Origin of the sequence: Photorhabdus viridis, from assembly GCF_040256935.1 — a bacterium.
Lineage (GTDB): Bacteria > Pseudomonadota > Gammaproteobacteria > Enterobacterales > Enterobacteriaceae > Photorhabdus > Photorhabdus viridis.
On record NZ_JBEJZY010000007.1, the window covers coordinates 1 to 57,671 of the forward strand.

Genomic DNA, 57,671 nt, shown 5'->3' on the forward strand with positions numbered 1-57,671 from the left:
AGAGCCTACGTTCAGAGTCAGTCAACGCCAGATTGATCTTTAAAGCCCTGCGGGCTTTTCGCCTTATATCCCCGCCCGCACTGGGCGAGGGTTTACGGCGTTTTTCGCTAAAATTTTTAGCTCCTCATAATATTATTAATGGTATTAACTCGGCGTGAATTTGGAACTAAGAGCATGATTGATGACGTATATTATTGTATTGTCGCAGAGTTAATATAAATAGGAAGAAAACCATTACCGTCATGGAAATGGTTTTCTTCACACTGTAATATTAAATACAAATTTGATCTTGCTCAATTCAACAGATACAGTATCTAACTGTAACTATACAAGATCTCTCGCCTGCAAGGATCAACCATTAAGTGGCGGACAAAAACTCCTGTAGCCTGAAAGGGAGTGCATGTAATGCGGTACATCTGCGCACTTTTGGAAGCAGATATTGTTAAGACACCTAAACCCTCGTCTAGCAATGAAAGTCTCCCGGTTTCATCGCGATATCGGCTTATCTTCCAATACAGACAGCACATCAGCCGTCTCATACTGAACAATACCATTTTAACCGGTACAACATTCACCTACATTTTTAATTCGTCACGAGAATTATGCGGCGTCACTTGTGTTGACGCGAAGCGATTACCAAGTGACGCCGGAGAGCGGCCAACGTCCAGAGCACGTCCGGTCTGCCTTGACGACCGATTTGAACCCTGAATTACTCAAAGTCACCCCTTTTCACGGGCATTTTTCTGCCTGAATCGACTTATTTCGTTTTTTTCAACCCGATGCCTATCGATAGGCTGATGCAGTAAAAAAGGAGAAATCACACCACGTCACGATAATGAGGCGTTCATCCTGACTAAAGTCAGGCACTGAACGGGGAGTACTCCACCGCCGTGCTGAGCACGTAGCGAACTCCTGTAAAAACTTAACCTAACCCTCGCTCTGCTACACATTGTTTGACGCGCCACGGAACGGTGAACCTGAACCGATATGCAGGGATTTGTTTCAAAAAGAATGAAAAACAGGCAAGTGAACAGGAGAGGCGGGAATGGCGCAGAAATCAGCACGTTCGAAGATAGAACGGTTCAGAAAAGAGTTTATTACCCATGCCCGACAAGCGGGCGGAAGTTTTGCTACCGTTGCAGATCGTGAACGCATTGCCCGGCAGTTTCTTCATTTTCTGAAAGAGAATGGCATTAGGCTCCGGCAGATGGACAGTCTGAAAACCCGGCATATTGAGCGTTATATTGCTGAACGTAAAGACTGCCATATCAGTCACCGAACCCTGTAAAATGAGATGTCGGCACTGCGCATGATTCTGGCGCGAGCCGGAAAACACAAGCTGGCCGCCACCGACAATACACGTTTAAATAACCGGGCACTGGGGATCGCAAATACCCGCCGTAAAGGAACCAAAACAGCGCTAACTCCAACAAAATTCAGAGAATTTTTTCAGCAGGTAGAACAAAAAGACCGGAGTGTGGCGGCGGTGATGCAACTGGCTTATGTACTGGGGCTTCGCACCAAAGAAGCGGTTGAAGCCTGTAAGTCGCTGGGCACCTGGAAGAAAGCGCTGGAGAACGGGCAAACCTCCGTGCGGGTAGTATTCGGCACCAAAGGCGGGCATCCGAGGCCAACAATTATACTGGATCGGACAGCACTACAACACGCGATTGCCTACGCCGAGCGCGAAATGAATCCACACAACGGCAAACTGATTGATAAACCGACGATCACTCAGGCCATCGAACGTTATCGGTACGTTGTCCGAAGTGCGGGTTTGAACGGTAAGAAATCGCCGCACAGTATGCGTTACTATTTTGCCCAGCAATCCGGTGAATATTACAAAGCACAGGGTTTCAATGAGCGGGAAGCACTGGCACTAATCGCAATGGATTTAGGGCACGGTGACGGGCGTGGACGTTATATCAAACAGATCTACTACCAAAACGGAGATGAGGAATAGTCCGGTTTGCGCGAAGAACGGACATTCCATCAAACTTTGAACTGTTTTCTCCGTAACTTGCAAGAGCCTAAATAACTGATCCTAATAGTGCTACATCTTTGCCATTCCATGCCCACTTCCGGGATAGGGTGATACCGTGCCCATAAAATGCTTAACCTGACTGAGAAGTTGCCACATATATCTGCACTTGTGGTTGCGTGTTATCGTTTCATGTAAGGCGTGCCAAAGTTTCTCAATCACATTGACCCAAGGCGAGTAAACAGGCTGGAATAACAGGTTGAATTTAGGGTTGTTCTTTAACCACAGTTGTGTCCGGCGGCTTTTGTGAATAATGTAGTTGTCCAGAATGATTGTAATGGTTTTCGCTCTCCGGTAATGGCGTTTTAGTTTTTCCAGCATAGCGATGAACAAATTGGAATTTTTCTGAGAACCCGAGACATAAAGCACGTTACCTGTCTTTGCGTGGAGTGCGCCTGCCAGATAATGTTTACAGTTGTTTCCCGGTGTCACCACTTTTTTCTGTTGCCCTTTCAGGGTCCAATCTGCCCCGATTTTCGGGTTGAGATCAATATCCACCTCATCTTCATAGAAAACGGGGTTATCGCGGCTGCATATGGCTAAGGCTTCATTAATTTTTGCCATTTTTTCCTCACGATGAGGATCTCGAATATTGAGTGTAGGACCCGCTCTACGCCAGACAATGCCGATTTTAGGTAACCAGCGCCTGACTGTGGAAGCCGCCACTGTGCTTTGGAATAGCGTATTCAACTGTTCAGCCAGAAGTTCTGTACTCCACCGGCTTCTCTGATAGTCAAAATCCTGAGGAGAAAACTGAATCAGAAGGAGCAACATCGCCTGCATTTCCCGGACAGGAAGCCTTTTGGGTCTGCCTGCGGGGAGGTTGGTTAACGCTTCCATTCCGCCTTCGGTGAACCAATTCAGCCACCGCCCAATAGAAGAGCGGGCAGCCCCGGTAATCTCGCTGGTCTCGACAATCGTTTTTCCCGAGTGCAGCAATAACAACGTCATCAGCTGGCGGGCATACCCTTTATCTGATGTCCGTTGAATTTCTTTTTGCATTCTGCGTCGTTCGGGACGGAGTATTGGTGCTATGATAGACATGGCTCAGTCCTGTTAGTCATTTGTGATAGTTAGCAATTGATCAGATCGCTAAATTTGGACTGAGTTCCTTTCTTTTTTATTTTTTCAGTGATCTACTATTAGGAACAGCTATTTAGTGTTTAACGTCATACGGTACTGGAACACCTATAAAATCAGCAATATTGTGGATGAGTTGAGAAAATAGGGGAGAGCGTGACCGACGATACCTTGGTGCATATCTCTGCTGCCTTACAAACACGTACTGCTAAATGATTGTGCCGCCAGCTTTCCACAGTACGATCCCACGCTATCAGTGCCTATAACCTATCACTTCGCTTTCGTTCGCGTACTCACTAGTGCGTACTTTAGACTTGACCACGTCCGCCATGTTGTTGGGGAGGGTAATACTCATTTGCTGAGTAGTTCTCACGATTGGCTCCTCTTATACCAATAGGATTCAATCCTACCCCCCTAATTTTTAATTAGCCGCATTGATTGTGTTACATTTGTAAGTGATGTTTTAATGTCCTTCACTATCTTTTCGATATAAATTAGGAGAATATGTATGAGTAAGCTGATTCTTCCCTCTAATATGTTGTTAAAAGAGGGACAAACTGTTTCGTTGACCCAAGTAGACCTTACTAAAGAAGATTCATCTCTGTTGGAGTTACTACAACAGCAAATTGAAGCCGAGGACAGTCTCGCACAATTAGCCGGATCAAGTTGGTATCGCGCAGGTTTAGGTCCTAAACCAACTCAAGGCGGAGTGTATATTTCTGGTACAACCTTGGTTCCCTTGAATGGACATACGCCTTCAGGAGGAATTGTGAGCACCATTCTGTGTAACTATGACCGACTCAATTGGGCTGGCTGGCAAAATCAAATCACGTTGCGCCTTTTCATCACCACCCCGGATAATTCTGCTGCATGGGAAGCATTTCTGGATGTAGCCAGCGGCTCGGCCACTGTCAATGCGGCTGGATCGAATGTTCCAGCAGATTGTAGGATTACCCTGCAAATGAAAGTCGGAAATATCACGGGCGGGTTGTATCAGCCGCCGTACATTTCGTCTTATGACTGCCGGGTAAACTACAACTAATACGAACTGTTAAGGACACGCCTTTGGTTATGTGCCAAAGGCGCGTTTCTAAAAATCAGGTCGCTTCAGAGAACGGAATTTAAAGCACTATAAAGGTTTCCCATAGTCAACACTGGTTTGTTTTTTCATCATTGAAGTCAAGGGGTTATTTGGCTTCTTCCTCCCTATTGCTGGTCCCACAGACAGATAGCCGTAAACTGGATATCAGCCCTTCTGTTGTATCAAGATGGAGATGTGAACGGGTGGAACGCGGTTTATTACCTGAAAACGAAAATGAGTGTTTGTGTATATAAAAGATCTGCGGCACGATGACAAAGCTCTGTAAATATGGCTATTTCACCTTGGGATATATTAGAATGAAAGTATAGAAAAATAGGAGGTTATTATGGAATATTTGTTCATTATCGCCGCGATTGTTTATGTATGGAAGTTCCGTCGTCCTGCTTCTAAACGTAAAGCTGAAGAAAAAGGTGTCCGTCAGAAAGTTTGCGTAAAGACACGACGAATGGCATCGTTTCCCAGCCTCTGGCGAGCCTGTATAACAGCACTGGGTATATAACAAAGGGACGGTTGCCGGGCAACATGATATTCAGACGGTTGACGATTTGATGAAGAGGCTCTTTGCGCTCCAGCGCCATGCCGATGATACACCAGACCATCATTTCCAGCGGCAGGCGACGCTTGCGTAATGTCAACGAGCTGGATTCAGAGAGGCTGCGGGCAATAAGTTCCGGATCAAGAAAATTTCCGAGAGAAGTCATGGTGTTACGGGTAGCATCGTGACAAGAAATAAAGTCAAGGGTCTGAGCAATGCACATAAAAAAATCCGGAAACGGGGAGCATGTCCGGATTTTTACACTGTCACCGGATCAGTCAACTGATCAGCATGAGAACCGAAATGGCCCTTTTCTTTTATCCCAAATTTTACATCACCATTTGCCAACCAGTGTTTTTTCCGCGAATCCTTTATTCCCCGTTTCACCTGAGAACAAATAGTAATCTTTCCCATTAATAGATACGCTCGGCATGCGAGGAGAGGTTTTCGGATTGTCAGGACGTAAAATGAAGCCATTAAATCCTTTAGAACTTTCATCCATCGTTGTTGGGATCAGTGTATAACGGATGAGGGAATAATTACCTCTAGGCAAATTGAGCTGAGACAGCTCCTGTCCAGTAGCCGGACGAATCGCCTGGTAATCAAATATTTGGTCACCAAAAGCGGTATCTTTTGATGGTGTTGTTGCTAATACACAACTGTCGAATTTCGCCATTACGGAAGTATTGATCTGGCATTCATCAATCGCTTTCAGTTGTTTATCCAGCACAAAGCTTCGCTTAGCGCCACTACCTTTTACGAAGGTGAAGGCATATCGGGCCCCATCTTTAACCAGTTTTGGGTCATCAAATGGGAGATTCGTTGGGTTAGAAACAAAGACAACCAAGTGTTCCATTACCATGCGCTCGGCATCTTCTTTTGAGTAAAGGGAAGCAAGAGTCATAATGCTTAGTCCCTTAATGCCATCTGCCATGTAGCCCATCGTGCCATTTATCAGGTACTTTGAAATACCTGCTTCATCCGAGCTACCTGGCTTAATTTCTGTTTCCGAAAAATTCACATCAACACCCGCAAGTGAATATGCGTTTTTGGCAACTGAGTAAGCGGGATTTTTATGCCAGTAAATACCATGGGCTTTACTGTACTGAGCTGTTTCAGGCGTTTTTCCTACATTTGTAGTGCAGCCGGTCAGCAAAAGCGCAGTAGTTATGGATGCGAACAGAGATGAGGTATTGAAAAAGGTCATATAAATTCCTTTTATTTGGTTAGTAACTGCATTATTTCATAATCGTAAAGATGGGTAAGAAAACTTGAAGCAGTTTATCACTATACAAAACCAGTAACAGCTGATTCTGCGGTGTGGCGTTATTTCAGTAAGCGCGGCTTTAAACGCGTTTTGAATAAGTTGCCTAAAGATATCGGCTATAATCCCAAGTTATATTACTGGGACAAGGCGAGTGAAAAAGGGATTCAAATGCCTGCAATGGTTTCGATTTATCGGGACAATAAAGGCAAGAATCTGACTATTCCCCAAAGAACAAATTACTTTAGCTGTGACTGCTCCCCGCCGTTTTTTACGAAGGAAGATAATTGTCAAAGTTTCATAAAGACGCAGTGCCTGAGCGATCATCACTGAACTCCAGCCCTCAGGGGCCAGCAGGACCGCTTTTATGCGGTCACACTCCCTCTTATCACAGCAGGTGTGATAGAGGAGTTCAAGTTCGGCTTTTTGTTCATCGGTAATGAATATTTTCATGATTGATACCATGAGCCTCATTTTGGGGAAAATTAAGCATTTTCAATGATCACGGATATAAATTATTAATAAAGTTATATTTCATATATAAAACAATAGGCCGTAAATAAATATTGTGATAATATTTTTTAAATTAGTATAATAAGTAAATTTTTGAAAGATAGTTGAATGAAAAGGAATTAGAGTAACCAGTATTGTTCTAATATAGGTGAACATCAGCATGCTAAACAGGCGATATCTTGCGAAAAAAATTCTAGAAAGTGACACCGGAAATAAATAGAAATGATAAAACGTTTAATTTGAAAGTGTGTGGGATATAGCGAGCTTAAAATTCAGAGCGAGAAAATAGATACTTATTAAGTATTCAGTTCTGGATGCACTATTTTTTGAAAAAATTAGTTTAATAATAGCTAGAAATGTGAGATTAATTACGGTTAATTTTTTCATTATGATTTATATATGCATACAACATTTAATTAACATATGTCGCGTTATGTAGGTATATAAAATGAAGCAAAACAGTACATCAGAAAGGCATCATCAATTGCGAATAGCAATCTTTGGTATGCTAGTTTTAGCGTTAGGTATGGGAATAGGGCGTTTTCTATTTACACCGATGTTACCTGTCATGCTAAATGAAGATAAATTCACTTTTGTACAATTATCATGGATTGCCAGTTCAAACTATGCCGGTTATTTGATAGGTAGTTTATTATTCTCATTTGGTTTTTTTCACAGCGCAAGCCGTACACGTTTGATGTTATTAATATCAGCAGTTGCCACTGGAGGGCTTATTTTAGCAATGGCTCTCTTTATGCAACCTATTATAGTCATCTTTATACGATTTTTGGCTGGAGTCGCCAGCGCAGGTACGATGATTTTTGGTTCAATGATTGTTTTGCAGAATACCCGTAGCCCTGTGGTAATAGCTTCGTTATTTGCAGGTGTTGGTACTGGAATATTTATCGGTAATGAATATGTTATTGTTGGCCTTCTCTATATGTATGATGCTAATACTCTCTGGCTTGGCGCTGCTGCTATATCTGGTTTAATTCTAATAATGTTAGTTGTGTTATTACCTTCTGGTTCTTCTTTACTTTCTCCCACAAAAAATCAAATAGGAGAAAGCCAGATCATGCATTGGTGGCAACTAGCCATACTCTATGGTCTAGCCGGATTTGGTTACATTATCGTAGCTACCTATCTCCCTCTGATGGCGAAAGATGCTGGGATACCGCTCTTAACCGAACATTTATGGTCGTTTGTGGGATTATCCATAATTCCCGGATGTTATGGTTGGCTTTGGGCCGCCCGACGTTGGGGAATATTGAAATGTCTGACAGCAAATTTATTAATTCAGGGTATATGCGTTTTGTTGACATTATTCAGCAATATTCCGTTTTTGCTCACCCTGAGTTGTATCGGATTTGGCGCAACCTTTATGGGTACTACATCTTTGGCTATGTCACTGGCAAAACAACTCTATGTCCCTAAAAATATTAATCTTCTGGGTGTTGTGACATTGACCTATGGGATAGGTCAGATAATAGGGCCGTTATTAACAAGCGTTTTAAGTGTAGGCTCCGATGCTGTGATGAGAGCGACAGCATGTGGTGCCGTTGCGCTATTTATTGCAGCTGGGATTAGCCAGTATCAATTTTACAAAAGTACGCGTTTATATTGATTTTTATAAGAGAGAGTTAAAATGCGACGAACGACAATTGCTATTTTGGGAATGGGGCCGAGAGGGTTAAGTATTCTCGAACGTATCTGTGTACTTAATGGATTACAATCTTTCCAAAATAATATTGAAATTATTTTAATTGATAGTAATGATATGGGAACTGGGGCGCACAGCCCAACTCAACCTGACCACCTTTTAGTAAATACAGTTGCCTGCCAGATTACTTTATTTGGAGATACAACTGTTAAAGGAGCAGGGCCTTTACGAACGGGTCCATGTTTTCATCAGTGGGCGAATGAACAAGGTTATCGAAATATTGATGGTCATTATGTTCGTTCATCAACGGGTAACCTTATTGGCCCTAATGAATATCTACCACGTAAATTACTTGGAGAATATCTGCATTGGGCATATCAAGAATTTACACGAGATTTGCCATCTAACATTCATATTAGGCAGATTAATCATAAAGCAATTAACATACTTTCTGAATGTGAAGACCGATCTATTGTCGTGCTGGATAATGATCAGCAGATTCTAGTTGATTTTATCTATATTACTACTGGTCATGGTGAGAATATGCCATCAATAGATGACTATTGTTTACAACATTTTGTGTCCTCAAATACTCAAAAAAATTCACTGCTTAATTATTACTCAGATCCTTATCCTATTGAAAAACTCAATGAGATAAAGCCAAACTGTCGTGTATTTATTCAAGGTATTGGCTTAACTGCTTATGATGTAATATCTCAGTTTACAGTGGGGCGGGGAGGTAAATTTACTTATCAGGATGGTAAGCTAACCTATTTACCAAGTGGAAAGGAACCTAATCTTGCACTATATTCACGGCAAGCATTGCCATTTAGTAGTCGAGGCGTAAATCAGAAAGGATCAAGTGGCCAATATAGCCCAGTATTTATTACTTCTGCTGCAATCGAAGATTTGCGTAGAAAAAATATGAAGGATAATGGAAATTCACAACTTGATTTCTCTGCTCAAATATTCCCTTTATTGTTCAAAGAAATGTGCTACGTGTACCGTTGCACTTTAGATGGTATTTGGGCTGATGCAAATAATTGGCAGCCGGGAAAGGAAGAGGAAAGCGCGATATTACGTATCCTGTATCCTCATGAAGGCAAAATGCATTCTAATCTGCACGATTATACTCTCTGGTTTAAAACCTTCTTACAGGATGATCTAAAATCAGCCGAAGAGGGTAACGTGAAAGGTCCGGTGAAAGCCGCCACCGATGTGATACGGGATGTCAGAGATATTTTACGTGGCGCAATTGATTTTTCAGGACTTACACCGGAATCACACCAATATTTTCTAGAACATTATAATCCAATATTCAATCGTATTGCTGTTGGTCCGCCAAAACAACGTAACGCACAGTTGTTAGCCCTCATGGAGGCGGGAATTATCACACTTGCTGGAGGGAAAAATGCTACGCTGACTCTTAATTCCAGCACGGGTCATTTTGAAATTCACTCCCGATTTGTGAACGAAACGAATGTAACTACAGGTGATATTATAATTAAAGCAAAAATAGCTAACTTTTCACCTATAGATGATAATTCAGAACTGATGCGTAACTTAATATCCAGCGGCACCATTCGCCCGTTCCTCAACCGACGTTATCATCCAGGAGGTATAGATATTGACGTTCAGCAACATCCTATTACCAGCAAAAGCCAAGTATTAAAAAATATTTGGGCATTAGGTAATTTGGCTGAAGGTGCAAATTTCTATACTTATGTACTCCCTCGTCCTCAGGTCAATTCTCGATTTCTGGTTGATGCGGGGCGTTGTGTAAAAGAAATGTATCAGCAACTCGCAGAATACCAGACCCGAGTTTGGGACAATGAGAATGTTGCCTAAGCAGATAAAACTTATATCATGTAATGTGACGCCTATAATGACAGCGTCACTTTTCATTTTCCTTATCATCAATAGTATCCACAAAAACAATATAGAAATGGAGTTAATTGCTGGATCTTGTTGTATTATTTATTTGATTTCATCTATATCTTTTTGGTGGAAAAAAACTTCTGCTCGAAGTGGAATTCTGATCTTTGCTGTTTGTTTTATCGTTTTAATTTCAGGAAATAGACTATCTTCAATTTCAATTTCAGACTTAATGCATCGGTACTTAGACGTATTCTGGTTGCTACTAGGGGTGGGTTTACTTCGTCAGGTAATGTTATCTTTACCTCTTGACCATTTTCTCCGTAGTTTATTGGTAAAAAATAAGCCTCGTTATCATTCGCTTCTTATTGCTGGAGTGACGATTTTTATGACACTACCAATGAGTCTTGGTGCTATCCCTCTTATTATTGATAGTTTGAAAAGATTAGTTGAACCACGATTACAGTTGGCCATGATTGTTTCTCGAATGGTCTCTATTACTATGGTATTAATACCCATAACTATTGGAGCTGCTACGGTTTATTCTGCAATGCCGAAAATTTCGTTATCAGAGACAGCATTGCTTGGTATTCCACTATTAATTTTTAGTCTGATATTAAATGAAAGAACACCTGTAAATATTGTAAATGATAAAGATGAAGCTAATGCTAATGCAGAGTTACCAGAATTGAGTCGGATTATAATATTCACTGTGCTGTTTTGGTCAGGGATTTTAATATCATTATTAATTTTAAAATTTAATTCATTACAGAGTCTGGCAATAACATCAGGTATTATTTTTGTTATCGATAGACTAAGTGGTAAACATTCATTGATGAATTCAGGAATATCAACGGCTACTCAGTCAATATCTTCTGAAATTTTACTACTTTTATCCTGTAGCTTGCTGGTATCGACAGTTTCTCTTTATTTAAATTCTATTCCAAGTGAATTAAGTCAATGGGTGAGCGATTTATACGATTGGCAAAAATATGCTGTTATATTATTCATTTTACCTATTTTTAGCATAGTTGGTTTGCATCCATTAATTCTTTTTAGTCTGGCTTGGTCTCTCTTTTCACCATATATATCTGGGAGTGCGGCAGATTATCAGGTATGGATATGTTTGTTTATTTCAACTCAATTATTATCTCCTGTATCAATTAATGCTGTTTTTGTTGCTAATAGTTTATCTGTGTCGACAATCGATACGAGTTATAGAATGCACGCACGATATGTTTTTCTTTTTAATTTTTTCGCGCTCATTTATCTGAGCATCATTTCCATACTGTTATAATGTTAAGGAGTATATATGCCATACGTAAATATTAAAATTACCCGTGAAGGTGTTACTGCCGAGCAAAAGCGCCAATTGATGGAAGGAGCAACCCAGCTTTTAGTTGATGTATTGAATAAAAATCCCAAAACTACCATAGTCGTTATTGATGAAGTGGAAACTGATAATTGGGGAATCGCTGGTGTGCCAGTAACAGAATTGCGAAAATCCAACCAATAAAAACTTTTTATTTTTTCCATGAGAGCGCTGGCTTACTCGATGCAGCGTTTATGTTAGCACTTAGGTTTAATCAGTTGTAAACTACAGTTTACAACTGAATATTCATCAATTCGTGGTTCTATCACATTAAACTATGGACCATGTCACTTTCAGAAGGTGGTTACATCAATGGAAGAGGTAGCAGGAATGATAAATGTTCAAAACGACTGGCATTCCGCCGATATTATCGCTTTAAGGAGACTATTGAAGTGTTAAAAAAGCTTGAAGGAAAAATTGCCTCATTCAGAGCAGTGTCGAAACGGAAAGTACAGCTTGAGTTACAAGGGATCGAGAAATTCATCGAACTGACAGTATCTGATCCGTGGGTGATTAATCGCGGAGATAGCGTAGTCGTGGCTGGTGAGGAAGATGTCAAAACGGGAAAGTTTATTGGTTATGCTTACCGAAATAAAACAAAAGGGATTTCTGGAAAGTACGACGCAGGAGTTATTACTGGATACATCTTTGTGATAGCTGGATTGTTCTTTTTTTGGACAATATTTCCATTGTTTCTACACGTTCCGATAGGATTGCGTGCCATTGCTCTACATAATAGAGTCAATCAAGCGGCTTCAATGCTTTAAGAGTCTATCTGAGCAGTAAGCATTAAAATCTGCTTTTCGCTCTTAACAACGGTCAGATTTAATCGTGCTCTACCACAGAACACCGTCTGATCAGGTCTCAGCTAATACAAATGAATAACAGGGGGCTTTGCACTTCAATCTCTTTTTTCATTTTTCGGAAAATTAATTAATGGCTGATTTCTGCAACGCATTTCTTCGGGTTATTCCGGTGCTTGATAAAACGGGAAATGTGCTATGTGGAAGTCGGCTTTATTGCTTTAGGTGGGATTGCTGGCCTCATTATCGGCCAATGCGAAAATGGTTATCTATACTGACAGCCAGCACCTTTCCGTCAATTTTTCCCCGGATCCCCTATCGTCTGACTGGATGCGGTTGAGCAACAGCAACTGATTCAGTCTTATCGTGTTGTTGTTCAGGCATGGCAATTAGGTGTGCGCAAGTACCCTGCCGTAGTGCTGCCACCCCGTTGGCGCCTTATTTTCTCAGCACATTAGATACCGTTGCGTGGCGTACCGGTTTGCTAGAATCGTTTTATCCGGAAGCGCTTATCCCCGGTCAGTGGGAGCTGGGTAGCCAAATGTCCGCCAATATGTGGGGTAATATTTACCCGCGTTTAGGATATCGGATAGAACAACACCCTAAACATTCGTGCATTAGTTTGATATTCAGGGGGTTGTTCTGGCATAGCTATTTAATGGGGTAAATTAGAAACGATAGCCAACGCCAACTACAAATGTTCCTACTTTAGCTTTATCACCTAAATCAGAATATTCGTAGGCAACATCAACAGCGACATTTGGTATTGGATTAAGTTGTAATCCTGCACCGTAGGCAACAGAGGTTTTTTCGTGAGACTTAGCCTCAAAAACTGAAACATTTGTTCTTCCAATAGGGACAGAGCCAGAAGCAGTCTGATAGTCATCAATATTAGCAGCACCTTCACATCACTTTGGGCATAGCCTACTGAAATGGTGTGTTTGTCACTTGCATTTGCTGTGAATGAAGCAATAGATAATCCAGTAATAATCGTTGAGGTCAATAGTACTTTTTTCATTATAATTATCTCTTTGTTGTATAAATCTCGCGGTAATATATATAAATTCCGCAAAAACACAACGGAAAAAATAACATAACTAAATTAGTTAATTTGAATTAATTGTGATTGGTTATGTTTGATTATGGTTTTTTATTTCTTGTGACTATTATCTGAATCACCGTGTACGATAGTATGGATAAGCGGAAGGCTGTAAGACTCTCTATCAAAATAACTAACATATTGATATAATTGCTAAAAATAAGCCTTGCTGGCCGCCAGTTTGTTACCGGAAAGAGCCATCATTCTGTGCCGGAAACCCAATCGGCTGCTTCCACAAATGAAATGAGAAATCCCTCTCCATCGACTGCGGACGATACCCAGACGTTATTGTCATTATTTCAATCAAATGATGAATTTTCATTGTCTGTTAATGCAAATGAGAACGATAACGATTTAAAAATAGGCAAACGTACAGGCAGGCCGTCAAAAAACGTTGCTCCCTCCGGGGAGGAGTCGTCATGATATAATAAGGAGTATCACCGGCGTAGGTCACTCACCGGGGAGCTTGTTGCAGATTTACAGGTTAAGCATCTTTAGCTTCAGAATATCGCCGATGCAGAACGAATTCTTAGTCAGATAAGTTATCACCACTTCAAAATTTACCTACATCTGTTCCTCAATCCGGCCAGTAGCACGCTGCAAAAATTAGCGGCTGAATTTGGTGCGCGAAAATTTCCAATTTTGTCTCTGGGGAGGCCAGTTCTTCACAAAAAACGACGGTTGATCTAAACAGTGATTTATACGAAGACATCCGTAAGACAGTCGAGAATATGTTGACGCCAGAACGGGGTGGTGCTGAGTGTCAGCACCACCCGTAAAGAGCAAATGGGGTTGGACTGGGGATTAGTTTATAACTCATTGCATAATTTGGGGGCTACGCTGTCTGGCAGTTTTAGCGGTATGGGCAGTGGGGCAACGTCTGCGGGTGTCAGTATTTTGGAAAGTGCCACAGGGAGGGCGGCAAAACTCTCCGGTTCCAGCCTGCTGATAAAGGCGTTGAGCGAGCAAGGGAATGTCAGTGTGGTGACGTCTCAAGGAAGTGCGACCACTAATTTGACCCCCATTCCGATACAGATGGCTGATCAGACGGTGTATGTGGCCCAAAGCAGTACAACGACGGCTACGGATGTGGGAGCCACCACAGCTCTGACGCCCGGGATGATCACTACCGGGTTTAATATGACTTTGTTGCCGTTGATACAGCGCAATGGGGATGTTCAGTTACAAGTGGCTTTTAACCTGTCTGATCCGCCGACTATCCGTTCATTCACATCTAAAGAAGGCAATTCTTATATCGAGATGCCGTATACCCGGTTACGTTCACTGAGTCAGAAAGTGAATTTACGTGCCGGGCAGGCTCTGGTACTCGCCGGATTTGAACAGGCTGATACTCGGGTGACTAAGGCGGGAACCTTTACACCGGGTAATTTCCTGCTTGGGGGAATACGGTCTGTTGATGTGTTCAGTGCATCCGGCACCACGAATAGCTATCTGTTTGTACGTGGTGTCGGGCACATTGATGTTGTTATCACCAGCGCCGCTGATGGAGCGGATAGCCGCACTGTTGCTGCTGAGTTTTTTGCTGCAATTATCGGTTATGGATGTTTTGAGTGGCTGGCTTCCTCGTCAGTTTACATTGGCTTGTCTGGTGTCCGGTGTATTGATCAATATTTCGTTGCCGTCAGTATCAATAACTCTTTTGGCTACGGTGCTTATGCTTGCTGGGATGGGAGTGTTACGCGAGCTGATGAACCGGCACTCTCAATGTGAAGTGCTGGGGATGGGGGATGTCTGGCTGATGGGAGCACTGTGTGTCTGGCTGACAGGGTTACCGGCACTGATAGGTTGCTTGATTGGTCTGTCCGGTTTCGTGTTGTGGCATTTGGCACAATTACCTCATCGAAGCTCGAAAGGTGGGCCGCTGGGGCCTTGGCTTAGTTTGGGGAGTGTGGTCATGTTGTTGGAGCGATTATATCAGCCAATATGGGTAATCTAATAGTGACAGAAAAAGAGGGTTGTGGCGGGGGCAGAGGACCGGATAGGGGATATATGATGCTGGGCACTGCTGCCGGACTCATGATATTGCTGGTACTGTCGGCGTTGGGAACCCGCATTTACAACGATTATCTGACAGAGAAGTCCTGGCAGGTCATGGCGGCGCCAAGCAGTCGTTTCAGTGCAGCGTCGAAAGCTTATATTGGCCGTTATTATGATAGGTTGCGGAATTCAGCAACGATAACCCAACCGGTGATGATCACCCCGGATATGTTGAGAAAAACCGGGCTGTTGCCATCCGGATTCAAAGACACCAACAGTTCAGGACAGCGCTATCAGACCGCTGTAGTGCGCAATACCCAGGATCCGGCACTATTGCAGGCAATGGTGGTGACACAAGAAGGGAGCCAATTACCTTATAAAGCCCTGCGCCTGATATCGATGGATATCTCTAGCGGATTGGGGGATATATTCGGGATGGAAAGACGGCTACCGGCGCAATGAGTACATGGACCGTGCCTTTAAAGGATTTTGGGATAAACAGTGGTGAAGGTCACCTGGCCGTGTTATTGAGCGTAGATGAGTTATCTACTGCTCGTGAGGAGAGTGACCGATTGTACCGTTTTGCTGTCCCCGGTCGTCCGGAGCTGAACAAAATGCATACTGACATTAACATGGGAGGCAACAACCTGAACAATACGGCTACCGTGAATGCACAGGCTGGATATTTCAGTGGCGATATCCGGGCGAATGCCGGCCAGTTTCAGGGGGATATTCGTAGCCACGATGGCTGGATTGTGACGACAAAGAATAAAGGCTGGTTAAATGAAACTTATGGTGGTGGTTGGATGATGTCGGACAGCAACTGGCTTCGCAGTGTCAATAATAAAAGCGTTTATACTGAGGGACAAATCAAAAGCGGTACCCTCCGGGCTGATGGGCGTTTGTCGACAGGGGAGTTTTTACAACTTGATAAAGTAGCTGTGGCGGGTACGGCCTGTTTACCCAACGGATTGATTAGCCGCGACAGCAAAGGCGCCATACTGTCCTGCCAGTCTGGTCTGTGGACAAAAGCAGAGGCTACTTTGCAGCAGAATCAATGTCATTAGGATGGAAACTGGGGGGACGTGATTTCGCTGAACACCGATGTAAGCCTGGATATTATGCGGCGGGACTGAAATTTGTGGGTCACCAAAGGAGCGAATCAGCTTATGTCATTACCTGCTGTAAATAAAAACGTAACATGTGCGTATATCTGATTTTTATTTTGGTGGTGTTGTGTTGTCCTTGCTTTGCACTGGTGAGCAGATTAACGTCCTGGCGGGGATTTATCTGTTCGGGTTTCCGACACAGGAAAAAACGGTATTACATCATTCATCTGTCCCCGACTGACAGGATAGGGTGTCTGACACGGAGCCGAACCCGGTGTTTTCATGCGGCATTTGTTCGCGAACTTGTGGGGGCATTTTTGCGGGCAGACAGGGATTACATTACAAAACTTACTGTATGAGTGGCGTTATACTCCGACGGCTGCCCGTGGTGTTATGGTGGTGGTGAAGCAGGAAAAATAACATCTTATATTAGAGAGCATGAAATTGTGTGGGGCACTACATTGGTGTTTATGCTGCTATAGCTAATGTAGAACCATCAACTGTACTCCGGCCATCTTGTATCTTTAATCTGGTTTATGCTGGTTAAGTGAGATTGGCAACAATCATGTAGTCAGACAACCATCAAGGGATTAAGCCCGTTAATGAGCTTTCGACGCATGATTGTTACTTTTCTTCGAGAAACCCGAACAGTTGCTTGAAACTAAATTCGCATTTGCAAGAATGGGAGCCGAAGAACCATGACTGAAACGATTTGTGTCGGTATTGATGTTGCCAAAGCTTCACTCGAAATTGCGCTTAGTGCACAGGGAATTGTCATGACATTCCCAAATACCCCTGAAGGCCATGATCAACTAGCATCTACTTTGGCTAACTATGCCCAAGGGAATTGCTGTGATAAAACAGCTCTCCACTGTGCTGGCTGAACATGAATTTCCCCCGTATCTGATACAGGTATTGCAGCGGTTACAGGCGCATTATCACTATCTGGTTGAACAAACCACCGAGATTGAAACCGTCCTGTCACAGGAGATTGCCCAAGATGATACCGGACAACGGCTGATGACGATCCCCTGGTATTGGCTCCATCACGGCGAGTGTGCTTTCCTCACAGCTGGGTGATGGGAAACAATACGCACACAGCCGGGATTTTGTAGCCTCGACGGGATTGGTTCCCCGCCAGTACAGTACTGGGGGCAAGACGACCTTAATGGGTATCAGTAAACGGGGTAACAAGACACTCCGGCAACTGTTGGTGCTGTGTGCCCGAACGTTCATACTGCATATCGAGCATAGAAAGGGCAAACTGGCTGACTGGGTTAAGCAGCAACTTGAACGAAAGCATTCTAATATTGTAGCCTGTGCGTTGGCGAATAAACTCGCCCGAATAGCCTGGGCCATTACGACGCGACACACGGTATTTGTTGCCTGAAACTGACGTCATTGTGAATCTATTTAACGATTACTCCACTGGTTTTGCGAAGACTGATAAGTGATGACATGAACGGCCTACCGGCCTGATGAGAAACCTAACATAAAAATTGGCTCCTTGAAGTCGGCACAGTTTTAAGGTTCATCAGGCGCGGAACTCATCGAGGCGTAAGCTCCTTGCCTATAGTGACGCCGGATAGATTTAAGCAAGCCCAAAATTCATCAAAATGAGTGTTGCAAAAACGAGGGCGACCATAGATTTTATGGTCTCGCTATTTAACGTGCTTTCTTAGTTCACTAAATGCACTACAACGCCTTAAATTGGTTGAGATTGTCTAAAATATATGCTTGTTGGTTGATATTAATCCATTCATCCGATTGCCCTGGATCACAACTGTCATTCCGTCCAGTTCTGCGCATCCTTCCCACACTTGCTATTGCACAACAATCATGTACAATTTAGTTGAACGAAAAAGGAGTGAATCATGTTTACTTGTAACTATAGCCATGCCCGCGACAACCTTGCATCTTTGCTGGAGCGGGCAGTTGATGAAAATCAGCCTGTTGAGATTCAGCGCCGCAAAGGAGGCGCTGCCGTCTTGGTAAATAAAGATGCTTTTGAGCGTTACCGCAAAGCGGCTCTTGATGCTGAATTTGCGGAGATCATGCAGACTCATGGTACAGCGTACACGGAGCTTTCAAAACGATGAAACTTGTCAGCTCACAGGAAGTGATTGAGTTTCATGATCGCTTAATTTCGCGTGATGGTGGCATTGCTGGTATGTCCGAACCCGGTCGCGCTGATGCCATTATTCACCGTGTGTTAAATATGCATCATTACGAGGGGGTAACGGATATTTATGATTTGGCTGCTGTGTATCTTGTAGCCATCGCTCGAGGTCATATATTCAACGATGCGAACAAGCGAACAGCGTTATTTGTCGCGCAAATCTTTTTAAAACGTAATGGTGTAAAAATCATTAGCTCGCGTATTTCCTTTGATGAAATGCAAATTATCGCTGTAAATGCTGCAACTGGTGAATATACGTGGAAGATGGTTTCAGACCATTTAAAGGCGATAATCCTTTAGCTCCACAGCTAACTATCGGAGTAATATCATGACAGGTGAAGGAATTAACACAGTAAAAATAAATGGTGAAATAAAACATATTACAGATTTAGATCCTGTAACGCTTTTTCAGCCAGCACAGTGACGAGCTGTTTTATCACGGCAATCCCCTTCGGCATACTGATGCCAAACTCAAGCAGGAAAGCCTGCATCTGGTTGGTGGCTTTCACTTTATCCCGCACCAGCGATTCCCGGACACGGTGCAGCGCTCGCATGGCTTGTTGAGTTTCCGTTCTGGGCTGAACAAACCGCATTGAAGGCCGTGAGGCCGCTTCACAGATGGCTTCCGCGTCAATAAAATCAGGCTTGTTGCTTTTGACGAAGGGACGGACAAACTGCGGTGAAATCAGCCTGGCCTCATGCCCCAAATCAGTGATCCTCCTTGCCATGAAATGGGCGCCAGCACAAGCTTCCATCACCACCGTTGCCGGAGAGCAGGCAGCTAAGAATTCCATCAACTTAGTTCGGGTGAATTTTTTACGTAGCAGGGCTTTCCCCGATTGATCCTGACAATGGACATGAAAGGAATGTTTGCCGAGAGCGATGCCAATCAGTGCGATCGTGTTCATGATGGTAGCCTCTTAAAAAATAAATCACACGCTGTCAATATATCGCTAACAGGGTGAGGGCGGCCATCTCATTACTGTGGGGCAATCATTTAAATGCTCCCTTCGAACGGCAGTTCTGAATGGCGAGCTAAAAGGCACAATTTGAACGTTGGTATCCCAGCATCAAAATTAATGAGCTAGTCGGAATATGGTTGATGGTTTTACATTAGCTATAGTGGCATAAACGCCAATGTAGTACCCCATAGATTTCATGCTCTCTATATTGGAGTGTAATTTTCATTTTTTCATATTGAGTTTTTTATCGTCATCCTCTCTGGTTTTGCCCAGTATGCTTCCCGGTATCAGGGTAATCATATGATTAGACTCTAATCACTACTGAATAAATCGCATTTCTGTGTTGGTTGTTTTGTCAAGCAACCCGATAATACTAAAAGTACGCCAGACACAGTGCCAAATAAAATAAACAAGGATGCTGTGGTATGACAACTGAAATACCTCCTCTGCTGCCGACGTCTGAAGCTGAAATTGACAGCTTGCGGCAGGCGGTTTCTCAAAAGACCCAATCCAGGTTGTTGCTAAAAAAATGTCTGAGATATCTGTCAATATTGCTTGTTATTGTCAGCATCGTATTTCTGGCATTTGTGGTACGGCAGCAACATCATCAGTTAGTGGAATTTCAGTCATTGATGCGAAGTGGATCATTCCAGCATTTGCCTGATGAGGTGCAAAATCTGCACGAACGGCTTGATAAAGCGGATACCGGCTTTGTCTCCCGTCAGGACTGGCAAATGCAAAATGACCGGTTTCATCAGGCATTGATAGCGCAACAGGGATCTGTCAACGACCAACAGAAACCGCTGGTACAGTCAGTGACTGATTTAAGCCGTGCGCATCAGGATCTTACCGAAGCAGTGAGTGTATTGAAAAATACTGTGAAACAGCAGGCAATGCGCGTTGACGCATTAATCACGTGGAAATCTCAGCAGGAAAAGCATGCGGGTAAAAAATCGGGCACACCTGACCGGGAGGTTCTTCGAGCGAAGAAACGGATAGTTACCCCTTTCATACTTTCTGGTATTGAACGTCGGGGAGAACAAGTTTATGCCGTTATTATTCCACGAGACACAGATCCTCATTCCCAAATATCTCAAATGCGTTTACTGACTCCGGGTGAAAGCGCATTTGAGTGGACGTTGGTCAGTATCTCCGATCATCAGGCTTTGTTCCAGGTACAAGGGCATCGTCAAATCCTGTCAGTCAATGGAGGGTAATGATGAGAAAAGATTTTTTCAGCCAGAGGAAAGGGTTGGTGCTGATTGGCGTTGTTATGTCTCTGTCAGCTTCGGCGGCACAGGTTGCTATCTCTGAACAGACAGAGACGGGAATGAAAGCGACTCAGCAACAGGTCACGCAGACTGAAAACCACCGTATTCAGGCGCAAATGTGGGGACTGACGGAAGCAGAGTTTCAGCGTTATCAGCAATTGATGCAGGGACAACGGGGGATTCAGTCTCCTGGACTCGATCCGTTGAGTGCATTGGGTATTGAGGCCGAAACAGTACAAGCGCGTCAACGTTATGCAGAATTGTGGGTTAAACAGGAATATGTCCGTACTGAAAAAGAGTTGGTGTTCCAGCGGGCGGTGGATGCGGCCTGGAAGCGTCTGGTGCCGAATATTTTGCCGGTTAATTTAGGGAAGGGGGACGGAATCGCACAGGGTAATCAAGGGCGGCTGGCGTTATTTGTAAGTGCTTTATGCGTTGGCACTGGCTGATCAGCAAAACGTTTGCCACAGGAGAAACATGAACGCCCCTGGCCGTGGACGCTCAATGTGGCTGGAAAAGGTTATCGTTATGCAACCCGACAAGCGGTCTGGCAGGCGTTGCAGGGATTTATGCGTAGCGTACCCCTCAAACGTATTGATGTGGGGATTACTCAAGTGAATTTAGGCTGGAACGGCCATTATTTTCGTTCTTATTGGGATGCCTTGGACCCCTATACTAATCTTCATGTGGCAGCCCGTATTCTAAAAACCTGTTATCAATCCAATCCGGGTAGTTGGTTGAATGCGGCAGGCTGTTATCACCATCCCGCTGGCGGTCAGCCTGCGAGCAAATATCGGAAAATCGTCGCACGTAAACTGAGTACGCTAGAAACCCGATATCCTGTTTTGTCTACCAATATTGCTGTAGCTAATACGACACAGACCCGGATTGAACCGAAGGAAAAATAAAGAAGATGTTAATCCATAACTTAATCCGTCATCGCTGCCGTTTATTTTTAATGATAATGATATTGACGCCCTGTTCTCAGGCTGCACTGACTATTGTGGCTGATTTAGGTGGACAATCTACGGCAGCATATTTTGATGCCATTAATGCTCAGGATGATGAACTGACCGCCACTTCAAATGAGGAGGTGGCCCCGCCGGATTTAAGCGAAGGCGGAATGTTACCGGTGGAAACGCCGGAATTGTCTCCCGGACCTGTTGACGCTCGTCCGTTGCAATTGCCGGGAGTGGGGGCGTTGTTCATGATTGGGGATGATGCCCTGTCAAAACAGTGGTTGAAGAAAAATTTGGTTGGCCTTCGGAAAAAGCAGGCGGTGGGGTTGCTGGTTAGTGTGCGGGATAAAGCACAACTGGATGAACTGCGTCAGCTTGCAGAGGGATTGGTATTAGCCCCCGCTTCCGGCAGTGATTTGGCTCGTCGTTTGCGCTTACAGCATTATCCAGTGTTGATTACCGATACTGGCTTAACCCAGCAGGTGCGTTGATGTGGCCCCGTCATCCTATATTATCCGAACTGATGTTGCCACACAGTTTCCCGGTGCTTTTGTTGGGATTGTTGCTGGCAATTGTGGTGTTATGGCGGGCTAGATGAGCGATCGCTATGTGATTGAAGCGCGGTTACGTCCGGCTGTTGAGCTGAATACCGCTGTTGTTTCGGCGGTTGCTGCTGGTGTCTGTATCGCAGCGCCGTGGGCTGTGGCATTGTCACCATCGGTCAGTTATGTCATGGCGGCAGGTTTTGGCGTGTTATCAGGTCTCCGATTCGGACAGGGGTTACGTATACTGAACTACCGGCGCAATATCCGACGATTGCCCCGTTATGTGATGGCCAGCCACCAGGTGCCCGTCAGTCATCAGAGATTGTTTCTGGGGAAAGGGTTTCTTTGGCAACAAAAACATACACAACGATTTCTGGATACCCTGCGCCCGGAAGTCGAACGTTATGTTCAACCTTCCCGGTATTATCAATTAGCGAGGGCATTTGAACGGCGGTTTGAGTACCCATTGCCTTCCTTATGTCGTCTGACGCAACGTGATTCCCCGTGGAACCCGGTGAGGCCATTGCCGCCGGTGGGGGGCAATCCAGCATTGCATTGAACCGGATGAAGTCAATGTATCAATGGATTTGCGTGAGCGGGTCGGGCACATGTTGGTCCTCGGTACAACCCGTGTTGGTAAGACCCGGCTGGCAGAGTTACTCATCACGCAGGATATCCGGCGGGGTAATATCACGATTGTGTTTGATCCGAAAGGGGATGCAGATCTGCTCAAACGCATGTGGGCGGAAGCGCATCGTGTCGGGCGGGAAGATGAGTTCCAGGTGTTTCATCTGGGCTGGCCGGATATTAGTGCTCGCTACAATGCTGTTGGGCGTTTTGTCAATATCGTTACTCGTGCTTTGGTGGCTCTGGGGCAGCGACCAGATTACACCCTGATATTACGTTATGTCACCAATATTGGTGAACTGTATGAAACTTATGCTGAAAAAATTATCAGGCAATGCCTGCCTGTATTGTGGGAGCAGGTGGAGAAAAGTCTGGGTCTGCTGACGGAAGACGATTTGCCACGCAATATACAGGGGCAGACGAATGCAGTGAAAATCTGGGCGATTGAAATGGCACTAAGCTCGGACGCGGGGAAAAAACTCTACGATCCGATACTGGACGGGTTGCGCAGTGCGGTTCGCTATGATCGCACCTATTTTGACAAAATTGTGGCATCCCTGTTGCCATTATTAGAAAAGCTGACCACGGGGAAAACAGCTGCACTGCTGGCACCGGATTACACGGATATGAACGATCAGCGTCCCATCTTTGACTGGCAACAGGTCATACGTAAGAAAGGTATCGTCTATGTGGGGCTGGATGCTTTATCGGATGCCGAAGTGGCTTCGGCAGTAGGCAATTCCATGTTCGCAGACTTGGTTTCCGTTGCGGGTCACATCTACAAATTTGGTCTGGATGATGGCTTGCCAGAAGGTAAAACGAGAAAACTCCCCATTAGCTTACATTGTGATGAATTCAATGAGCTAATGGGCGATGAATTTATTCCGCTGATTAACAAAGGGGGTGGTTCCGGGATAGAGGTAACCGCTTACACCCAGACCTTGTCTGATATTGAAGCACGCATTGGCAGTAGTGCTAAAGCGGCACAGGTAACAGGAAATTTTAATACCCTGGTTATGCTGCGGGTCAGGGAAAATAATACCGCCGAGCTGCTAACCCGCCAGTTGCCAGAGGTGGAAGTGTACACTAAAACTTTGGTCTCCGGGATTACCAATATTTCCAGTCCAGAGCAAGGCGGTCATTTTACCTCTAATACCCAGGATCGGGTTAGCACGATCAGAACACCGTTAATTACGCCTGCCGAAGTGATTAACTTGCCGAAAGGTCAGGCATTTGCTCTGCTTGAAGGGGGACGGTTATGGAAGATCCGTATGCCGCTGCCAGCAGCCGATGATGATAACCTGATGCCGGCAAGTCTGCAAAAAATCGCTGATGATATGCGTAAACATTACCGTACCAGTGAATCCTGGTGGTCAGCGGGCTCAATGCCAGGTGGCAGTCAGGCTGACCTGGATGTGATATTAAATCCAGCAGTGCTGACGCCTGATGAGGAAGCTGACGATGACGCAACAGAAAGCTAGATCGCCGCAGATGCCACCGAAAAAATCAGGTCCGTTAAAAACGGTTCTGTGGGATATGCCATGGATGCTCATTGGCTTTTTGCTGGTATCGTTGTTTTTTAGTTTGGTTGTTGAATACCTTGGGATAGCCTTTTTCTGGCCGGAACAGGGCGAAAGGCACAGCCAACAAGTGATGCCCACGGAAAGCGGTTGGTTGTCTAAAGAATTTACCCGCAGCTTACTGTTATCAGAGCCCGCGACTACGCTCAGTATCGGGTTAAAATGGAGTTATCAGTGGGTGTTTGTAGACAGTGGTGCACTGGACTGGATTAACCAACAACATACAGTACAAGCTCGGAGCCACTATGAGATAGCGCAAGAGTTGAACGACGGAAGTGTATGGTTGGCGCAAAATCTGCGGAAATACCTGCTGGCAACGGTGTATGTGACGATAACCTTTATTATCCGGTTGACTATTTTGGTGTTGTCTTTGCCATTGTTTGTAATGGTTATAGGCATTGCTGTCGTTGAAGGACTAGGCCGACGTGACTTGCGACGTTATGGTGCCGCTTATGAGTCGAGTTTTGTTTATCATCATGCCAAACGGTTTGTGAAACCGGAGTTTTGTGTACCCTGTTTGTTGTATCTCTCCTAGCCATCGGCTGTGTATCCTAATTTACTCTTGTTGCCTGTAGCTCTTCTATTAGGGGTTGCTATTACCGTGATGATAAGTACTTTTAAGAAATATCTTTGAGATAAAAGCAGTATGATGTGGATTGGTTGGTAAAACGTTTCAAGTACCTCTTTAATAATAGTAAGAATGATTTTATGCTTTTATGTCGCTGAGAGAGATGGCCTCCAATATGAGGCCAACGGTTATAACATTTTCTTAGCAGTATATTGGTTACTCTTCATAATGACACGGAAGATGGATACAGTAACCAAATTGAGGGGAAAACCCTTTCATTTGCTAGGGGTGTTTTCATCATTATGACTGAGTTCTGCTTCCAATTCCTCAATGCTTGGCAAGCTGGATTTTAAGTCCTCTGGCAATGTACGGGTTAACTCATAATCCGAAACGCCAATTGGTTTTTGAATACCGCGCAAGGCATATTCGGCCAGTATCCGGTCTTTGGTCTGGCACAAAATCAAACCTATGGTGGGCTGATCAGTGGAATGTCGTAGCTTTTCATCGACCACCGAACAATAGAAATTCATCTTACCGGCATGTTCAGGCTTGAATTCTCCTCGTTTCAGCTCGATCACAACGAAAGCCCTCAAAGTCAGATGATAAAAAAGTAGGTCAATGTGATAATCTTGTTCGCTTACGGTAATACGATATTGCCGCCCCACAAAAGCAAATCCCTCGCCGAGTTCAAGTAGGAATTTTTCAAGGTGTTTGAGCAGCTCCGTTTCCAGCTCACGTTCTTTGAAGGGTTCCGATAGGGTGAGGAAATCGAAAACATAGGGATCCTTCAGGGTCTGCTGTACCAGCTCCGATTGAGATACGGGTAACCGGTTCTTGAAGTTGCTGACAACCGAGCCCTGCCGGGCATAGGCATTGCTTTTGATCATATGAAGCAGGGAGTCTCGGCTCCATCCTTGTATCTGAGTCTGTTCTGCATACCAGAATCGCTCGGTTTGATCCTTTATCCTCTCAATCAGCAGAATGTTATGACCCCACGGCAATTGTGCCACAGGTTGTGGCACAATTGTCGATACGGGCTTTCCGGAACCTTGTTGCTCCATGTGTGGCAAGGCGTACTCCCGGTAGAAACGTAGCATGCGCTTCAGGTTCCTTTCTGAGAAGCCTTTGACCTCTGGCAATTCATTAACAATATCCCGTGACAGCTTCGGGATGATCCCCGCTCCCCACCCCTGTTGCTCCTGACGTTCATGGAGCATGTGACCGATGTCCCAGTACATCTGGATTAGTTCAGCATTGACGGACTGAGCGGCTCTGAACTGACCCCCACGGATCCGTTACTTTACATCGGTGAGTAACGAAGTGTAAATCTGTAGTTCTGATGTCATGATTATCTTGTTTCTTTCAGTATTTTGTAGACGGTGAAGCGGTTAATATCCAGTTGCCTGGCAATCTCAGAAGCCCCAAATCCCTCATCTTTCATTACCAAAACCTGTTGTCGGTTTATAGACGGAACCTGACGCCCTTGGCTTCGATTCGCCCTTCGTTGGTTTGTTCCAGTCTCCGTTGCCGTTCGGTCTGAGCCACTGTTGACCGGATAGTGCTCCTGTCGTCCAAGAACCAGACGGTTACATCCATCTCAAGCAGGTAATAGTTGTGTTCAGTGGTGATATTAGAAAATATCAATTATCAACCCGCTTATTTTAAGTGAGCCAGGATGTTTATAGCTCTGTTTTAACCTTAAATTCAAGTACCAAAAATTTCTAAAATCAGATAAACAATTATTCACTGTAATCGTTACTCTTTTTCGTCACTCTGTTGATGTATATATCTACGCAGATTTAGGGTAATGCTATGGTTTATCTCCGTTTAAATACATTGCGCCGTCAGAAAGTGGAATATGACGGTATGACTAAAAATCAGCGAGCCATTACCGAGGGTGATACAAACGAGGCTATCCGGCCCGTTTATACCCTGCCCGAAAATACGACGCTGGTCGGCAGCCAGGCGATGACCGCATTATTAGGCCGGGTGCCGGTGAATGACAAAGTCACTGACCCGTATCCTTTTAAGGTACTGATAGGTAAAGATAACCTGACTGCCAACGGCATTGAACTGCCGGACGTGGAAGGGGCGATTATTTCGGGTACAGCAGCCGGTGATGTGCTGTCACAGAGCCAGCTTACCACCCAGACTAACGGTTATGGCGGCGCGACGTCATCACTGACCGGGGATGCCGGTAAAGCGGTTTTGGGGCAAGCTGCTGCCGGAGGATTTAAAGCCGTGTCGGAATGGGTCAAAGCCCGTTACGGCCAAACCTTTGATGCCGTCTACGTGCCGCCGGGAGCCAGCGTGGCGGTACATATTACCCAACAAATCCCCATTGATTACGACACACAGGGGCGCAAGGTGAAATACCCCTTTAGCCTGGAACAGGAGAACAGCGATGGGCTGGACTGAGAAAGTGAATATCTGTGGAGCCGGTATGTGCAGCGTCAGATTGAAATCAGGTTGTTGGGTTTGCCTGCTCGTAGTGACGACGCTCCTGACCGGTTGCAGCACGTCCAAAGAGGACATGTTGCCATCGGGAGATCAGACTATGCTGGCATTGTGGCAGGGAAAGGCCGCGTCGTCACAGATCACGCTGGAAGCCCGTCAGGTGCTGCGCCGGGGGCTCAATGAACAGGAGCAGCAAATTTCGACTGACTATGCTGAAAGTTATAGTCGTACACAGGAAAATGAAATCAGTCAAACCTTCCCACGGCTACCCAATCCGGACATGGTGATGTATCTCTTTCCCCATTTGGTGGCGGGAAATTCGCCTGTGCCGGGATACAGCACGGTGTTTTCGTTTTACAGTCAGGTGCAGTATGCCCTGCCGGGTGAGCGGACGGTGGCATTGTGATGTGGACGTGGTTAAATAAAGTCCGCCTGCGTAAAGCGGACAACCTATCGCCTTCTTCCTGCGTGATCGGGCGTGAACCTGTAAAGCGGCCCGGCAAAATGACGCACGTTGATGAAGCGGCACTGTATAACCCTTCACCGTCTATCATTGATTATTTGCCCTGGGCAGAATACCTGGACGAGGAAAAGTGTCTGTTGCTGGATGACGGTCTGTCAGTCGGGGCGGTTTATACCGTCTCTCCGGTCTCGACAGAAGGACGCCCTGCTGCCCGTCTGGAAGAGATCCGTGACCAGGTGGAGGATGCGTTGCAGGACAGCCTGGAGGAAGAGGATATTTCTCCCTGGGTGGTGCAATTTTTTTGTCAGGATGAAGATGACTCGTCGTCATCGTTGACGCAGCTTCGTCAATATATCAAGCCCTGGGCACAGGGCACAGCCTTTACCGAAACGTGGCTGGCTGAGACTGAACGACATTTGCGGGGTATTGCCCGGCCTGAAGGTCTGTTTAACGACACATTGGTCACTGGTCAACCTTGGAGAGGGCAGCAACGCCGTACCCGAATGGTCGTTTATCGCTGGGTCCCGGCAGGCCAGAAGGATGCTCTGTCACCGGCGGCGTTGCTTAATCAGGTCTGTAACCGACTGACGGCCTCGCTGGCCAGCGCCGGCATTTTGTGTGAACGACAAGATGGTGAACAGGTTCATCACTGGTTACTGCGGTTATTCAATCCCGCTCCAGATTGGATAGATAAAACGACGTTGTATCAGGCGGCTAGTTATGCAACCCCACAGGCTGGTGAGTGGAAGCCAGATAATGATTTCACGGAAACCTTGTGGTTTACCCCGCCGCGTTCTGACGTGAAAAACGGTGTCTGGTGGTTTGATAATATTGCTCATCGGGCGGTACCGGTTGAACGGCTGCGTCGCCCTCCAGAACCGGGAACGCTGACCGGTGAAATGGTCCGGGGTGAACATATCAATGCGCTGATGGATTTATTACCGTCAGGTACTCTTGTTTCATTGACCATTGTCATACAGGCGCAGGATACACTGGAGCGGGATTTAGACCGATTGTCAAAAAATGCAATGGGAGAAAATACTGAATCAGGGCGAGTGCGTGCAGACGTAAAAGAAGCTAAGGCGCATCTGGGGCTGAGACATAAACTGTGCCGTTCTGCACTGACCTTTCTGTTACAGGGGGCTGATGTTGACGATTTGAACCGTCGGCATCAGCAACTGGCCGCCACCCTGTTGGTCTCGGGGTTGCAGCCGGTTAAACCCGAATGCGACGTCGTGCCGTTAAACGGTTATCTGCGTGCCTTACCGATGTGTTTTAACCCGCAACGAGACAAGTATTACTGGTATACCCGGTTGACTTGGGTGCAGCATGTGGCTGGGTTGTTGCCAGTGACAGGGCGGGCGACCGGCACCGGTAACCCGGGTCTTAGCTTTTTTAACCGGGGCGGCGATGTGCTGACCTTTGATCCGCAAAATAAACATGACCGTACCCAGAATGCGCATTTGTTGCTGTTCGGGCCGACCGGTGCGGGGAAGTCGGCTACGCTTTGTGTGAGTTTATCGCAGCTGATGGCGGTGCACCGTCCCCGGTTATTTGTGGCGGAAGCGGGTAACAGTTTTGGATTGTTTGCTGATTACTGTCAACGTCTGGAGCTGAGTGTCAACAAAATCAGCATCAAACCGGGCTGTGGTGTCAGTCTGGCGCTGTTTGCCGATGCTCACTAATTGCTTCAAATGGCATCTTCTCAGCTGGATTTGGCGGGTGAAAAGCCGGCAGGGGAAATTGAAGACGACGGGGACGATGAGCAGCGCGATATTCTGGGTGAAATGGAAATTGCGGCCCGCATGATGATCACCGGCGGGGAGAAGAAGGAGGAAGAGCGTCTGACGCGGGCGGATCGGGGCATGATCCGCGAAGCTATCATGATGGCGGCAAAAGCGAGTGTTGACAATGGCCGACAGATGATAGCGGAAGATCTGCAAAAGGCATTGTCTGTGATTGCCCGGGACAGCCGGCGGGATGAACAGGGGCGATCATTACGTACCGAACAGCGTCGTGCCCGTGCCGAAGAGATGGCGGGGGCGATGTCAATGTTCACCAGTGGTTTTGAGGGGGAATTGTTTAATCGTCCGGGAACTCCGTGGCCAGAAGCCGATGTGACGCTGATTGACCTCGGTACGTTGGCGCGCGAAGGGTATGGTGCCCAGATGTCGCTGGCGATGGTGTCTCTGGTCAATACCATCAACAATATGGCGGAGCGTGACCAGTTTGAGGACCGGGAAATTAATTTTGTGGTGGATGAGGCGCATATACTGACCACTAATCCGCTGTTGTCGCCCTACATGACCAAAGTGGTCAAGATGTGGCGCAAACTGGGCACCTGGTTGTGGCTGGCTACTCAGAGTTTGGCGGACTATCCGGATAGTGCGGAGAAAATGCTGAATATGGCGGAGTGGTGGTTGTGTCTGACAATGCCGCCGGATGAAGTCGAACAGATAGCGCGTTTTAAAAAGCTGTCTGAAGAACAAAAATCGGTGTTGCTGTCAGCCAGCAAACTCCCGGGTTGTTACACCGAAGGCGTGGTGTTGTCGAAAAAAGTGGAGGCGTTGTTTCGGGTGGTGCCGCCCAGTGTCTATCTGGCGCTGGGTATGACGGAGAAAGAGGAAAAGGCAGAACGCAGGGCGATTATGAAAGTGCTTCATTGCAGCGAATTGGATGCCGCTTTTGTTGTGGCGCGCAGGCTGGACCGTGCCCGTGGTCTGATATCCGGGGAGGTGACAGATGTGCGTGATGAATATCTCTTAGCCATGCAGGAGTATAGGCTATGAATATCTGGGTATTTTGGATGCTTTTGCTGTTGTTAATGCCGGTATCCGTGTTTGCCAGCACAGTGATATATACCGACACAAGCCATCCACTGCTCAATGCTGATCAAAACGTCCAAGTTGTGTACCTAGATAAGCCAGAGCAGTTGCAATCACAGTTATTCAGTAAGCTGTCTGCTGATCCTCAACAGGCAGTCAAGCAGGCCCGTCAGATTTTGCAGTCTCCATCGTGGCATCAACAGGAGCGACATATCGGTCAGGCTTATCAGGGGTTACTGAATGCCTGGACGTTGGGCCTTAAGAAGTTCCCAGCAGTGGTTTTTGATGATGATTATGTTGGGTACGGTACGACAGACATCAGACAGGCCCGGTTACTTTGGGATACCTATCAGCAGGAAAACCAGCCATGAAATCTTCGGATTTATCGTCATTAACATGGCATTCCCGGCTGAAAAAGTTCGGTATGGTCCTGATGCTAACGGTTGTTCTGGCGCCCGTGGCCGTTGCCAGTGTGAATACGGCTCAGATTGTGGCCAGTGCCGCGTCGGTATCGTGCATCAGTTGGCGGATAAAAGGTATTTGTTACTGGCTGCTGTGTTCTCCCTGGGGGTGCAAAGTGCAGACCTCGATAAAAGTTGCGCATTTTATTCCTCAGGCCGTGGTTTCCGTCTATAACGCGCCTGGCGGTAATCCCTGGAGAGAAATGTCTCTGGTCAGCCAGACTGTTGACGGCGTGGAAAATACCGTAACGAGAGCACTTTCCGGGATAGCCGTGGGGGGCGGTAATCATCAGCTGAAAATCCCAGGCAACCGAAAAAACAATCTGTATTTTAAATATGCCGATGCGATTGGGCATCCGGCAACTGCCATGATGGGCGGGAAAATTTCGGGGTATGCGTGTAAAAGTGCCGCCACGCCTTTTATGCCTTACTTTTTGAGTACGCTGGACAGCCTGGTTTGGCGGTCCGGTGTGCCAGAGTCGTTTTATCCCGAGGCGCTTATTCCTGGTAAACGTGAGCTGGGGGATTCGTTTCGGGGCAATATGTGGGGCAATATTTATCCGCGAAGCGGGTTTGTGACACAACAGGATGATAATAAAGCGGCTGCGGTAGTAGCGCAACGGGTAGCAGACATTATCACCCGTACCGGGCAGGGGCATGTTTATCAACCCCTGCAAGGGAACCGTAAACAGGGTTACTGGCCACCCGGCGAAGTCGTTGAGAATACGGGTAGCCAAAATCATCAATGGCAACGTTTAGCGCCGAAAATGAGCGCATCTTGTGCTGTTTTTCCGGATAACAGCGGGGAAGCGGCAAAGGACGGGAATTATGTCTTTGCATTGTGGCAACCCTACAGTTGTTGTCAGTGGCGTGGACAGACTTTTCTCTACAGTACCGATTTTTGAGACTGGGATCATGGGATGAGACAACGATTATTTTTGCCTGTGTTGATAGCACTGGCGTTTATGCGTACTCCTGTTGTTCAGGCGGCAGGTTTTGCCATTGCTGACAGCCCGATAGGTTACGGGAAAAGCCTGAATGGGGCGGTATCAGACAAACTGTTTTACAACATAGGTGGCGGATCAGTGATATCGCAGCCGGCGACCCGCAGTCATCTGCAACATCTGGGCGGATTAAACCTCGGTTGGAGCAGTGACCTGATGTGCGGTCACTTTGATTTAAAAACGACGGTAGGGAATCAGCTTAATGGCCTGACTTCGGGGTTTAAAAACCTGATGGGCGAAGTGGTACAGGGGGCTACTGGGGCCGTAGCCAGTTTGCCGGCAATGGTTATCCAGCGTGCTAATCCGGGATTATATGAAATGCTGACCAACGGGGTGTTACAGGCAGGTATTGCGTTCGACAAATCACAACTGAGTTGCCAGAACATGTCACAGCGTATGATGGATTTTTCGGATAGCAGTAAATGGACTAAAGCGGCGTTGATGGAGGAATACAAAACGCTGGTGAATACCGGTAATGGTGATGCGGTTGGCACGACACAAAAAATGGAGGTTGCGGACGGTACACAAGGTTCAAATTGGATTGGAGGTGAAAAACGGGGAGGAAAAGGACAGAAAGCGATTCAGCCTATCCGGGATCTGGCAAAAGCCGGCTTCAATATGATGAACAACCTGCCGGCGAATAGCCATGCCAATGTCAGCCGCACACAATGTAATGGCGCTGCTTGCCAGAAATTCAAGAACAGTGAAGAAGCCGCAGACGCGGTCGTCAGGGTGTTAGGTGATCGTTCGGTTCGTACCTGTACTGACAGTCGTCAGTGTACCAGTGGGGGTACCAAAGACCAGCCGGGTGCAAGTGTCGCTGGGACGGGGTTTGCACCGATGCTGGAAGAGGCTACCAGGACCAACATTGAGCAATTGATGAAACTGGTCAGCGGGGAAAATGCGTCTACCATAGCCAATCTGGCAAAACTCAAAACAGGTAGCCTGACGGTGACTCGTGGGGTTATCCAGGCCCTGAAACGTGATCCGGACAGTGGTGCGCTGGTGAGTCGGTTGGCCAGTGAGTTGGCGATGGCCGACACCATTGAGACTGCGCTCACTATGCGGCGAATGTTGATGACCGGCCAGGCAGAACCGAATGCCGCCGCTCAGGCGCAGGCGATGGCAGAGAGTGATCGTCGCATTGCGACACTGGACAGAGAAATTACTGCCCTGAAGAATGAAATGGAGTTGCGCCGGGCGATTGCACAAAATACCGCACTGACCACGCTTGAGCGTGAACAACATCGGGTTGAAATGAATCTGCAACGGCAATCCACCGATAATACCGACAGCCGTATTCACACCTTGTCCGTGCCGCCGAAAGGGCGTGAAGGGCAATAATGATGTCTGAGCAAAGTGAAATTCGGGTACCTGCTGGCACTAAACAGAGGTTGATAGTGGGACTGAAACGGCATTTCAGGCGGGGGTTAATCGTCACGTTGATGATGGGGGGCATGTTACTTGTTGCCGCAGTTGGCTTGGCGTATCCGTCTCAGTTCAATGCCTTACAACATTGGATGTACACGACCCGTTACGGCTGGCTGGCCTGGCGCTTGGCCATGTACAGTGTGATTGCCTGTTTCATGTGGCAGCTTTGGCGATCCCCATTGCCGTTAACACAGAAAGCGGCTCTGAAACGGATTGCGCTAATTTCGCTGGGATTTGTGGGATGTTGTGAGTATGCCATGTTCTTCGTCTCCGGAGAGCAGTCATGACAACTTACAGCTATCTGGAATATTTTCTGACCCTGCTGGGCTGGATAGTGAATAACGGCTTGTGGAATGTGCTGCTGGCCACCGGGTTATTTGTGCTGCCGTTGACATTCAAAATGATAGGTATCTGGCTGAAAGTCCGGGAAGAAGGGGAGGATGAAGGGAATAAGGGCATGCTCTCAGTAACCCGGATTGAAAACACTTTGTATGGCGCTTTTCTGGTGATGATTGCTTGCTGTGTGCCGTTGGTCAATGTGAGTCTGAGTACCATTACGTATGATGACTCGCGGGCAAAAAGTTGTGGTACTTGGACACCGAAACCGGCTGAAACGGGTTATGCGTCCGTGATATCGTCGCTTGACGGTAAAACGGCGGCGGCTCCGGTTTGGTGGATACTGGTTCATCAGATTTCCAAAGGGGTCACTCAGGCCGCAATAGCTTCTCTTCCCTGCCGCCCCGACCTGAGGCAACTGCGTTTTGAGGTCCAGCATACGCAGATTAATAATCCGGCACTGGCTCAGATATTACAGGATTTCACCCATGACTGTTATGCGCTGGCATTGTATCAGTGGAAACGCCGGGACGAGGGAAGAACCCTGGATGAAGTGGTATTACGGGATATTGAATGGTTAGGGTCAAAAACGTTTCTGAATAGTGCGGGTTATTATGATGTGCTTCAGTCAAAAACGCCTCGTTCGGATTTTCCCTGGAAACCGCACCGTGATGATGGTTTTGCTAATACGGGACAGGGGGGATATCCGACCTGCAAAGAATGGTGGTCAGACAGTCAAGTAGGATTGGAAAAACAGGTGATGGCTAAGGTTGAGCCAGGCATGTGGTTTCGGCTCTCAGCAGCATTGAAACTGATGGGCAAAGAGACGTCAGAATACAAAGAAGCGGTGATATGGCGTCTGGTGAGTCCAGAGAGCTTGACCACATCTCAAGGGGGACATGTCTATGCCGGTTACGGCGGTAACGCGGATTTTACTCTGATGAATTCGGTGGGCCGGATAGCCTCATTGGGCGGGGTGTCGTTGGGAAGCTTGGCGGCATTTCCGGCGTTTGATGCAATGCGCCAGGCTTTACCGATGGTGCAGGCTGTTATATTGATGGCGGTGACTATCATATTACCGTTGATTATCGTATTTGTCTACGAATATAAAACGGTCGTTACACTGACTTTTATTGTGTTTGCGCTGAATTTTTTGACATTCTGGTGGGAATTGGCACGTTGGTTGGACAGCTGGTTATTGGAGGCATTGTACGGTTCGGATACGCACAGCCGATGGAATATGGCCGGTTTTCAGAATAGTACAGACGATATCATTATGAGTTTTGTGATGGGAGCGATGTTTATTGTGTTGCCGGCATTGTGGATGGGAGCGTTGTCGTGGGCGGGAATTAAAATGGGTGACGCAGTAACAAATGCAACGAAAAATGGTTCTGCTGATATTCAGAAATCGGGTGGGAAATTAGGAGATAGAATAAGTAGGTAACATAATTATATTAAGGAGGGGAATCCCTTCCTTTATGAACTATTCATCTTTATTGTCGACATCAATATAACCGGTTGCATCATACCAGCCCCACCCATAGGGACCATCACGATATTGATTTCCGTAACCTTGTTCATCTGTAAGTTTTTTATCAATTACACCTTTATTCAGTGAAAAACCTAGGATTATTCCAAATATTAGCATAATAACCCCAACTACCATTAATGTACCCATCAGCAAAGTGGTCGCCAGACTGGCAGCAAGTAAGTAAATGGGCAAATGCCCTACCCATGTAGGGAGATTATGTTTGTGGGCTTTAGTAACACAATTTGCATCCCAGGTACGTAAACGTTGGCATAAGTTGAGATAAATTCCAGCAACTTTTGCTCCCCGAATCTGAGCACGCATTGTACGTTGTGTGTTATGATTGTCAGTCATTGAGTAACCTCTTGTTGAGATGGTATTCATAAATAACATAATTATTTCTTGGTTAGGTTAGCCAAAAATTTAAGCGGCGTCTATGGTATGAATCGTAAAACGAGTTGTGTGTTATGCACATTTGCACGGCTGATAAAGCTCATTCACCTGACCCCATCAAAGGGTCGGGTGAATGGAAGCGGTTGGTGAGCTGGGGGGGCGAACCAACATCAGCGGTGTAACTGTGTATAACGCTTTTTTAACGAATAAGGTGAGTAGTCATATTTTTAACTTTCTGGCGGGTTGATGCATCGAAAAGAGTATTTCTTTGCGAAACTATCAGGGACACCTGTCAGTATTTTTGTCTGGAATTTTGTAGGAAACAGGAGATATTTAATTTAATCGAATAACCTTTATTACATTTTTCACTCAGTTTGTTGTAGCGTTCTATAAACTTGGAATCATAAAAAGAAAGTTTGTTAATAGTTTTGATAAGGTTTTTTTGTTATTGTTATTTAAAATAAAATCCTTATCTTTAAATAATCTAGAGACTTCTCAGTTGAATATACTAGTACGAATCTAGGATAATGATTTACAGTCGAATCAGGATTGTCAATGAGGTCAGTTAATTTTATAGCTTTTGATTTTGGTACTGATTTAGATGAATGTAATAAATCATTATTCTTCTGGATAATTCTGTTATCACCATTGTTATTACTAGAGTCGTCAGCATTTCTATATATGTAGCTACTATATCACTGAATTCTCGTTTGAGATTTTGACATACTATGCTTGTGTCCTCTACTGTACATATAGCCAAGCGGCGGCAAGCATTTCTTCTGTATGTGGCAAAAAAATGGCCAGCCTAGCTACTTCAGTTAAATGTAAAATATAAAGTTTGTTATTATATTTCTGCCTTTTTACTTAGCTTTAAAAGGCCGTTGTTATTTTCTTCTAACATTTTTTGCAACCCATGTGCCACTTGTATTGTCTGGCTCGAAATTCACGTTGATACCTATTTCGTGAGGTAAATTCTTTTCATGATTTCCATGGGCATCGAGAACAAATAGATTACTTGGATGTTTAAATGCTTTTATTGAAACCACTTTACCTTCAACCTTTACAATTACACCATCCAATCTTGTCTCTGCAATGTTTTTATTATACCAAGCTTCTATATCTACTGGATGTACTTGATCAAAATCTTTGGCTGCCTGTTTGAATCTCTCAATAGTTTCCTTTTTACACAGTTGGGTTATTTGCTCTATACTTTCCATAATAACAATTGTTTTGAGATTAGAGGGATTAATATACTTAATTAAGTTCAAGCACATCTTAAAACTATTGAGTACTGTATTAATGTGACCTTCAACTGAAAAACTTTTCCTATTATGCCATATAGGCTCATGATGAGCGATTCTATTACGAAGAGAATTAAGTTTTTTTATGTCGTTGGTTATATGCTTGAAAGTCACTTTTTCACCTGGGAATGCAAAATCTATCATTTCCGGCCATATTTTAAGGGACCCCTGTTTATCAGATTTATGATGATTGGAGCAAATGTTACTCCATACACCAAATGTAAGCTTTGCAATCAATTCATCCGGAGTTACTTTTCTTTTTTCTTCTTGGATAGAAGAAATGGCATTTTCCACTGCCTCACGGCTTTTTATAAATTTGTTATCTTCTGTATTTAAATAGAAATGTTGAATCCAGTTTCTGTCTATTGCCATTTCAGCAGCGGCAGGGGGAAGCCCACTATCTATAAGTTTTTGCCGTTGATATGCTAAGTGACCATAGTATAAACTGTTTCTTAGCGAAACTTCTAAAAGTTGTAATACAGGAAAGAAAGTGGCGCAGAGCCTTTTATTCCATATATAGACTCCTAAACATTCAGCTTCATTTTCTGTGTTAAAGCCTCTTTTGTAAGTTGATATACGTCTTTCTGATATTGACATTAGAACACTTTTGACGGTCATTGTAATTCATATCCTTTTCTCACATGATTTAAAATAATATAATAATGATTATGGTATTTCATCTATACTTTTCACTTGCCTCTTTTCCATTCTTTGTGATTCATTACAGGCTGTTGTTTTAGCAGCAGGATGCTTGACGCTATCTGTTTGTTGCTGTAGCATCCCCTCTGCTGATCGCGGCTATTGCCGCTAGCAACGTGCTAGGGTCGCAGATGATGGAAATCATGCTGCTGATGCCGAAAGATATTCGGGATAAACCCCTGTTGAGAAATCAACAGGGGTTTTCTCGTTTTTTTAATTAGAAAGGCAAAAATTAATATACGGAAATCCTATTTACTGGTATTTGTTAGTACTATAAATTGCACATCTTTATTTGTCTCAACAGAAGGTACATTCATAAGAAAGCTTTAAGTCATGCGGTTTCTCAGCATCGTGAGCATCAGAAAAACACAGATTTTTGATTTTTATAACTATAGTACTAAATGATGATAGGGGAAGGTTATGCAATCAAAACGCCGAATTTCTGAACTTAAGCAAATGTCCGTAAAAGAGCGCAAAATTGAAGGCATGCGTCGAGCTAAGGCTGCTTTTGATCTGGCTGAACGTACAGGTACGTTAACAAAGCGTCCTGTTATCGTTGAGTGCTGCTTTTTTCGTTAGCTTGCTAGGTTGGTAATTATTCTTTGGGTGTTCTATCCAATTGTTTTAATACTCGCACACTCATTTCTCCGTGCTGCTTCTTAAATGTACTGCATTCTTAATTGGCTATTTAGCCTGATTAAGCGAGAATTGAAAGGTATCGTCATTCTATACCTTGTGCTTAGCTCTACACTATTATGATCACTAATTGACGGTGTTTAATTTTTTTCTTGACTTATCAGGGTAGTAATGTAACGCAAAATTTCTTTATCTGTTGATTCATTCCCATCAAGAGCTACTTTGATTGCTTGTTTCAAATTTGATCTAATTTTAAGCTTATCAATAAGTTCTTCGATATCTTGCTTTTCATGGATCATGGTTAATATCCCTTCAATACCTTTTCGATGCATTAAATTAATTAATGTCTTTGCTTCTTTGACATCAAGAGAATCTAAAATGAGGGACCATGCTGTTTTTAGTTCATCATATCCATAGCCTGTGTCGTCTCTTTGGGAATCATCAGTAGGTTTTTCATTCGGAGTCCCAGAAGCTAGCTATTCCAAAGAAACACCTTCTATTCTAGCGATTTTCTGAGCTACATATAGAGATGGTAGTGTCTTTTTATCAAAGTAGTTATTTAACGTCGAATAAGGTATTTGCCATTCTGTTGAAGCAGCTCGAAGACTCCTTCCTTTAAGAAGCTGTTTTAACCTGTTTTTAAAGGTTTCTTTTCCTTCTTCAAGGAAAGTAGCTTCGTTAGTCTTATTGTTCATATTTTCCTTTTTACGAATGAATTTCTATTTATAGAACGATAATCTACAGCAGTGAATGATCCTCCAAGGATTATCTGCACTGATATCTTTTTAGAGTAATTGAAATATAGATTGAAGTAAAACATACCATTAGCAGAGCTTAAAGCAGCGAAGTTACTTTTTGTTTTACAATGTTATTAAATAGTTATACCTGCTTGGAGAATTCTTGTGGAGAAAAAAGATTGGCACCCGGCCGATATTATTGCTGCATTAAGGAAGAAAGGAACGTCATTGGCTGCCGTTTCTCGGGAAGCTGGACTGGCATCGTCAACATTATCCAATGCCTTACAGCGTCCTTGGCACAAAGGTGAGACAATCATTGCGAATGCATTGGGACAGAAGCCTGATGAAATCTGGCCTTCCCGTTATCAGAAAAGAAGGAAGGGATATTGATCTCGAAGAGAAAAAATATGGTGGCTGCTATAGGAGCCATAAAAGCAACGCTCTGAAAGTGAAGCAACACAATCAGAGCGTCTGACCACAACATTATTAGAGCTAATGCTATGGCTAATAGGAATAGTAACATATCCTCATACTCAAAGCGTTATACACTTAACGCGCAATCTAATGTAGAAACCGAAGCACATACCTTGCTTACAGACTTTTCTTTGGTTTTAATTTTTTCTAAATCAATTGAGAAGCAATATTATGCACAGTAGCATCCCAGACATCCTCGACGACAGTAATATACCTGATCTGGATATCTTATGGTCTGCCATGTCGGATGCAATTGCATCACTGGATTTTTCATGTATTAGCGATACTGTACTGTGTCAGTTAATTGAATCATCCAAAGAAAATACTATGGGCATGTGTCATGGTGTAACTTTTCTTGGTGACTCAATGTTGTCGTTTGCCAGTAATAACATCCATGAATTTACGCCAGAGAGTTTGTGTCAGCTCGGGCATAGCCTAGAGGCGTTGAGTTCTTTATTACCGATGTTGTTTACTTTGCATGAAAAAGCGAGTGGTGAATGTCACCGTAGGGCTTTGAAAAACGAAATAAAATAGTTTTTTCAAATGAAACCGGAAAATTTTTGGATGGTTTTCCGGTTTAAAGGCATAAATTATCGCCGACAGGGTATTCGATATTGTCGATACTCATCGGGTCGATTTTTCCCCTTCCCAGGGCCTGAGGTGGTACCGGGATGTCGTCACCGTGCACTTTTCCCGGCATACCGACGCAGTGTCTTATACAGCGGCTCCAGCAGTTTGCTGACTGCCCCTGATCAGCAACTTAGCGTGATGCGGCTGGGGCTTTTGTTCAGCCATTTTTTCGCTAATATTGCTGAGTAAGCCTCGAAGACAAGCGAGACTGGGTTGTTGCGGACTGGCAGGATGAAATAGGGAGCCAGACAGGCATGTGTTGGCTGGGGATAGCATATTGGGCATCTTCCCGTATTTTTGAGGAAAAGAAAACAATGCGTCGTCATACCGTAACAGATATTACGGTTGCAGTACTAAGTTTCCGCATAGCTTAAGTATAATTCTTACTAACCCCGATTAATTTCTTTAAATTTCTGGATGGTGTGTTTGATGGCTTGTTCTGTTGGCAAACGCTCCATTGAACTAGCACCATAGAATCCATGACAATTGGGACAATGAGCCATAATATAGGCGACATCCTCCGGTTCCAAAATTGGGCCGCCGTGACATAAAGTAATAATGTCATTTCGGATAGTTTTAGCTGCCGAAGCACAAGCGTTAATGATTGGTATACAAGATTTCAGATCATATGATGTATTAGCACTAATATCACCGCCAGTGGTTAGCCCCAGATGTACGACGATGATATCAGCACCTGCTTGTGCCATAGCCTCAGCCTCTTTTTCATTGAAAACATAAGGAGTGGTAATCATTCCTTTTTCATGCGCCAGGCGGATTAGCTTCACCTCCAGTGCATAGCCCATGCCTGTTTCTTCCAGGTTTTTTCTGAACTTTCCATCAATAAGTCCTACTGTTGGGAAGTTCTGAATACCAGCAAAACCTTGTGCTTTCAGTTCGTCCAGGAAAAGAGATAAATTACAGAATGGATCAGTACCGCAGACACCCGCCAATACAGGTGTTTCCTTAATTATCGGCAATATTTCATTACCCATTTCTCTGACAATTTCATTTGCATTACCGTATGGCATTAATCCGGCTAATGATCCTCTGCCAGCCATTCTGAAGCGTCCAGAATTATATACGATAATGAGGTCTGCCCCTCCTGCTTCCTCGCAACGCGCCGAAAGACCACTACCTGCACTCGCCCCAATAATAGTTTCGTTACGTTCGACTTTTTGTTTTAGAGTTTCAATAATCTGATTATATTTTTTCTTCATAAGAGATTCCCTGGTGTTCTATAATTTCCTTGAGTTGTTGTATTACAAGAGTACAAAATTGTGGTGAATTTATGTGAAAAGGTGTTTTTATAACTTTTCGCAATTTTGTTTGTTTTATTGTTTTTTTTAGTCCATGACAGAAAGCCTGTGTTGATGCAGGTAAATAAAAAGGTTGTTCAGGGCAATCTAGCGCAGAGAATCCGCCTTCCGGAATAATGAATCGAATAGGTCCATGACACTTATTAAGCTTGTTCCCTATCCAGATACCAAGCTGATAGTTTTCTTCAGGTGTCGTTCGCATCAATGTCACCTGAGAGTTATGCTCAAAAAACAGCCTGTTGCTGTAGCGTTCTGGGATCGTGTCTTTTGCACCAAAGTTAACTATGTCCAAAGCACCAGCACTGCCGATCCACGGAATGCTTTTTTTTGCAATGACATCTAAACGTGTGTCAGGACAACCCAAAACCCCCCCAAATAACAGATCGGAAATTTCTGTTAATGTAATATCTAAAACACAAACCAATTTGCCGTCCTTAGCCAATTTCTCCATGCTTGTTCCACCATTGCCGGTAGCATGAAAAGCTAGGCAATCGTATTGAGCATTTAACTCAGTAGTGAGCTGATTAATGCATGGAGTCGTTATACCAAACATCGTCAACCCTAAAGCGGGTTTATGAATATCAGCCAATGGCGTAAAGTAATTGACAGAGCCGGCCATCATGTTTGCAGCATTAGACAAGACTGAACGAGAAATACGGTTTAGTCCGTTGAGATCGGTTACCGTATAAAGCATGGCAATATCGCTGTCCCTAACGTAGGCTGAAACATTCCCTGACGCCATCGTTGATACCATGATTTTAGGCAACCCGATCGGCAGGCTTTGCATAGCAGGAGTAATCAGTGCTGTTCCGCCTGAGCCTCCGATACCAATCACTCCCGCGATATCGTCGATTGAGCTGTTCAGGAAATTCGTGAGGGCGACAGACATTGCTGTTATCGCCTTATTCCGTACGCCACAAAAAACGGGATCAGCACCAGCGGGATGATACTCAGCCACCTGAAGTGAATGAATATCTATCTTTTTATTCTGATGATTTTTCCCAGGAATTGATGTAGACACATCAATGATGATTGAATTAACTCCTGCGAGGTGTAAACAACATTTCAACCAGACCAGCTCGTCCAGTTTTGTGTCTGCTGTGCCAACGACAACCACAAATCGCGTCATAGTGTTCACCCCATGTGGCATACTTAGTTCAAAGACTAATGTAAACCTATTGTAATATTTTACAACATGCAAGTTATTTTTTATCATTAGTGATATTTATTACTGTTAATGCTATACGGTTAAAATTTTAAGGGGGTTAAATGATCCTGTTTGATGAAGAAAATCTGTCGCCAGTCCGGCGTCGTACCCTGGAACGTATCACGCATTCAGCTCTGAAGTTATATCGAGAAAAAAAATTTCCGTCTCCTGAAGAGATTGCTAATGAAGCTGAATATGCGAAGGCCACGTTGCGCAGCTACTTTTCAACCCACAGTGATTTTGTCGAATATGTTGTAAAACAAGTCATTGGATCATTCGTTATCCCCCCTATGGGCGATGATGCAGAGGACAATATTGAGAAATTATTAAGATGGGGTTATGAAGAAATAGAAGCCAATGAGGCACTGATGAGGGATGCTTTACGCATTTCTCAGTTACGCTGGCAGGAATCTTTATCCGGTGAGGATAACCACAAACGACCTGTTTTGAAGAAAAAAAGTAACCGTAAAGAGACACTTTCTACGGCGTTAGCGCCTCTAAAAGGTCAGCTTAAAGATGACACAATACATAAGATTATTATGTTGATTTCAGTTTTATATGGTACAGAGGCTATGACTATTCTGAAAGATACTTTTGGTTTAGAAAATGATGAAATCATCAATTTAACGAGTTGGGCCGCAAAGTTGATTGTTCGGCAGGCCATTAATGAGGAGTTAAAGTAATCAGAAGACCATTTTTTAACATAAGGGTAAACCGGGCATGAGGCCCGGTAAAAGTTTCTTTTGGTGCCGATAACTTTTGTCACCAATCTTCTGATGAGATTAGACATAACTTGAGTTCTGAATAAAAAAATTGAACTAAATGCCTGTTCGAAAAACAGAGTTTTCGACCAAGAAAATTAAAGTGATGATAAAAGGTCAATACTATCTGGTTCTTTGCAGGCGCTGACAAAGGTGGCGAACGAGCGACCTTCTGTACAGTCTTATCGGTACTTGTTGGTTAAATAAATTGGATCCTGAGGTCTGGCTACGCCATGTCATCAGTCATATCGCGGACTGGCCTGCAAACCGGATGCATGAACGGGTCGATCTCGCTTCTTAGCCACCGTTAATACGGTCTGAATGCGCCGCTTACATAGAGGGAGCGGGAGTATTTGAATATTCATCACTATCAATAAATTAGAGTCATTACCAAAGAAAGCGCTACCGACCTTGATTAAGAGATATAAATGAAGGTTCAAAGGTAGCGCTTAAATTATATTTACAATTTTCTCATATGAATTTTTAAAAGAGTTTTAACCAACCCTGGATTATTAATAACATAAATATCTTTTTCCTCATTATACGCGACAAGAGTACGATAAATTTCTTGATTTATATCACACACCAATGTAATAAAACCCGATAAGGGTTATAAAAATTCTTTAGCTACTTTTTCAAGGAACACCTCATATAAAGAAGTTGCCAGAACTGATATATGCATATCATTGATCTAATGAAACCTGTTTTCTTATAGCATCCCCTCTGAATACACAAAAATAATAGTGGATTTAAATTAGGACTGGATAGCATATCGACTATTATCGTTAGTGCTGTTATTCAAATAATTTCGAAAATTTCACTTAATGGGATCCCCATTCTTGTTAAAATATCGACTGGGCCAAATTTCTGAAGGATGTACTCCTAGTCTGTCCGCAATAATCCTCTCCCCTTTAGGCCACCGGCGTATTAATGCATTAGATAGTGTTGATGAACTCAGTCCTGATTCCCTTGATAATGCGGCAAGTGTTGTGCCACGTTTACGTAATGCAGCAATAATATCTGCCGGATGCCAGTCATTTTGAGCCGTTATCATCTCTGTTTACTTCCCCTAATCGATTTATGGTGGCTATTCAAATAGGATGCATGAATCAGTGTTCATTTCCGGCAAGCAAAACCAAAATTTCTCCCGCCAGAACCGCCATGAAAAGGCTAATAACAGACACATCGGCAAAAAGTTTCTTACCAATGTCCATGAACACAGGACCATGATTCCTAGTTATTTGTCAAATTACTATTACTAAAAAACGTCCTTGTCATTCATGCCCATTACTGTTGCAAGTAATGTTTTGCGTTATTACCCTGCCAAAATAATTTTCATTTTGATTCCAAAAAGTTTTTTACTTTATTATGAGATAAGCTGGAATTATTGGTGAATTTTAAGGACAAGACTAAAGCTGAGCATCTTTGTTCAAAGTGAACAATGTCTTTATGCCCTGAAGTGCATGAATGTCCAATCCAAAAAATATCGGCTAATTCCGTTGGTTTCATCAATGGATCTCGCCTGAGCCGTTTTAAGATTTCTTTCTGATTATCTGACATATCAAATCATTAAAACCCTTATTGTTAAATGGATATTTTTATTTCATTGATGATCAACAGTAAAGACAGTTTTTTATTTTAATTAGAATAAAAAATCGTAAATTTCATTAAAGGGATTTCATATTAAAAAATGCTTTCAGCTTGTTTAAACACTTTATTTTTTATTAATTTAGGTTCAATAATCAAACTTAACTCACAGGTAATAATCCGAACAACAACCAAATAATCTTTAATGTTAGTCTGATTAATGCACGGAGTTGTCACACCAAACATCGTCAACCCTAAAGCGGGTTTATGAATATCAGCCAATGGCGTAAAATAATTGACAGAACCAACCATCATATTTGCAGCATTAGACAAGGCTGAACGAGAAATACGGTTGAGTCCGTTGAGATCGGTTACCGTATAAAGCATGGCAATATCGCTGGCCCTAACGTAGGCCGAGACATTCCCTGACATCATCGCTGATACCATGATTTTAGGTAAACCGATCGGCAGGCTTTGCATAGCCGGAGTGATCAGCGTTGTTCCGCCGATACCAATCATCCCCGCGATATCGTCGATTGAGCTGTTCAGGAAATTCGTGAGGGCGACAAACATCACGGTTATCGCTTTATTCCGCACGTCACAAAAAACAGTGTCAGCGCCAGAGGGATGATACTCAGCCACCGGAAGTGAATGAATATCTATCTTTTTATTCTGATAATTTTTCCCAGGAATTGATGTAAACACATCAATAATGATTGAATCAACTCCTGCGAGGTATAAACAATATTTCAACCAGACCAGCTCGTCCAGTTTTGTGTCTGCTGTGCCAACGACAACCACAAATCGCGTCATAGTGTTCACCCTATGTGGTATACCTAGTTCAAAGACGAATGTAAACCTATTGTAATATTTTACAACATGCAAGTTATTTTTTATCATTAGTGATATTTTTTATTGTGAATGCTATATGGTTAAAACTTTAAGGGGGTTAAATGATCCTGTTTGATGAAGAAAATTTGTCACCAGTCCGGCGTCGTACTCTGGGACGTATCACTCATTCAGCTCTGAAGTTATATCGAGAAAAAAAATTTCCGTCTCCTGAAGAGATTGCTAATGAAGCTGAATATGCGAAGGCCACGTTGCGCAGCTACTTTTCAACCCACAGTGATTTTGTCGAATATGTTGTAAAACAAGTCATTGGATCATTCGTTATCCCCCCTATGGGCGATGATGCAGAGGACAATATTGAGAAATTATTAAGATGGGGTTATGAAGAAATAGAAGCCAATGAGGCACTGATGAGGGATGCTTTACGCATTTCTCAGTTACGCTGGCAAGAATCTTTATCCGGTGAGGATAACCACAAACGACCTGTTTTGAAGAAAAAAAGTAACCGTAAAGAGACACTTTCTACGGCGTTAGCGCCTCTAAAAGGTCAGCTTAAAGATGACACAATACATAAGATTATTATGTTGATTTCAGTTTTATATGGTACAGAATCTATGACTATTCTGAAAGATACTTTTGGTTTAGAAAATGATGAAATCATCAACTTAACGAGTTGGGCCGCAAAGTTGATTGTTCGGCAGGCCATTAATGAAGAGCTAAAATAACCTGAACTTTGGATAAAAAAATGGAACTAACTGCCTGTTCCAAGAGCAGAATTTTCGACCCAGAAAAAAGCGATCTTATCAGGAACAGGCATGGATAAACTAGTTGAACTCTTCTGCGATGTCGATGATTTTTGCCGTGTATTCATTCCACTCTGCTCATCTATACCCGGTTCCTGGGCGTCGTCTCCTCAGTTTTGCAGCTATTTTGACGGCATAGCGAAACGAGGAAAAGGGTCAATAGGATGGTTTTTCGGTTTTAAGCTGCCTCTGATAGTCAATCATCAAGGAGAAATTGTGTCAGTCAAACTCACTCCGGGTAATGTCGATGATCGGGAGCCTGTCCGTGAGTTAGGGGATTAACAGGAACGCTTTACGGAGACAGTAAGAATACCTCTGTCAGGCTCTGTTTGATGATTTAAACGCAACAGGCGTGACATTGATAACGGATACGCGCAGTAACATGAAGGCAAAAGCGCTCTCAGTGCAGGATAAGGTGATGTTATCAAAGCGTTTCATCATAGAAACCATCAATGATCAGTTAAAGAATATTTCTCAGATAGAATACTCACGGCACCGTAGCCTACAGGGATTCATGTTGAATGTGTTAGAAGAGCTAATCGTTTATTGTTTCAAAGAGAACAAACCGCCACTGAATATCTCCCGCTTAGAAATGGATAGGTTAGTGACGGCTTAACCATAGGGTAGGTTAATTATTAAACGATTTGCTGGGTGTTTTGCTATGCGCCACATCGGCAGTTTTACGAAAAAACCGCATCATCATCAGAATTGCCCCGAGTAAAAATGTAATAAGGAGGCCAAGATTAATACCTTGCTGGCCTTGTTTTAAAGGAAAAGCCAGCAAATAAGAAAAAGGAAAGCCGAATATCCAGAGCAATCCCATATTAACCCACATCGGATACCAGACGTCTCTCAAACCACGTAATACTGCCATCAGTAAGTTACGCACAGCATCAGCAATTTGAGAAAAAGCAACGATAGCCAGCATGACCTTCGCCACCCCTATAAGGGCCGCATTTTCCTCTGCCCCCAGATTGATATACAAACCGATAATAGCAAGTGGATTTAGCAAATATACAATTGCGATAGCTATCATGCAGCTGAGTACCAGCACCAGACCGACATGACCAATCTTCCTTATCAGATTATATTCACCATTGCCAACCGTATAACTGACCAAAATCGTACAAGCCTGTCCTATTCCCATAGGAATCATTAGAGCAACGGTGGAACACTGGATCAATATCTGTTGAACACTCAAAGCACCCACACCGAGCCAACCGACCATAATGTTAATCGCACTAAAAATCAGTAGTTCGCTGGCAAACTGTATTGTAATAGGAAAACCAATGTGAAAAAAAGCCACCAATCGTGCTGGATCCCATAGTACCCTGAAATCAAACAAATGGTAATTAGTAAAACTTTTAGCAAAGTATAAATAAATAAAAACACCAATCGCGAGAGTCCAGTTAGCAATTGATATACTATAGGCCCAGCCAGCCATTCCCAATGTAGGCAAACCAGCGTAACCATAAATTAAAGCATAGCCAAGCAATATCGTGAAACCCAAATTCAGTGCGCTTAATACCACGACAAGATATCCTTTCTTAATAGGAAAAAACATCTGATGACAACTTGCCAATAGTAAAGAAGGAATTACACTCCATGCCATTGCGCGAAAATAAGGATCAATCAGCGGCACTAACTCAATAGGCTGATGCATCCATACTAGAAATTTCGTTAAGTTCCAGAAGACAAACGAACTAATAACACCGAGAACAATACTAATTAACCAAGCCTGCCGGATTTCCATGCCAATTTCGCGAAGCTTATACTGTCCATAACAACGACTAACAGTGATACCGACCGCTAGCAACGGCGACATGGTAACAACCATTATAGTGCTACTCAATGCAGCTACTAGTGCACTAGCAGCCAACTCTTGCTTGCCAAGATGAGCAATAAACAACATACCGATAAAACCCACAGCGATATAGAGAATGCGTACACTTAAAATTGGTGTAGCTAGTTTCACAATTTCCTTAAAGTAAAAAAAATTATTCTTTGTTTGCATACTTACTCCTAATTCATCACATTTTAATTATTTGCTCCAAGTAACGAACTACGACTGAATTCGCATTTATCAAGGGGAAACTCATACTACACCACTATTCGACTATATTTGCTACGCAGGCCCAACCATTTCTTGATAATAAATTCTGAAACCTCAACAGTGGTACGCCGTCCGATTAAAATGCTCCTACTAGCCGATCGCCCTAAATCCTAAACTATGAATCCTCTATCCCAAAAACCCATAAATAAATTCCTCTAAATAGAGTACATAGACAATAACCCAATACAAGTAATGATTTTTTTACTGAGAGTATAGCTACAAACATATATTCGATTTCAGAGAGTCCCGATGATTATCCGCATTTTTTGCCCTCACTATTTCAATAGTTTGGAAAAGATGAATAGTTCACAAAGTTCACTCCTTTACAGGATATGGGGCCTTTCAGCCCATGTTATAACCTGTTACATCGGTCATCCGGTATTTTACTCACCCGATAAATGACTGAATGGTCACCGTGGATAACGTGTTGTGATACCCAATAAAGTGAAATCAATGGATTTTGCGGTGGATTATTAAGGGATCACGAAACGACTCATGAGTTGTATTTCCGATTGTACGATATGGCACGGCCGCGAGGTTATGACATAGCCTGGAAGTACAATGATGATGGTAGTCTGACCGGGAATTTTGATACAGCACCCTGGGAGCCAAGGTATGAAAAAATCATGGTGCCTTTATCCAGGCAATATCACTGCCATATTACCCATTATTTTGAGGATGTCTGTGGCTTTTGTGGTTACGACAAATACCAGAATGGGCAGTGGGAAGCTGGCAGCTTTGATGAACTGGAATTTGGTGAGGAAGACGGTATCCGTAAAGTGATCGGGCCGGCCTACATTCTCGGCAATATTTCATATGACGGATGTGAGTGCGCTGACAATGTTATCCCGCAGGGAAATTCCTTGTGGTGAATTGACATAAAAAACAGGTTCAGGTTTACCTGAGTGTCTGATAACGCTACTGCCGGCGGATATGACGTCGGCGATTTACCCATTGGGGGAATATGTCCTCTGAGGGGGCGTGTTCCCCCCTTTTCTCAGGAACACGTTTTGTCTGTATTGATTAATCACAAAAAAGCGTTTATGGCTTTATTGAATGAAACAGCGCGTTATCATCAGCGCGACCGGGTATTTGGTGATTTTGTGCAGTGTGCGGCAATCAGTCTGCATAATGCTGTTTGCCCGGACAGTGAGCTGGAGCAACAGTATTTGCAAATCATAAAACATTATAAACTGGAAGATGTGACGCGGTTGTCTCAACTGCTTGTGCATGTCATAACGGTATTGGAACGTGAACCCCACGATTTTCTTGGCGGCATTTTCATGGAGATGAATTTGGGTAGCAAGCACCTGAAACAATTCTTCACACCTTGGCATATTAGCCGGGTGATGGCAAACATGCAATTGAGTGACCTGCGACAATTTTTAGAGAAACACCCCTTTTTCACCTTGTACGAGCCTGCCTGTGGCGCGGGTTGTATGGTTATTGCGGTGGCGGAAGAATTGAAAACCTCAGGCTATGTCCCTGCCCGGCATATGTGGGTATCCTGCGTTGATATGGACGTCGTAGCCGCTTCCATGGCGTATATCCAGCTTTCTCTGTTGGGGATACCCGGGGAGGTGGTGGTAGGTAATGCGCTGACAAATGAACGTCATCGGGTCATGTATACCCCGGTACACTGGCTGGAAAACTGGCCGTGTCGTCTCAGGAAAAATCGTAAGCAGTATGAGGTGCAAACGGTTTGAGACACTGAATTAAGCCAATTCCGGCTCTTGAGCCGGAGTTTTTATCCAACAGGACGGAGATGAAAAGTAAATCGATTGAGGTTATTTTGTTTATCGCTGACACTTTTGGTTTGAATCAATAGTGCTTCCCAGATGCACCGGACACACTCTATTTTCCTCTTTAACCCTTTCTTGCATGATCCATTTTTGAATAAAATTCTTGCTTTTTGTATTTATCATGACTGATTCAACGAAAGAACCGGATACCCGCTTCGTTTACCCGTGATTGCATTGGAAACGTTTGAATTATTGCGTACGGTTTTCATTGATTAATTTTTATTCCCGGGAAAAGAGTTTTGCCTTGTCCCTGCCAGAGGATGTATTAGGGTTTTGGGAAAAAAGAGGAGATTAATCGTGTTCCGGCAGCACCGCAGGGACCTTATGCCCATCAGGGCGGCTTGATTGATGTGACTCTGCAATGTACTGTGTTTGCGGTACGTCTGGCGAAAGGGCAGATGTTACCGCCGGGGGTGATCCCTGAAACGCAGGCAGAGCAAAGTGTGATGTGGAACACGGTGGTGTTTTACGCTGCGTTATTTCATTTTTTACCTGTTTTAGCCCAGTTTGACGGGGAACTGGACGAAGGGCAACCCTGGTATCCTGGGTTGGCTGTGCCGCAGATGCCGTATCGTTTCCGGTTCAAAACTCCCCCAGTGGAGACGATGGTTGCCTGTCATTTCGGGGGGTTACTCGCCGGGCGGTTGTTGCCGGCTAAGGCGTTGACCTGGCTGGCGTCTATACCTGATGCCTTCTCTTCGCTGTTTTGTCTTCTCTCTGGTGAGATGAAGGAAGATGACGCGATAAGTCAGATAATCACAGAAGCCCTGAGTCAAGCCGGGGCGCCGGCAATATTCTCTGTCTCGGTTGCATCACCGCAAATTATTGCCTCAAAAAGTCCTGATGTTTCTGCTACGCCTTTATCAACAACAATGGACAGTGTTCTGCCCTCTCAGAGACGGCAGGAAGATAACACGATGACTGAAATTGTTTCATCAGCCGTAAGGTCTGTTGATGAGATCCTTTCTACTGTCATGACCGTCACGTCGGAGAAGGGGATGCCGCCGGATGGGGCAAAACTGAGTGATCCTCTGTTCTGTGTGAACTATTTTACCGCCAAAATAGACAGAGGAAGTGAAACCGACCAGTTACAGACGATAAAATCATTCTTTAGGCGCTTATCAAAAGAGTGTGGATTTGATGTGGGTCCACACCGTTTCCGGCATACCCTGGCAACTGAACTGATGAAAGCGCCTGATCGTAATTTGCAAATGGTGCGCGGATTACTGGGGCATCGCAGTATTGCCACGACGATGGAATATATTGATATCAATCTGGAGACTGCCGGGCGTGCGCTGGAGCGTGAATTAATGCTTTATATCGATGCTGAGCCAGAAAAAGGCGAAATGTTAATCGGATAAAAACAAAATCTCTTCGCTGTTGCCTGGACTTGTTTTTTCTGTACAAATTCCCTGTCGCAAGATGGGGAATTTTTTTAACTGATGTAATCTCTCATAATTGACCTTTTTCTGATCAATGAGGAAAGTTGAGTAACCAACATACAACATCGTGTTAATTAATTCATTGATTTTAGTGTGGATGGCTTGACAGTTGCAATAGAACTTGTAAGTATTGCGCTCAGACGAAAAAAGGACATCTGATTTCTCAGATATCCTGAATCTAGGACCTTTATACTTTATATCGAAGCTATGCAAGATTAAGTCAACTGTAACGATGCATTTAGGTCCCAGTATCGAACGCCCGTTGAGTTTTCTCATCTCCCAACAAGCGCACCTTGAATTGGTGCCCGGAGGCGGAATCGAACCACCGACACGAGGATTTTCAATCCTCTGCTCTACCGACTGAGCTATCCGGGCAACGGGGCGCATTAAACCGTATTCGTTAGGACCCGTCAATATATTTCTTTTGAAATAGTGATTTGTGCTTTGAAATTATTCGATTAGCTAAAAATATAGGCAAAAAAATAACGGAGAGTAGAAAAATGGCTCTCCGTTATTATGCTATCGCTCTAACGTTTTAATGATGGTAACTTTTCTGGGCAGTATTGACTTTCATCAGGTAGCGGCGTGATTCTGCTGATGGGTGTCTGGTTGTCAGAGTTTCATAAATATCACCCGGTACCATGCTGTTGATGATTTGAGCCGCTTTTTTCTTATCGCTGGAGAATACCCGTAATACACTGCCTGCACCGCCATTGTAAGCGGTTATCACCGCATAACGGCGGGAGGTTGCGTTAGTAATGCCACCCAGATAACTGTTTTGTAATATCGATAAGTATGCTGTACCGGCATCAATGTTATTTTCTGGATCAAACAGATAACTACGGCTCGGTTGTCCTGATTTGCCTTTCATCTTAAAGACATCACGGCCAGCGGTATGTTGTACAACCTGCATCAGTCCAAGTGCATCAGAGCGGCTGACGGCATATGGGTTAAAACTGGATTCTATTTGCATAATTGCCAGGATCAGGGATTCGTCTACTCCGTATTTAATGGAAGCCTGACGAATCAGTGGTAGATATTTATGAGCGCGTTTATCCAAATGGTTTGGTACCAGTTGCATGGTGACAGACCAGATGACATGTAAACCAGCTTGGCGTTTTTGTAATTTATTCGTCAGCAAATAATCTGCAAAATGTGCTGCCCGCCATTCCCAACGGATCGGCTGATCGTTATTGTCCATAACCTGCCCGTAAAGGAAGGGCTCTTTACTGATCTGAATGTCGTTAATATCAGAATAGAGATCGACAGAACCTGGATCGTCACCCATTAATAAGGTGGTGATAATGGCCTTGCGCAAATATGTTGTGGGGTCTGTCGGAGAAATGGTCTCAATAGTGATCGTGCCTGCCTCAAAATTGATATGGCTGCGGGTCTGGTATTGATCAGTATATTTAACGTAATCTTTTGGGCCTGCAATTAATACTTCGTGCAACCCCCAAATGTTTTCAATGTTGTGGGCAAATTGGCCCATCAAAATATCAAAACCATTGGTATCTTTTATATATTCTTCGTTGTATTTGGTATCTTTGGTATTGGTACAGGAAACGAGCAGTGGGGCAATAACAAACAGAGTTAACAGTTTTTTCATCTTACATTGCCATCTGGTGTTGAATACAACATCAGAGCCAGCGGCTCTGATGGAAGCTGAATATTATTTTTCTGGTGGAGTATATCCGTCAATTTGAATATCATGGCCTTCGAACAGAAATTTAGCCATTTCTTGTTCAAGCAATTTACGATCTTCCAGATTCATGGTATTAAGTTTTTTCTCATTGATTAGCATGGTTTGTTTACTCATCCACTGTCCCCACGCTTCTTTGGAAATTTCATTGAAAATGCGTTTGCCCAACTCTCCCGGATAAAGCTGAAAATCCAGCCCCTCGGCTTCACGTTGTAAGAAAGTACAAAAAACAGTTCTGCTCATAATAAATCCTCAAAATAGCGGGTATGGAATTCAGCTCAGTTGTTGCAACAGATATTCAACTGGTGCTGCTAGCCCAACAGTCGCGGGTTGCTGTAAGTTATACCAAAGTCCTCTATTTTCATCCATGCAGGCGGTAAAAGATAAAATATTTATTTTTATCGGCACAATATCCAGATGAAAATGGCTAAATGTGTGGCGGAATGCGTTTAGTTGCTCATGTTTGCTGTGAGAAATGCCGGATTGTTCCAGCCAGCTATTCAACAAATCCAGGCTTTCGAACTGAGGAAACGCGAATAATCCTCCCCAGATCCCCGTTGGTGGGCGCTGTTCCAGCCAGACCGTGTTGTCATTTTGCATCAACAGGAAATAAGCTGTTTTCTCAGGAATGCTCTGCTTAGGTTTTTTACCTGGGTATTTTGTCCAGCTATGGTTCGCATAGGCGATACACCCCTGATTTAATGGGCAGATTCCACATTTTGGCTTGCTGCGGGTGCAAACCATTGCCCCTAAATCCATCATTGCTTGATTAAAATATTCCACTTCTTTTGCTGGCGTTACATTGGCGCTGATTTGCCAGAGGTGACTTTCAACCTCTTTTTTACTTGGCCAACCTTCTACTGCGTAACAGCGGGCCAATACTCGCTTAACATTGCCATCAAGAATTGGGAAATGTTTACCCTGAGAAAGCGAAAGGATTGCACCGGCGGTTGAGCGGCCGACGCCAGGCAGGGCAACGACATCATCAAATGTTGTTGGGAATTCGTCATGATGTCGTTCCACAATCTGTTGCGCTGCTTTATGCAAATTACGGGCGCGGGCGTAGTAACCAAGACCGGTCCATAAATGAAGAACTTCATCAAGCGGTGCGGCGGCAAGTGAAGCGACATCAGGAAAACGCGAAATAAAGCGCTGAAAATAGGGAATGACTGTCACGACCTGGGTTTGTTGCAACATCACTTCTGAAAGCCAGACGTGATAAGACGTCTTTTCCAGTTGCCAGGGCAGGGTTTTACGACCGTAACGATGGTACCAATCTAGTACCATTTTGGAGAATTGTTTTGCTTCCATCATTGGGATAATTATCTTTAGGAAAAATCAGTGTTTCGTGAACAGGATTGCAACATAGTGTTACTTCGCTGTAAACCGGAACTTTGTTTTCACGGCACTGCGCAATCTGGGATTAACATTGTACTTGTCACTATTGGACTTGCTAAAATCGCCCATCTTTGGATAATGCGCTCTCTTTAGGTGGTTTGCCGGTAAAGCAGCCATAAGCGCCTGAATAAATGCCTTTAAAACTGACAGAAATATCATGATAAATAACGTAATTTCGCCGGAATTTGATGAAAATGGCAGGCCATTGCGCCGTGTTAGGAGTTTTGTTCGTCGTCAAGGCCGGTTAACTAATCGTCAGCAACAAGCACTTGATGATCTCTGGCCAAAAATGGGTGTTGAATATCAGGCGGAAAAGCTGGATATGGAGGCACTTTTTGGGCGTGAAGCCCCCATTGTATTGGAAATTGGTTTTGGCATGGGAGCATCTCTTGTCACTATGGCAAGCCAGAATCCCGAAAAAAACTTTCTTGGGATTGAAGTTCATGTACCTGGTGTTGGTGCTTGCTTGGCTTCTGCTGAAGGCGAGAATATCAGTAACTTGCGGGTGATGTGTCATGACGCTATTGAAGTGCTGGAGAATATGATCCCGGAGAACAGTTTGGAAATGGTACAGCTTTTCTTTCCAGATCCGTGGCATAAAGCGCGTCATAATAAACGCAGGATTGTCCAGCCGCCATTTGCTGAACTGATAAAAAGTAAGTTGAACGTGGGTGGTGTATTCCATATGGCGACTGATTGGCAGCCATATGCCGAACATATGTTGGAAGTGATGAATGGCGTAGATAATTACCTTAATTTGTCTGAGAATGGTGATTATGTTCCGCGTCCATCTTCACGCCCGGTAACGAAATTTGAATTGCGCGGTCAGCGGTTGGGGCATGGCGTGTGGGATATCATGTTTAAGAGGGTTAAGTAATGGCTAAAAACCGCAGTCGTCGTTTGCGTAAAAAGATGCATATTGATGAATTCAAAGAAATGGGTTTTTCTGTTAAATGGAGCTTCCCATCGAATACACCTATAGATGTTATTGACAGCACTGTGGATGCATTTATTGATGAGTTGATTGAATCTAATGGTTTAGCACTGGATGCCAGTGGTTACCTGCATTGGGAAGGTTTAATCTGCCTGCAAAAAGTTGGTATGTGTACAGAAGAGCACCGCCAATTAGTTGAGAAATGGCTGAGGGATCGCGGTATGGAAGATGTCATGACCTCTGAACTGTTTGATGTTTGGTGGGATTGAGTAACGTATCGCTGTAAAATAGCCTGAGTGAATAGCAACAGGGGCACCTTTAATAGGTGCCCCTGTCAGGAGTAAAGTCAGTGAGTACAACGTTCTCTAACACGTTATTGTCGGATATTTTACGACAAGTTCGCCCCCTGATAGGCCAAGGGAAAGTGGCAAATTATATTCCTGCACTGGCGGAGGTTCCCGCTGATAACCTGGCAATAGCTATCTGCACCATTGATGGGCAGATATTTCATGCCGGAGATGCTGAAAAGCGTTTTTCGATTCAGTCTATTTCTAAGATATTGAGCCTGACCTTAGCGATGACACGTTATCAGGAGCAGGAAATCTGGCAGCGGGTCGGACAGGAGCCTTCCGGTCAGCCATTTAATTCATTAGTTCAGTTAGAACTGGAAAAAGGTAAACCCCGTAACCCTTTTATTAACGCGGGGGCGTTAATTGTGTGTGACATGTTGCAGTCGCGGTTGAGTGCACCCAAGCAACGCATGCTGGAGGTTGTACGTCAACTTGCTGGTTGCTCTGATATCTGTTACGACAACAAAGTTGCTCGTTCTGAAATGGAACATTCTCACCGAAATGCGGCGATTGCCTATCTGATGAAATCTTTTGGTAATTTCGATAACGATGTGCTTGCTGTACTGCAAACTTATTTCCATTATTGTGCTTTGAAAATGAACTGTATTGAACTTGCCAGGTGTTTCATTTATTTGGCGAATCAGGGGAGTACGATAGGTTCTCAACAACAGATTTTAAGTCCACGTCAGGCCAGGCAGATTAATGCGCTGATGATGACCTGTGGTATGTATGATGGTTCAGGTGAATTTGCATTCAGAATTGGTATGCCAGGAAAATCGGGCGTTGGCGGTGGTATCGTGTGTGTCGTGCCGGGAGAATTGACGGTTGCTGTTTGGTCGCCGGAATTGGATCGATCGGGGAACTCTTTAGCGGGTTGTGCTGCCTTAGAA

General features: G+C 44.2%; 52 protein-coding genes, 1 tRNA gene and 17 pseudogenes (1 of these 70 running past the window's edge). 48 read left to right on the forward strand and 22 right to left on the reverse strand.

The features are described from left to right. The first annotated feature begins 616 nt into the window (after positions 1-616). Positions 617-751, forward strand: a complete 135-nt coding sequence (locus ABR397_RS03885; RefSeq protein WP_350304567.1) for a hypothetical protein — start codon at positions 617-619, stop codon at positions 749-751. Between the two features lie 294 nt (positions 752-1,045). After that, positions 1,046-1,963: pseudogene (locus tag ABR397_RS03890) on the forward strand (integrase domain-containing protein). A gap of 90 nt (positions 1,964-2,053) precedes the next feature. On the opposite strand, the gene ABR397_RS03895 reads toward ABR397_RS03890, so the two are convergent. Both ABR397_RS03895 and ABR397_RS24955 read right to left on the reverse strand, forming a co-directional pair. After that, entirely contained in the window at positions 2,054-3,085 is a 1,032-nt protein-coding gene (locus ABR397_RS03895) for an IS630 family transposase (RefSeq protein ID WP_350304568.1), read from the reverse strand. Positions 3,086-3,237: 152 nt separating this feature from the next. Next, positions 3,238-3,494 (reverse strand): annotated as a pseudogene (locus tag ABR397_RS24955) (ribbon-helix-helix domain-containing protein). Between the two features lie 192 nt (positions 3,495-3,686). Here ABR397_RS24955 and ABR397_RS03905 point away from each other — a divergent pair. Further along, on the forward strand, positions 3,687-4,163 hold the full coding sequence (locus tag ABR397_RS03905) for a hypothetical protein (protein ID WP_350304569.1): 477 nt from the start codon (positions 3,687-3,689) through the stop codon (positions 4,161-4,163). A gap of 483 nt (positions 4,164-4,646) precedes the next feature. Here the strand turns inward: ABR397_RS03905 and ABR397_RS03910 are convergent. Together ABR397_RS03910 and ABR397_RS03915 are read right to left on the reverse strand one after the other, a co-directional pair. Continuing rightward, positions 4,647-4,981: pseudogene (locus ABR397_RS03910) on the reverse strand (transposase domain-containing protein); the annotation flags it as partial. Between the two features lie 111 nt (positions 4,982-5,092). Beyond that, positions 5,093-5,965, reverse strand: coding sequence for a hypothetical protein (locus ABR397_RS03915; RefSeq protein WP_350304570.1), 873 nt, complete (start codon positions 5,963-5,965; stop codon positions 5,093-5,095). Between the two features lie 111 nt (positions 5,966-6,076). Between ABR397_RS03915 and ABR397_RS25415 the strand changes: the two genes are divergently transcribed. Continuing rightward, entirely contained in the window at positions 6,077-6,355 is a 279-nt protein-coding gene (locus tag ABR397_RS25415; RefSeq protein WP_455430654.1) for a hypothetical protein, read from the forward strand. Here the strand turns inward: ABR397_RS25415 and ABR397_RS03920 are convergent. Then, a pseudogene (locus ABR397_RS03920) lies at positions 6,317-6,475 on the reverse strand (IS630 family transposase); the annotation flags it as partial. The gene ABR397_RS25415 and the pseudogene ABR397_RS03920 sit on opposite strands and share 39 nt — an antisense overlap. A 508-nt stretch (positions 6,476-6,983) precedes the next feature. Between ABR397_RS03920 and ABR397_RS03925 the strand changes: the two are divergent. The 7 genes and pseudogenes from ABR397_RS03925 to ABR397_RS03955 all read left to right on the forward strand — a co-directional run. Beyond that, the gene (locus ABR397_RS03925; RefSeq protein WP_350304571.1) at positions 6,984-8,159 is read left to right on the forward strand and encodes an MFS transporter; all 1,176 of its coding nucleotides are present in this window, start codon (positions 6,984-6,986) and stop codon (positions 8,157-8,159) included. Positions 8,160-8,180: 21 nt separating this feature from the next. Then, on the forward strand, positions 8,181-10,043 hold the full coding sequence (locus ABR397_RS03930; protein WP_350304572.1) for an FAD/NAD(P)-binding protein: 1,863 nt from the start codon (positions 8,181-8,183) through the stop codon (positions 10,041-10,043). Then, positions 10,033-11,367, forward strand: a complete 1,335-nt coding sequence (locus ABR397_RS03935; protein ID WP_350304573.1) for a hypothetical protein — start codon at positions 10,033-10,035, stop codon at positions 11,365-11,367. The genes ABR397_RS03930 and ABR397_RS03935 overlap by 11 nt, the downstream gene beginning before the upstream one ends. A gap of 15 nt (positions 11,368-11,382) precedes the next feature. Then, on the forward strand, positions 11,383-11,586 hold the full coding sequence (locus tag ABR397_RS03940; RefSeq protein ID WP_338884203.1) for a 4-oxalocrotonate tautomerase family protein: 204 nt from the start codon (positions 11,383-11,385) through the stop codon (positions 11,584-11,586). Between the two features lie 248 nt (positions 11,587-11,834). Then, positions 11,835-12,209: a hypothetical protein gene (locus ABR397_RS03945; RefSeq protein WP_350304574.1), complete on the forward strand. Its 375-nt coding sequence runs from the start codon at positions 11,835-11,837 to the stop codon at positions 12,207-12,209. A 389-nt stretch (positions 12,210-12,598) separates the two neighbouring features. Next, positions 12,599-12,703: a DUF1525 domain-containing protein gene (locus tag ABR397_RS03950; protein ID WP_350304661.1), complete on the forward strand. Its 105-nt coding sequence runs from the start codon at positions 12,599-12,601 to the stop codon at positions 12,701-12,703. Beyond that, positions 12,655-12,831 (forward strand): annotated as a pseudogene (locus tag ABR397_RS03955) (TraU family protein); the annotation flags it as partial. The gene ABR397_RS03950 and the pseudogene ABR397_RS03955, both read left to right, overlap by 49 nt. Before the next feature lie 82 nt (positions 12,832-12,913). On the opposite strand, the gene ABR397_RS24960 reads toward ABR397_RS03955, so the two are convergent. Then, the gene (locus ABR397_RS24960; RefSeq protein ID WP_407072857.1) at positions 12,914-13,135 is read right to left on the reverse strand and encodes an Ail/Lom family outer membrane beta-barrel protein; all 222 of its coding nucleotides are present in this window, start codon (positions 13,133-13,135) and stop codon (positions 12,914-12,916) included. A gap of 359 nt (positions 13,136-13,494) precedes the next feature. Between ABR397_RS24960 and ABR397_RS03965 the strand changes: the two genes are divergently transcribed. The 9 genes and pseudogenes from ABR397_RS03965 (at position 13,495) to ABR397_RS04005 (ending at position 18,930) form a co-directional block, all read left to right on the forward strand. Further along, entirely contained in the window at positions 13,495-13,767 is a 273-nt protein-coding gene (locus ABR397_RS03965) for a hypothetical protein (protein WP_350304575.1), read from the forward strand. A gap of 215 nt (positions 13,768-13,982) precedes the next feature. Continuing rightward, positions 13,983-14,748, forward strand: a pseudogene (locus ABR397_RS03970) (secretin N-terminal domain-containing protein); the annotation flags it as partial. Between the two features lie 154 nt (positions 14,749-14,902). Continuing rightward, positions 14,903-15,301 (forward strand): prepilin peptidase, encoded by a 399-nt coding sequence (locus ABR397_RS03975; RefSeq protein ID WP_350304576.1) that lies wholly within the window; start codon positions 14,903-14,905, stop codon positions 15,299-15,301. Positions 15,302-15,456: 155 nt separating this feature from the next. Then, positions 15,457-16,409, forward strand: a pseudogene (gene pilV / locus ABR397_RS03980) (shufflon system plasmid conjugative transfer pilus tip adhesin PilV). Between the two features lie 324 nt (positions 16,410-16,733). After that, on the forward strand, positions 16,734-16,871 hold the full coding sequence (locus ABR397_RS03985; RefSeq protein WP_350304577.1) for a hypothetical protein: 138 nt from the start codon (positions 16,734-16,736) through the stop codon (positions 16,869-16,871). Positions 16,872-17,149: 278 nt separating this feature from the next. Continuing rightward, positions 17,150-17,287, forward strand: a pseudogene (locus ABR397_RS03990) (IS110 family transposase); the annotation flags it as partial. Next, positions 17,280-17,841, forward strand: a pseudogene (locus ABR397_RS03995) (IS110 family RNA-guided transposase); the annotation flags it as partial. The pseudogenes ABR397_RS03990 and ABR397_RS03995, both read left to right, overlap by 8 nt. A gap of 484 nt (positions 17,842-18,325) precedes the next feature. Further along, positions 18,326-18,550: a type II toxin-antitoxin system Phd/YefM family antitoxin gene (locus ABR397_RS04000; protein ID WP_350304579.1), complete on the forward strand. Its 225-nt coding sequence runs from the start codon at positions 18,326-18,328 to the stop codon at positions 18,548-18,550. Next, a complete protein-coding gene (locus ABR397_RS04005; RefSeq protein WP_350304580.1) occupies positions 18,547-18,930 on the forward strand; it encodes a type II toxin-antitoxin system death-on-curing family toxin in 384 nt (127 codons plus the stop codon). Before ABR397_RS04000 ends, ABR397_RS04005 begins: the two co-directional genes overlap by 4 nt. A gap of 98 nt (positions 18,931-19,028) precedes the next feature. Here ABR397_RS04005 and ABR397_RS04010 read toward each other — a convergent pair. Beyond that, a pseudogene (locus ABR397_RS04010) lies at positions 19,029-19,538 on the reverse strand (IS110 family RNA-guided transposase); the annotation flags it as partial. 479 nt (positions 19,539-20,017) lie between these two features. Here ABR397_RS04010 and ABR397_RS04015 point away from each other — a divergent pair. From ABR397_RS04015 to ABR397_RS04040, 6 genes and pseudogenes are all read left to right on the forward strand, one after another. Further along, positions 20,018-20,809 (forward strand): hypothetical protein, encoded by a 792-nt coding sequence (locus ABR397_RS04015; protein WP_350304581.1) that lies wholly within the window; start codon positions 20,018-20,020, stop codon positions 20,807-20,809. A gap of 2 nt (positions 20,810-20,811) precedes the next feature. Further along, positions 20,812-21,312 carry a TIGR03759 family integrating conjugative element protein gene (locus ABR397_RS04020; RefSeq protein WP_350304582.1) on the forward strand — a complete coding sequence of 167 codons (501 nt, stop codon included), beginning with the start codon at positions 20,812-20,814 and terminating at the stop codon, positions 21,310-21,312. A gap of 15 nt (positions 21,313-21,327) precedes the next feature. Then, positions 21,328-21,771 (forward strand): annotated as a pseudogene (locus ABR397_RS04025) (transglycosylase SLT domain-containing protein); the annotation flags it as partial. Between the two features lie 5 nt (positions 21,772-21,776). Next, a complete protein-coding gene (locus ABR397_RS04030) occupies positions 21,777-22,313 on the forward strand; it encodes an integrating conjugative element protein (RefSeq protein ID WP_350304583.1) in 537 nt (178 codons plus the stop codon). A 103-nt stretch (positions 22,314-22,416) separates the two neighbouring features. Then, positions 22,417-24,475: pseudogene (locus ABR397_RS04035) on the forward strand (type IV conjugative transfer system coupling protein TraD). Then, positions 24,456-25,208 (forward strand): annotated as a pseudogene (locus tag ABR397_RS04040) (TIGR03747 family integrating conjugative element membrane protein). The pseudogenes ABR397_RS04035 and ABR397_RS04040 overlap by 20 nt, the downstream one beginning before the upstream one ends. A 209-nt stretch (positions 25,209-25,417) precedes the next feature. Here the strand turns inward: ABR397_RS04040 and ABR397_RS04045 are convergent. Next, positions 25,418-26,434: a PDDEXK nuclease domain-containing protein gene (locus tag ABR397_RS04045; protein ID WP_350304662.1), complete on the reverse strand. Its 1,017-nt coding sequence runs from the start codon at positions 26,432-26,434 to the stop codon at positions 25,418-25,420. 56 nt (positions 26,435-26,490) lie between these two features. Beyond that, complete coding sequence (locus ABR397_RS04050) at positions 26,491-26,583, reverse strand: IclR family transcriptional regulator (RefSeq protein ID WP_071824090.1); 93 nt, start codon at positions 26,581-26,583, stop codon at positions 26,491-26,493. Between the two features lie 377 nt (positions 26,584-26,960). Here ABR397_RS04050 and ABR397_RS04055 point away from each other — a divergent pair. From ABR397_RS04055 to ABR397_RS04090, 8 genes and pseudogenes are all read left to right on the forward strand, one after another. Continuing rightward, positions 26,961-27,560, forward strand: a pseudogene (locus tag ABR397_RS04055) (TIGR03752 family integrating conjugative element protein); the annotation flags it as partial. Positions 27,561-27,585: 25 nt separating this feature from the next. Continuing rightward, positions 27,586-28,005, forward strand: a complete 420-nt coding sequence (locus ABR397_RS04060; protein WP_350304663.1) for a TIGR03751 family conjugal transfer lipoprotein — start codon at positions 27,586-27,588, stop codon at positions 28,003-28,005. Continuing rightward, positions 28,005-30,851, forward strand: a pseudogene (locus tag ABR397_RS04065) (conjugative transfer ATPase). Before ABR397_RS04060 ends, ABR397_RS04065 begins: the two are co-directional and overlap by 1 nt. Next, positions 30,848-31,258 carry a TIGR03757 family integrating conjugative element protein gene (locus tag ABR397_RS04070; protein WP_350304584.1) on the forward strand — a complete coding sequence of 137 codons (411 nt, stop codon included), beginning with the start codon at positions 30,848-30,850 and terminating at the stop codon, positions 31,256-31,258. Before ABR397_RS04065 ends, ABR397_RS04070 begins: the two are co-directional and overlap by 4 nt. 53 nt (positions 31,259-31,311) lie before the next feature. After that, positions 31,312-32,253: a TIGR03756 family integrating conjugative element protein gene (locus ABR397_RS04075; RefSeq protein WP_350304664.1), complete on the forward strand. Its 942-nt coding sequence runs from the start codon at positions 31,312-31,314 to the stop codon at positions 32,251-32,253. 15 nt (positions 32,254-32,268) lie between these two features. Further along, positions 32,269-33,696 carry an integrating conjugative element protein gene (locus ABR397_RS04080; RefSeq protein ID WP_407072855.1) on the forward strand — a complete coding sequence of 476 codons (1,428 nt, stop codon included), beginning with the start codon at positions 32,269-32,271 and terminating at the stop codon, positions 33,694-33,696. Between the two features lie 2 nt (positions 33,697-33,698). After that, the gene (locus ABR397_RS04085) at positions 33,699-34,070 is read left to right on the forward strand and encodes a hypothetical protein (protein ID WP_350304585.1); all 372 of its coding nucleotides are present in this window, start codon (positions 33,699-33,701) and stop codon (positions 34,068-34,070) included. Next, positions 34,067-35,563, forward strand: a complete 1,497-nt coding sequence (locus ABR397_RS04090) for a conjugal transfer protein TraG N-terminal domain-containing protein (protein ID WP_350304586.1) — start codon at positions 34,067-34,069, stop codon at positions 35,561-35,563. Before ABR397_RS04085 ends, ABR397_RS04090 begins: the two co-directional genes overlap by 4 nt. 39 nt (positions 35,564-35,602) lie before the next feature. Here ABR397_RS04090 and ABR397_RS04095 read toward each other — a convergent pair whose 3' ends face one another. Together ABR397_RS04095 and ABR397_RS04100 are read right to left on the reverse strand one after the other, a co-directional pair. Next, complete coding sequence (locus ABR397_RS04095) at positions 35,603-36,001, reverse strand: hypothetical protein (protein WP_214090471.1); 399 nt, start codon at positions 35,999-36,001, stop codon at positions 35,603-35,605. A 923-nt stretch (positions 36,002-36,924) separates the two neighbouring features. Next, positions 36,925-37,959, reverse strand: a complete 1,035-nt coding sequence (locus tag ABR397_RS04100) for an Abi family protein (protein ID WP_350304587.1) — start codon at positions 37,957-37,959, stop codon at positions 36,925-36,927. Positions 37,960-38,460: 501 nt separating this feature from the next. Here ABR397_RS04100 and ABR397_RS04105 point away from each other — a divergent pair. After that, the gene (locus ABR397_RS04105) at positions 38,461-38,619 is read left to right on the forward strand and encodes a hypothetical protein (RefSeq protein WP_021324431.1); all 159 of its coding nucleotides are present in this window, start codon (positions 38,461-38,463) and stop codon (positions 38,617-38,619) included. Positions 38,620-38,816: 197 nt separating this feature from the next. On the opposite strand, the gene ABR397_RS04110 is transcribed toward ABR397_RS04105, so the two are convergent. Together ABR397_RS04110 and ABR397_RS04115 are read right to left on the reverse strand one after the other, a co-directional pair. Next, positions 38,817-38,975: a hypothetical protein gene (locus tag ABR397_RS04110; RefSeq protein ID WP_350304588.1), complete on the reverse strand. Its 159-nt coding sequence runs from the start codon at positions 38,973-38,975 to the stop codon at positions 38,817-38,819. 177 nt (positions 38,976-39,152) lie between these two features. After that, positions 39,153-39,371: a hypothetical protein gene (locus ABR397_RS04115; RefSeq protein ID WP_350304589.1), complete on the reverse strand. Its 219-nt coding sequence runs from the start codon at positions 39,369-39,371 to the stop codon at positions 39,153-39,155. A 207-nt stretch (positions 39,372-39,578) separates the two neighbouring features. Between ABR397_RS04115 and ABR397_RS04120 the strand changes: the two genes are divergently transcribed. The 3 genes from ABR397_RS04120 (at position 39,579) to ABR397_RS04130 (ending at position 40,706) form a co-directional block, all read left to right on the forward strand. Continuing rightward, positions 39,579-39,803: a helix-turn-helix domain-containing protein gene (locus tag ABR397_RS04120; RefSeq protein WP_021324429.1), complete on the forward strand. Its 225-nt coding sequence runs from the start codon at positions 39,579-39,581 to the stop codon at positions 39,801-39,803. A gap of 255 nt (positions 39,804-40,058) precedes the next feature. Further along, positions 40,059-40,421, forward strand: coding sequence for a hypothetical protein (locus ABR397_RS04125; protein ID WP_065823520.1), 363 nt, complete (start codon positions 40,059-40,061; stop codon positions 40,419-40,421). Between the two features lie 30 nt (positions 40,422-40,451). After that, positions 40,452-40,706, forward strand: coding sequence for a hypothetical protein (locus ABR397_RS04130; RefSeq protein WP_350304590.1), 255 nt, complete (start codon positions 40,452-40,454; stop codon positions 40,704-40,706). 197 nt (positions 40,707-40,903) lie between these two features. Here ABR397_RS04130 and ABR397_RS04135 read toward each other — a convergent pair whose 3' ends face one another. Both ABR397_RS04135 and ABR397_RS04140 read right to left on the reverse strand, forming a co-directional pair. Next, on the reverse strand, positions 40,904-41,734 hold the full coding sequence (locus ABR397_RS04135; protein ID WP_162120846.1) for a phosphoenolpyruvate hydrolase family protein: 831 nt from the start codon (positions 41,732-41,734) through the stop codon (positions 40,904-40,906). Continuing rightward, complete coding sequence (locus tag ABR397_RS04140) at positions 41,718-42,962, reverse strand: Tm-1-like ATP-binding domain-containing protein (protein ID WP_350304591.1); 1,245 nt, start codon at positions 42,960-42,962, stop codon at positions 41,718-41,720. Before ABR397_RS04140 ends, ABR397_RS04135 begins: the two co-directional genes overlap by 17 nt. 140 nt (positions 42,963-43,102) lie before the next feature. Between ABR397_RS04140 and ABR397_RS04145 the strand changes: the two genes are divergently transcribed. Then, positions 43,103-43,723, forward strand: a complete 621-nt coding sequence (locus ABR397_RS04145; RefSeq protein WP_350304592.1) for a TetR/AcrR family transcriptional regulator — start codon at positions 43,103-43,105, stop codon at positions 43,721-43,723. A gap of 262 nt (positions 43,724-43,985) precedes the next feature. Then, positions 43,986-44,102, forward strand: coding sequence for a transposase domain-containing protein (locus ABR397_RS24965; RefSeq protein ID WP_407072858.1), 117 nt, complete (start codon positions 43,986-43,988; stop codon positions 44,100-44,102). Between the two features lie 516 nt (positions 44,103-44,618). Here ABR397_RS24965 and ABR397_RS04155 read toward each other — a convergent pair. Then, positions 44,619-44,855, reverse strand: a complete 237-nt coding sequence (locus ABR397_RS04155) for a helix-turn-helix domain-containing protein (protein ID WP_350304593.1) — start codon at positions 44,853-44,855, stop codon at positions 44,619-44,621. Positions 44,856-45,484: 629 nt separating this feature from the next. Further along, the gene (locus ABR397_RS04160; RefSeq protein ID WP_350304594.1) at positions 45,485-46,201 is read right to left on the reverse strand and encodes a Tm-1-like ATP-binding domain-containing protein; all 717 of its coding nucleotides are present in this window, start codon (positions 46,199-46,201) and stop codon (positions 45,485-45,487) included. 140 nt (positions 46,202-46,341) lie between these two features. Between ABR397_RS04160 and ABR397_RS04165 the strand changes: the two genes are divergently transcribed. Both ABR397_RS04165 and ABR397_RS04170 read left to right on the forward strand, forming a co-directional pair. Next, the gene (locus ABR397_RS04165; protein WP_350304595.1) at positions 46,342-46,962 is read left to right on the forward strand and encodes a TetR/AcrR family transcriptional regulator; all 621 of its coding nucleotides are present in this window, start codon (positions 46,342-46,344) and stop codon (positions 46,960-46,962) included. Between the two features lie 204 nt (positions 46,963-47,166). Beyond that, a pseudogene (locus tag ABR397_RS04170) lies at positions 47,167-47,656 on the forward strand (IS982 family transposase); the annotation flags it as partial. A gap of 12 nt (positions 47,657-47,668) precedes the next feature. Here the strand turns inward: ABR397_RS04170 and ABR397_RS04175 are convergent. Beyond that, positions 47,669-49,054 carry an MATE family efflux transporter gene (locus ABR397_RS04175; RefSeq protein WP_350304596.1) on the reverse strand — a complete coding sequence of 462 codons (1,386 nt, stop codon included), beginning with the start codon at positions 49,052-49,054 and terminating at the stop codon, positions 47,669-47,671. A gap of 542 nt (positions 49,055-49,596) precedes the next feature. Between ABR397_RS04175 and ABR397_RS04180 the strand changes: the two are divergent. The 3 genes and pseudogenes from ABR397_RS04180 to ABR397_RS04190 form a co-directional block, all read left to right on the forward strand. Further along, a pseudogene (locus ABR397_RS04180) lies at positions 49,597-50,025 on the forward strand (DUF1281 family ferredoxin-like fold protein); the annotation flags it as partial. A gap of 33 nt (positions 50,026-50,058) precedes the next feature. Further along, entirely contained in the window at positions 50,059-50,859 is an 801-nt protein-coding gene (locus tag ABR397_RS04185; protein WP_350304597.1) for an N-6 DNA methylase, read from the forward strand. A gap of 386 nt (positions 50,860-51,245) precedes the next feature. Next, positions 51,246-52,316: a TraI domain-containing protein gene (locus ABR397_RS04190; RefSeq protein WP_350304666.1), complete on the forward strand. Its 1,071-nt coding sequence runs from the start codon at positions 51,246-51,248 to the stop codon at positions 52,314-52,316. Between the two features lie 380 nt (positions 52,317-52,696). On the opposite strand, the gene ABR397_RS04195 is transcribed toward ABR397_RS04190, so the two are convergent. The 4 genes from ABR397_RS04195 to mutY form a co-directional block, all read right to left on the reverse strand. Then, positions 52,697-52,772 (reverse strand) — tRNA-Phe (locus ABR397_RS04195). A 160-nt stretch (positions 52,773-52,932) separates the two neighbouring features. Next, positions 52,933-54,006, reverse strand: coding sequence for a membrane-bound lytic murein transglycosylase MltC (gene mltC / locus ABR397_RS04200; protein ID WP_350304598.1), 1,074 nt, complete (start codon positions 54,004-54,006; stop codon positions 52,933-52,935). Positions 54,007-54,069: 63 nt separating this feature from the next. After that, the gene (locus ABR397_RS04205) at positions 54,070-54,342 is read right to left on the reverse strand and encodes an oxidative damage protection protein (RefSeq protein ID WP_021324405.1); all 273 of its coding nucleotides are present in this window, start codon (positions 54,340-54,342) and stop codon (positions 54,070-54,072) included. Between the two features lie 30 nt (positions 54,343-54,372). After that, on the reverse strand, positions 54,373-55,413 hold the full coding sequence (mutY, locus tag ABR397_RS04210; RefSeq protein ID WP_350304599.1) for an A/G-specific adenine glycosylase: 1,041 nt from the start codon (positions 55,411-55,413) through the stop codon (positions 54,373-54,375). A 241-nt stretch (positions 55,414-55,654) separates the two neighbouring features. Between mutY and trmB the strand changes: the two genes are divergently transcribed. From trmB to glsB, 3 genes are all read left to right on the forward strand, one after another. Continuing rightward, complete coding sequence (gene trmB, locus ABR397_RS04215) at positions 55,655-56,374, forward strand: tRNA (guanosine(46)-N7)-methyltransferase TrmB (RefSeq protein ID WP_350304600.1); 720 nt, start codon at positions 55,655-55,657, stop codon at positions 56,372-56,374. After that, positions 56,374-56,700: a YggL family protein gene (locus ABR397_RS04220; protein WP_350304601.1), complete on the forward strand. Its 327-nt coding sequence runs from the start codon at positions 56,374-56,376 to the stop codon at positions 56,698-56,700. Before trmB ends, ABR397_RS04220 begins: the two co-directional genes overlap by 1 nt. An 80-nt stretch (positions 56,701-56,780) precedes the next feature. After that, positions 56,781-57,671, forward strand: partial view of a glutaminase B gene (gene glsB, locus ABR397_RS04225; protein ID WP_350304602.1) — the 5' portion only. Its footprint extends 36 nt past the window's final position; only the first 891 of its 927 coding nucleotides appear in the window; its start codon is at positions 56,781-56,783; its stop codon lies beyond the right edge, outside the window.

Excerpts from the sequence above, each read along its gene's own strand:
- ABR397_RS03895 (WP_350304568.1), bottom strand. The coding sequence starts at position 3,085 with ATGTCTATCATAGCACCAATACTCCGTCCCGAACGACGCAGAATGCAA.
- ABR397_RS03915 (WP_350304570.1), bottom strand. The coding sequence starts at position 5,965 with ATGACCTTTTTCAATACCTCATCTCTGTTCGCATCCATAACTACTGCG.
- ABR397_RS03925 (WP_350304571.1), top strand. The coding sequence starts at position 6,984 with ATGAAGCAAAACAGTACATCAGAAAGGCATCATCAATTGCGAATAGCA.
- ABR397_RS03930 (WP_350304572.1), top strand. The coding sequence starts at position 8,181 with ATGCGACGAACGACAATTGCTATTTTGGGAATGGGGCCGAGAGGGTTA.
- ABR397_RS03935 (WP_350304573.1), top strand. The coding sequence starts at position 10,033 with ATGTTGCCTAAGCAGATAAAACTTATATCATGTAATGTGACGCCTATA.
- ABR397_RS03940 (WP_338884203.1), top strand. The coding sequence starts at position 11,383 with ATGCCATACGTAAATATTAAAATTACCCGTGAAGGTGTTACTGCCGAG.
- ABR397_RS03975 (WP_350304576.1), top strand. The coding sequence starts at position 14,903 with ATGGATGTTTTGAGTGGCTGGCTTCCTCGTCAGTTTACATTGGCTTGT.
- ABR397_RS03985 (WP_350304577.1), top strand. The coding sequence starts at position 16,734 with ATGCGGCATTTGTTCGCGAACTTGTGGGGGCATTTTTGCGGGCAGACA.
- ABR397_RS04000 (WP_350304579.1), top strand. The coding sequence starts at position 18,326 with ATGTTTACTTGTAACTATAGCCATGCCCGCGACAACCTTGCATCTTTG.
- ABR397_RS04005 (WP_350304580.1), top strand. The coding sequence starts at position 18,547 with ATGAAACTTGTCAGCTCACAGGAAGTGATTGAGTTTCATGATCGCTTA.
- ABR397_RS04015 (WP_350304581.1), top strand. The coding sequence starts at position 20,018 with ATGACAACTGAAATACCTCCTCTGCTGCCGACGTCTGAAGCTGAAATT.
- ABR397_RS04020 (WP_350304582.1), top strand. The coding sequence starts at position 20,812 with ATGAGAAAAGATTTTTTCAGCCAGAGGAAAGGGTTGGTGCTGATTGGC.
- ABR397_RS04030 (WP_350304583.1), top strand. The coding sequence starts at position 21,777 with ATGTTAATCCATAACTTAATCCGTCATCGCTGCCGTTTATTTTTAATG.
- ABR397_RS04050 (WP_071824090.1), bottom strand. The coding sequence starts at position 26,583 with ATGAAAGATGAGGGATTTGGGGCTTCTGAGATTGCCAGGCAACTGGAT.
- ABR397_RS04060 (WP_350304663.1), top strand. The coding sequence starts at position 27,586 with ATGTGCAGCGTCAGATTGAAATCAGGTTGTTGGGTTTGCCTGCTCGTA.
- ABR397_RS04070 (WP_350304584.1), top strand. The coding sequence starts at position 30,848 with ATGAATATCTGGGTATTTTGGATGCTTTTGCTGTTGTTAATGCCGGTA.
- ABR397_RS04075 (WP_350304664.1), top strand. The coding sequence starts at position 31,312 with ATGGTCCTGATGCTAACGGTTGTTCTGGCGCCCGTGGCCGTTGCCAGT.
- ABR397_RS04080 (WP_407072855.1), top strand. The coding sequence starts at position 32,269 with ATGAGACAACGATTATTTTTGCCTGTGTTGATAGCACTGGCGTTTATG.
- ABR397_RS04085 (WP_350304585.1), top strand. The coding sequence starts at position 33,699 with ATGTCTGAGCAAAGTGAAATTCGGGTACCTGCTGGCACTAAACAGAGG.
- ABR397_RS04090 (WP_350304586.1), top strand. The coding sequence starts at position 34,067 with ATGACAACTTACAGCTATCTGGAATATTTTCTGACCCTGCTGGGCTGG.
- ABR397_RS04095 (WP_214090471.1), bottom strand. The coding sequence starts at position 36,001 with ATGACTGACAATCATAACACACAACGTACAATGCGTGCTCAGATTCGG.
- ABR397_RS04100 (WP_350304587.1), bottom strand. The coding sequence starts at position 37,959 with ATGACCGTCAAAAGTGTTCTAATGTCAATATCAGAAAGACGTATATCA.
- ABR397_RS04105 (WP_021324431.1), top strand. The coding sequence starts at position 38,461 with ATGCAATCAAAACGCCGAATTTCTGAACTTAAGCAAATGTCCGTAAAA.
- ABR397_RS04110 (WP_350304588.1), bottom strand. The coding sequence starts at position 38,975 with ATGATCCATGAAAAGCAAGATATCGAAGAACTTATTGATAAGCTTAAA.
- ABR397_RS04115 (WP_350304589.1), bottom strand. The coding sequence starts at position 39,371 with ATGAACAATAAGACTAACGAAGCTACTTTCCTTGAAGAAGGAAAAGAA.
- ABR397_RS04125 (WP_065823520.1), top strand. The coding sequence starts at position 40,059 with ATGCACAGTAGCATCCCAGACATCCTCGACGACAGTAATATACCTGAT.
- ABR397_RS04130 (WP_350304590.1), top strand. The coding sequence starts at position 40,452 with ATGGTTTTCCGGTTTAAAGGCATAAATTATCGCCGACAGGGTATTCGA.
- ABR397_RS04135 (WP_162120846.1), bottom strand. The coding sequence starts at position 41,734 with ATGAAGAAAAAATATAATCAGATTATTGAAACTCTAAAACAAAAAGTC.
- ABR397_RS04140 (WP_350304591.1), bottom strand. The coding sequence starts at position 42,962 with ATGACGCGATTTGTGGTTGTCGTTGGCACAGCAGACACAAAACTGGAC.
- ABR397_RS04145 (WP_350304592.1), top strand. The coding sequence starts at position 43,103 with ATGATCCTGTTTGATGAAGAAAATCTGTCGCCAGTCCGGCGTCGTACC.
- ABR397_RS04155 (WP_350304593.1), bottom strand. The coding sequence starts at position 44,855 with ATGATAACGGCTCAAAATGACTGGCATCCGGCAGATATTATTGCTGCA.
- ABR397_RS04160 (WP_350304594.1), bottom strand. The coding sequence starts at position 46,201 with ATGACGCGATTTGTGGTTGTCGTTGGCACAGCAGACACAAAACTGGAC.
- ABR397_RS04165 (WP_350304595.1), top strand. The coding sequence starts at position 46,342 with ATGATCCTGTTTGATGAAGAAAATTTGTCACCAGTCCGGCGTCGTACT.
- ABR397_RS04175 (WP_350304596.1), bottom strand. The coding sequence starts at position 49,054 with ATGCAAACAAAGAATAATTTTTTTTACTTTAAGGAAATTGTGAAACTA.
- mltC (WP_350304598.1), bottom strand. The coding sequence starts at position 54,006 with ATGAAAAAACTGTTAACTCTGTTTGTTATTGCCCCACTGCTCGTTTCC.
- ABR397_RS04205 (WP_021324405.1), bottom strand. The coding sequence starts at position 54,342 with ATGAGCAGAACTGTTTTTTGTACTTTCTTACAACGTGAAGCCGAGGGG.
- mutY (WP_350304599.1), bottom strand. The coding sequence starts at position 55,413 with ATGATGGAAGCAAAACAATTCTCCAAAATGGTACTAGATTGGTACCAT.
- trmB (WP_350304600.1), top strand. The coding sequence starts at position 55,655 with ATGATAAATAACGTAATTTCGCCGGAATTTGATGAAAATGGCAGGCCA.
- ABR397_RS04220 (WP_350304601.1), top strand. The coding sequence starts at position 56,374 with ATGGCTAAAAACCGCAGTCGTCGTTTGCGTAAAAAGATGCATATTGAT.